46 protein-coding genes and 3 pseudogenes (1 of these 49 running past the window's edge) are annotated in these 57,671 nt (G+C 71.3%); 40 read left to right on the top strand and 9 right to left on the bottom strand.

Going from position 1 to position 57,671, the window contains the following annotated elements; translation table 11 throughout:
- From B9S57_RS29605 to B9S57_RS29575, 7 genes and pseudogenes are all read left to right on the top strand, one after another.
- On the top strand, positions 1–546 hold the 3' portion of the coding sequence (locus B9S57_RS29605; protein WP_103760246.1) for a 2-hydroxyacid dehydrogenase. The gene continues 405 nt to the left of window position 1, outside the view; 546 of the gene's 951 nt are visible here — the last part of the coding sequence; its start codon lies off the left edge, out of view; the stop codon is at positions 544–546.
- A gap of 267 nt (positions 547–813) precedes the next feature.
- On the top strand, positions 814–3,645 hold the full coding sequence (locus B9S57_RS29600; RefSeq protein ID WP_103760245.1) for a bifunctional diguanylate cyclase/phosphodiesterase: 2,832 nt from the start codon (positions 814–816) through the stop codon (positions 3,643–3,645).
- Positions 3,646–3,861: 216 nt separating this feature from the next.
- Positions 3,862–5,718, top strand: a complete 1,857-nt coding sequence (locus B9S57_RS29595) for an acetolactate synthase large subunit (RefSeq protein WP_103760244.1) — start codon at positions 3,862–3,864, stop codon at positions 5,716–5,718.
- Positions 5,719–5,740: 22 nt separating this feature from the next.
- The gene (gene ilvN / locus B9S57_RS29590) at positions 5,741–6,268 is read left to right on the top strand and encodes an acetolactate synthase small subunit (protein ID WP_103760243.1); all 528 of its coding nucleotides are present in this window, start codon (positions 5,741–5,743) and stop codon (positions 6,266–6,268) included.
- A gap of 103 nt (positions 6,269–6,371) precedes the next feature.
- Positions 6,372–7,373: a ketol-acid reductoisomerase gene (ilvC, locus tag B9S57_RS29585; RefSeq protein WP_103760242.1), complete on the top strand. Its 1,002-nt coding sequence runs from the start codon at positions 6,372–6,374 to the stop codon at positions 7,371–7,373.
- A 298-nt stretch (positions 7,374–7,671) separates the two neighbouring features.
- Positions 7,672–9,264, top strand: coding sequence for a phosphoglycerate dehydrogenase (gene serA, locus B9S57_RS29580; protein ID WP_103760241.1), 1,593 nt, complete (start codon positions 7,672–7,674; stop codon positions 9,262–9,264).
- Between the two features lie 66 nt (positions 9,265–9,330).
- Positions 9,331–9,618 (top strand): annotated as a pseudogene (locus B9S57_RS29575) (LysR family transcriptional regulator); the annotation flags it as partial.
- Positions 9,619–9,861: 243 nt separating this feature from the next.
- On the opposite strand, the gene B9S57_RS29570 reads toward B9S57_RS29575, so the two are convergent.
- Positions 9,862–11,001 (bottom strand): CdaR family transcriptional regulator, encoded by a 1,140-nt coding sequence (locus B9S57_RS29570; protein ID WP_103760240.1) that lies wholly within the window; start codon positions 10,999–11,001, stop codon positions 9,862–9,864.
- 177 nt (positions 11,002–11,178) lie between these two features.
- On the opposite strand from B9S57_RS29570, the gene B9S57_RS29565 reads away from it, so the two are divergent.
- Positions 11,179–12,159 carry a proline dehydrogenase family protein gene (locus B9S57_RS29565; protein ID WP_103760239.1) on the top strand — a complete coding sequence of 327 codons (981 nt, stop codon included), beginning with the start codon at positions 11,179–11,181 and terminating at the stop codon, positions 12,157–12,159.
- Between the two features lie 100 nt (positions 12,160–12,259).
- Positions 12,260–13,891, top strand: coding sequence for an L-glutamate gamma-semialdehyde dehydrogenase (pruA, locus tag B9S57_RS29560; RefSeq protein WP_103760238.1), 1,632 nt, complete (start codon positions 12,260–12,262; stop codon positions 13,889–13,891).
- Positions 13,892–14,009: 118 nt separating this feature from the next.
- Here pruA and B9S57_RS29555 read toward each other — a convergent pair whose 3' ends face one another.
- A complete protein-coding gene (locus tag B9S57_RS29555; RefSeq protein WP_181011524.1) occupies positions 14,010–16,295 on the bottom strand; it encodes a glycoside hydrolase family 3 N-terminal domain-containing protein in 2,286 nt (761 codons plus the stop codon).
- A 174-nt stretch (positions 16,296–16,469) separates the two neighbouring features.
- On the opposite strand from B9S57_RS29555, the gene B9S57_RS29550 reads away from it, so the two are divergent.
- The 20 genes and pseudogenes from B9S57_RS29550 (at position 16,470) to B9S57_RS29460 (ending at position 40,464) form a co-directional block, all read left to right on the top strand.
- Positions 16,470–17,069: a TetR/AcrR family transcriptional regulator gene (locus B9S57_RS29550; protein WP_103760237.1), complete on the top strand. Its 600-nt coding sequence runs from the start codon at positions 16,470–16,472 to the stop codon at positions 17,067–17,069.
- Between the two features lie 280 nt (positions 17,070–17,349).
- Positions 17,350–17,478, top strand: coding sequence for a hypothetical protein (locus B9S57_RS36010; RefSeq protein ID WP_258036695.1), 129 nt, complete (start codon positions 17,350–17,352; stop codon positions 17,476–17,478).
- 102 nt (positions 17,479–17,580) lie between these two features.
- Complete coding sequence (locus B9S57_RS29545) at positions 17,581–18,624, top strand: 3-isopropylmalate dehydrogenase (protein ID WP_103760236.1); 1,044 nt, start codon at positions 17,581–17,583, stop codon at positions 18,622–18,624.
- A 282-nt stretch (positions 18,625–18,906) separates the two neighbouring features.
- Positions 18,907–20,010, top strand: a complete 1,104-nt coding sequence (locus tag B9S57_RS29540) for a branched-chain amino acid aminotransferase (protein WP_103760235.1) — start codon at positions 18,907–18,909, stop codon at positions 20,008–20,010.
- A 150-nt stretch (positions 20,011–20,160) separates the two neighbouring features.
- Entirely contained in the window at positions 20,161–20,850 is a 690-nt protein-coding gene (ureA, locus tag B9S57_RS29535) for an urease subunit gamma (protein WP_103760234.1), read from the top strand.
- Positions 20,850–22,532, top strand: a complete 1,683-nt coding sequence (locus tag B9S57_RS29530; protein WP_103760233.1) for an urease subunit alpha — start codon at positions 20,850–20,852, stop codon at positions 22,530–22,532. The genes ureA and B9S57_RS29530 overlap by 1 nt, the downstream gene beginning before the upstream one ends.
- Before the next feature lie 19 nt (positions 22,533–22,551).
- Positions 22,552–23,571, top strand: coding sequence for an agmatine/peptidylarginine deiminase (locus B9S57_RS29525; RefSeq protein WP_103760232.1), 1,020 nt, complete (start codon positions 22,552–22,554; stop codon positions 23,569–23,571).
- Positions 23,568–24,212: a TetR/AcrR family transcriptional regulator gene (locus B9S57_RS29520; protein ID WP_103760231.1), complete on the top strand. Its 645-nt coding sequence runs from the start codon at positions 23,568–23,570 to the stop codon at positions 24,210–24,212. The genes B9S57_RS29525 and B9S57_RS29520 overlap by 4 nt, the downstream gene beginning before the upstream one ends.
- A gap of 278 nt (positions 24,213–24,490) precedes the next feature.
- Entirely contained in the window at positions 24,491–26,098 is a 1,608-nt protein-coding gene (gene cimA / locus B9S57_RS29515) for a citramalate synthase (RefSeq protein WP_103760230.1), read from the top strand.
- Positions 26,099–26,699: 601 nt separating this feature from the next.
- A complete protein-coding gene (locus B9S57_RS29510; protein ID WP_103760229.1) occupies positions 26,700–27,674 on the top strand; it encodes a LacI family DNA-binding transcriptional regulator in 975 nt (324 codons plus the stop codon).
- A 133-nt stretch (positions 27,675–27,807) separates the two neighbouring features.
- On the top strand, positions 27,808–29,487 hold the full coding sequence (locus tag B9S57_RS29505) for an ABC transporter substrate-binding protein (RefSeq protein ID WP_103760228.1): 1,680 nt from the start codon (positions 27,808–27,810) through the stop codon (positions 29,485–29,487).
- Positions 29,488–29,506: 19 nt separating this feature from the next.
- Positions 29,507–30,562 (top strand): ABC transporter ATP-binding protein, encoded by a 1,056-nt coding sequence (locus B9S57_RS29500; protein ID WP_103760227.1) that lies wholly within the window; start codon positions 29,507–29,509, stop codon positions 30,560–30,562.
- Entirely contained in the window at positions 30,559–31,539 is a 981-nt protein-coding gene (locus B9S57_RS29495) for an ABC transporter permease (RefSeq protein WP_103760226.1), read from the top strand. Before B9S57_RS29500 ends, B9S57_RS29495 begins: the two co-directional genes overlap by 4 nt.
- Before the next feature lie 5 nt (positions 31,540–31,544).
- Positions 31,545–32,546: an ABC transporter permease gene (locus B9S57_RS29490; RefSeq protein WP_103760225.1), complete on the top strand. Its 1,002-nt coding sequence runs from the start codon at positions 31,545–31,547 to the stop codon at positions 32,544–32,546.
- Entirely contained in the window at positions 32,543–33,529 is a 987-nt protein-coding gene (locus B9S57_RS29485) for an ABC transporter ATP-binding protein (RefSeq protein WP_103760224.1), read from the top strand. Before B9S57_RS29490 ends, B9S57_RS29485 begins: the two co-directional genes overlap by 4 nt.
- Positions 33,530–33,582: 53 nt before the next feature.
- Positions 33,583–34,995, top strand: coding sequence for a GH1 family beta-glucosidase (locus B9S57_RS29480; protein ID WP_103760223.1), 1,413 nt, complete (start codon positions 33,583–33,585; stop codon positions 34,993–34,995).
- A gap of 146 nt (positions 34,996–35,141) precedes the next feature.
- A pseudogene (locus B9S57_RS29475) lies at positions 35,142–35,486 on the top strand (glycoside hydrolase family 16); the annotation flags it as partial.
- 61 nt (positions 35,487–35,547) lie between these two features.
- The gene (locus B9S57_RS29470; RefSeq protein ID WP_103760222.1) at positions 35,548–38,634 is read left to right on the top strand and encodes a glycoside hydrolase family 3 N-terminal domain-containing protein; all 3,087 of its coding nucleotides are present in this window, start codon (positions 35,548–35,550) and stop codon (positions 38,632–38,634) included.
- A gap of 70 nt (positions 38,635–38,704) precedes the next feature.
- Positions 38,705–40,087 carry a hypothetical protein gene (locus B9S57_RS29465; RefSeq protein WP_103760221.1) on the top strand — a complete coding sequence of 461 codons (1,383 nt, stop codon included), beginning with the start codon at positions 38,705–38,707 and terminating at the stop codon, positions 40,085–40,087.
- A 143-nt stretch (positions 40,088–40,230) separates the two neighbouring features.
- Positions 40,231–40,464: a hypothetical protein gene (locus B9S57_RS29460; protein WP_103760220.1), complete on the top strand. Its 234-nt coding sequence runs from the start codon at positions 40,231–40,233 to the stop codon at positions 40,462–40,464.
- Positions 40,465–40,560: 96 nt separating this feature from the next.
- Here the strand turns inward: B9S57_RS29460 and B9S57_RS29455 are convergent, their stop codons facing one another.
- The gene (locus B9S57_RS29455) at positions 40,561–41,142 is read right to left on the bottom strand and encodes an MSMEG_1061 family FMN-dependent PPOX-type flavoprotein (RefSeq protein WP_181011523.1); all 582 of its coding nucleotides are present in this window, start codon (positions 41,140–41,142) and stop codon (positions 40,561–40,563) included.
- A 140-nt stretch (positions 41,143–41,282) separates the two neighbouring features.
- Between B9S57_RS29455 and ppk2 the strand changes: the two genes are divergently transcribed.
- Together ppk2 and B9S57_RS29445 are read left to right on the top strand one after the other, a co-directional pair.
- Positions 41,283–42,218 (top strand): polyphosphate kinase 2, encoded by a 936-nt coding sequence (ppk2, locus tag B9S57_RS29450; RefSeq protein ID WP_103760304.1) that lies wholly within the window; start codon positions 41,283–41,285, stop codon positions 42,216–42,218.
- A gap of 79 nt (positions 42,219–42,297) precedes the next feature.
- Positions 42,298–42,831: a DUF402 domain-containing protein gene (locus B9S57_RS29445; protein WP_103760219.1), complete on the top strand. Its 534-nt coding sequence runs from the start codon at positions 42,298–42,300 to the stop codon at positions 42,829–42,831.
- Positions 42,832–42,949: 118 nt separating this feature from the next.
- On the opposite strand, the gene B9S57_RS29440 is transcribed toward B9S57_RS29445, so the two are convergent.
- Together B9S57_RS29440 and B9S57_RS29435 are read right to left on the bottom strand one after the other, a co-directional pair.
- Positions 42,950–43,714, bottom strand: a complete 765-nt coding sequence (locus B9S57_RS29440) for a DUF4097 family beta strand repeat-containing protein (RefSeq protein WP_103760218.1) — start codon at positions 43,712–43,714, stop codon at positions 42,950–42,952.
- A 114-nt stretch (positions 43,715–43,828) separates the two neighbouring features.
- The gene (locus B9S57_RS29435; protein WP_103760217.1) at positions 43,829–44,083 is read right to left on the bottom strand and encodes a hypothetical protein; all 255 of its coding nucleotides are present in this window, start codon (positions 44,081–44,083) and stop codon (positions 43,829–43,831) included.
- A gap of 158 nt (positions 44,084–44,241) precedes the next feature.
- Between B9S57_RS29435 and B9S57_RS29430 the strand changes: the two genes are divergently transcribed.
- Complete coding sequence (locus tag B9S57_RS29430; RefSeq protein ID WP_258036694.1) at positions 44,242–45,042, top strand: carbohydrate-binding protein; 801 nt, start codon at positions 44,242–44,244, stop codon at positions 45,040–45,042.
- Positions 45,043–45,626: 584 nt separating this feature from the next.
- On the opposite strand, the gene B9S57_RS29420 is transcribed toward B9S57_RS29430, so the two are convergent.
- Positions 45,627–46,997: a cellulase family glycosylhydrolase gene (locus B9S57_RS29420; protein WP_103760216.1), complete on the bottom strand. Its 1,371-nt coding sequence runs from the start codon at positions 46,995–46,997 to the stop codon at positions 45,627–45,629.
- 289 nt (positions 46,998–47,286) lie between these two features.
- Between B9S57_RS29420 and B9S57_RS29415 the strand changes: the two genes are divergently transcribed.
- The 6 genes and pseudogenes from B9S57_RS29415 to B9S57_RS35995 all read left to right on the top strand — a co-directional run bounded on the left by B9S57_RS29415 (position 47,287) and on the right by B9S57_RS35995 (position 51,966).
- Positions 47,287–47,739, top strand: a complete 453-nt coding sequence (locus B9S57_RS29415; RefSeq protein ID WP_103760215.1) for a hypothetical protein — start codon at positions 47,287–47,289, stop codon at positions 47,737–47,739.
- Between the two features lie 784 nt (positions 47,740–48,523).
- Positions 48,524–48,748 (top strand): hypothetical protein, encoded by a 225-nt coding sequence (locus tag B9S57_RS29410; RefSeq protein WP_103760214.1) that lies wholly within the window; start codon positions 48,524–48,526, stop codon positions 48,746–48,748.
- A 121-nt stretch (positions 48,749–48,869) separates the two neighbouring features.
- Positions 48,870–50,006, top strand: coding sequence for a sigma-70 family RNA polymerase sigma factor (locus B9S57_RS35035; RefSeq protein ID WP_258036693.1), 1,137 nt, complete (start codon positions 48,870–48,872; stop codon positions 50,004–50,006).
- A gap of 3 nt (positions 50,007–50,009) precedes the next feature.
- A pseudogene (locus tag B9S57_RS36005) lies at positions 50,010–50,190 on the top strand (DUF2975 domain-containing protein); the annotation flags it as partial.
- Between the two features lie 109 nt (positions 50,191–50,299).
- Positions 50,300–51,337 (top strand): NAD(P)/FAD-dependent oxidoreductase, encoded by a 1,038-nt coding sequence (locus B9S57_RS36000; RefSeq protein ID WP_103760213.1) that lies wholly within the window; start codon positions 50,300–50,302, stop codon positions 51,335–51,337.
- Positions 51,334–51,966, top strand: coding sequence for a cyclopropane-fatty-acyl-phospholipid synthase family protein (locus B9S57_RS35995; protein ID WP_103760212.1), 633 nt, complete (start codon positions 51,334–51,336; stop codon positions 51,964–51,966). The genes B9S57_RS36000 and B9S57_RS35995 overlap by 4 nt, the downstream gene beginning before the upstream one ends.
- A 99-nt stretch (positions 51,967–52,065) precedes the next feature.
- On the opposite strand, the gene B9S57_RS29385 is transcribed toward B9S57_RS35995, so the two are convergent.
- On the bottom strand, positions 52,066–52,680 hold the full coding sequence (locus tag B9S57_RS29385) for a YceI family protein (RefSeq protein ID WP_103760211.1): 615 nt from the start codon (positions 52,678–52,680) through the stop codon (positions 52,066–52,068).
- A gap of 239 nt (positions 52,681–52,919) precedes the next feature.
- Here B9S57_RS29385 and B9S57_RS29380 point away from each other — a divergent pair, with 239 nt between their 5' ends.
- Complete coding sequence (locus B9S57_RS29380) at positions 52,920–53,444, top strand: hypothetical protein (protein WP_103760210.1); 525 nt, start codon at positions 52,920–52,922, stop codon at positions 53,442–53,444.
- A 254-nt stretch (positions 53,445–53,698) separates the two neighbouring features.
- Here the strand turns inward: B9S57_RS29380 and B9S57_RS29375 are convergent, their stop codons facing one another.
- Both B9S57_RS29375 and B9S57_RS29370 read right to left on the bottom strand, forming a co-directional pair.
- Entirely contained in the window at positions 53,699–55,021 is a 1,323-nt protein-coding gene (locus B9S57_RS29375) for an amidohydrolase family protein (RefSeq protein WP_103760209.1), read from the bottom strand.
- A 123-nt stretch (positions 55,022–55,144) separates the two neighbouring features.
- Complete coding sequence (locus B9S57_RS29370) at positions 55,145–56,356, bottom strand: glycoside hydrolase family 64 protein (protein ID WP_181011532.1); 1,212 nt, start codon at positions 56,354–56,356, stop codon at positions 55,145–55,147.
- Between the two features lie 641 nt (positions 56,357–56,997).
- Between B9S57_RS29370 and B9S57_RS29365 the strand changes: the two genes are divergently transcribed.
- On the top strand, positions 56,998–57,671 hold a 674-nt coding region (locus B9S57_RS29365), incomplete at its 3' end, for a carboxyl transferase domain-containing protein (RefSeq protein WP_308457425.1).

Genomic DNA, 57,671 nt, shown 5'->3' with positions numbered 1-57,671 from the left:
TACCCGGCGCTCGCCGACAAGTCCGTCCTCGTGGTGGGTTACGGATCGATCGGCGCGGCCATCGAGGACCGGCTCGAACCCTTCGAGTGCGCGCGGGTGGTGCGCGTCGCGCGCTCGGCACGGGCAACCGAGCGCGGCCCCGTACACGCGATCGAGGAGCTTCCGGCCCTGCTGCCCGAGGCCGACATCGTCATCCTGTCGACTCCGCTGAACCCGTCCACACAAGGGCTGGTGGGCCCCGGCTTCCTCGCCGCGATGCGGGACGACGCCCTGCTCGTGAACGTCGCACGGGGCGCCGTCGTCGACACCGAGGCCCTGCTGTCCGAACTCGAGTCCGGGCGTCTGCGGGCCGCACTGGACGTCACCGACCCCGAACCCCTGCCCGCCGGCCACCCGCTCTGGCATGCTCCCCGCACACTGATCACACCCCATGTGGGAGGCAGCACCTCCGCGTTCCTGCCCCGGGCCAAGCGGCTGCTGGCCGGACAGCTCACCCGGTTCGCCGCGGGAGAGCCGGTCGCCAACCTCGTCCTCACGACCGGCTGACCACGCTCCGGAGCCGCTCGGCCGCTCCCCGTCCCGCCAACACCCCAGGTGGTCACGGAGAGTAGAGAAGCTATGTCCCTGAGTGACGACTCTGGTGTATCGTCCACAAGAGGGCAGCGTCGTGGAAGGGGCGGCGCCGGGAGCAAGCGCAACGCGAGGGGGGCGACGGGCGATGTTCGGCCAGTGGAGAGACGATCCGACGCGGCAGGGCGGGCAGGAGAGGCCGGCGGCGGCGAGGGCGCCGGGACCTGCCCGCGGAGCGCACCGGTGAGCGCCCTCGGGACCCTGCTCTCCCGGCAGTCGTCCTCCGGGCGGACCGTGGGGCTGCGCTCCCAGCTCGTCCTCGCCACCGTCTGCGCCGGATACGGCCTAGGAGCGGCCTGTGGCTGGGGATCTCCCGGAGTCGCCCTGTTCATGGGCGACTTCGGCCTCAGCGTCGCGGCCCTGATCGCCGCCGTGTCGTGCTTCCTCTACGCGCGCACCGGCGGCAGCCGCTTCCGGCCCGCCTGGCTCCTCTTCTCGCTCTCCTCGGCCATGGCCGCGGGAGGCAACGCGGTCTGGGGGTGGTACGAGGTGGTGCTCGGGCGCCCGGTGCCCACCCCCTCGCCGGCGGACCTCTTCTTCCTCTGCTTCGCGCCGCCCGCCATCGTCGGGCTGCTCGTCCTCGCGAAACGGCCCGTCACACGCGCCGGCTGGGTCTGCCTGGTGCTGGACGCCTGGCTGATCGGCGGATCCCTGCTGACGCTCTCCTGGAGCCTCGCGCTGGCCCACACCGCCCACCTCGCGAACGCCGCGGGGGAGAGCGTGGCCAGGGCGGCCCTCTCGCTGGCCTACCCGCTGCTGGACATCGTGCTGGTCTCCATGGTCCTCGCGCTGCACTTCCGGCGGGTCAACATGAACCGCTCCGCGGTCAACACCGCCATCGCCGGCCTCGCCCTGACCGTGGTGTGCGACGCCCTGTTCACGGCCCCGCTGCTGCGCTCGGCGTACCACTCGGGCCAACTGCTGGACGCGGGCTGGTTCGCCGGTTCCCTGATCCTCGCGTACGCCCCCTGGGGGGCCCGCCGCGGTCAGGACAACGCTGTCGAGGCCCCCGCCCCCGAGCCCCGTGCCCTGAGTCGCCCCATCGCCGGGTCCCTCGCCGCGCTCACGCCCTATCTGGCCGCGGCGGTCTGCACCCTGGGCATCCTGTACAACGTGGTGGAGGGCCGCAGGGTCGACCGGGTCGTGGTGCTCACCGGCTGCACGGTCGTGCTCGCCCTGGTGCTGCGGCAGGCCATCATGCTCCTCGACAACATCGCGCTCACCCAGGAACTGGCCCAGAAGGAGAACCACTTCCGCTCCCTGGTGCAGGGCTCCAGCGACGTCATCATGATCGCCGAGCCCAGCGGGGTGCTCCGCTACGTGAGCCCCGCGGCGGCCGGTGTCTACCGCCGTGACGCCGAGGACCTCGTCGGTGCGGAGCTCTCCTCGATCATCCATCCCGACGACCTCGGCGGGGTGGTCCACGCGTTGCGGCGCTTCCTCGCCGCGCCCTCCCGCGAGGAGCCGACCACCCGGATCGAGTGCCGCTTCCGTTCGGGCAACGGCGACTGGCTCCACGTCGAGTCCACCGTCAACCGCCACGAGGGCGGCCTGCTGCTGAACAGCCGCGACGTGACCGAGCGCGTCAGGCTGCAGGCACAGCTCCAGCACAACGCCGAACACGACCCGCTCACCGATCTGCCCAACCGCGCCCTGTTCACCACCCGGGTCGGCCAGGCGCTCGGCGGCCGCAGGGCCGGCGACCCGGGCACCGCCGTGCTCTTCATCGACCTCGACGGCTTCAAGGCGGTCAACGACTCCATCGGCCACCAGGCGGGCGACGAGCTCCTCGTCCAGGCCGCCCGCCGCCTCCAGGAGTCCGTGCGCGCCTCGGACACCGCGGCACGCCTCGGGGGCGACGAGTTCGCCGCCCTCATCGTCGGCGACGGCACCCGGGACCAGGCCGCCCGGGAGTGCCAGGTCCACGAGATCGCCGACCGGCTGCGCCTGCGGCTCTCCCAGCCGTACCGGATCGGGACCGGCGAGGTCCGGGTGGCCGCTTCCATCGGGGTCGCCTTCGCCGAGCCCTCCATCACGCCCAAGGACCTCATGCGCAACGCCGACCTCGCCATGTACCGGGCGAAGGCCGGCGGCAAGGACCGGGTCGAGCTGTACGCCCCCCAGATGCAGGCCGACGTCGTACGCCGCTCCGAGCTCGCGGCACGGCTGCGCACCGCCCTGCGCGACGGTGAGTTCGCCCTGCTCCACCAGCCCGTCGTCCATCTGGCCAGCGGCACCGTCGCGGCCGTCTCCGCCCAGGCGCGCTGGCGCTCCTCCCAGGGCATCCTGTTCACCCCCGCCGAGTTCCTCCGCGTCTCCGAGGACAGCGACCGTGCCGCCGAGCTCGGTACCTGGCTGCTGGAGGAGGCCGTCGAGCAGGCCGCGGACCGGTTCGGGGCCGGTCATCCGGTCCCCGTCTCCGTGCGTGTGTCGGCCGCCCGGCTCCTCGACCGGGCCCTGCCCCCGGGCTCCGTCGAGGCGCTCCTGACCCGGCACGGGCTGCCCTCCGGCGCTCTCATGATCGAGGTGGCGGACAGTGACCCGCGGATCTCCTTCGACGAGCTGGAGCAGCGGCTGGTCGCGCTGCGCCGCCTCGGGGTCCGGATCGCGCTCGACGGCTTCGGCAGCGGGTACGCCGCCGTCAACGCCCTGCGCCGGCTCCCCATCGACGTACTGAAGCTGGACCGCTGCCTCGTGGAGGGCGTCGTCGAGTCGGCGAGGCTTCACAAGATCACCAGTGGGCTGCTGCGCATCGCCGGCGATCTCGGTATGCAGTCCGTGGCCGACGGGGTGGACGTGCCCGAGCAGGTGCGTGCGCTCCGTGCCATGGGGTGCACCCATGGGCAGGGGATGGCCTTCGCGGGCCCGCTGGACGAGTACAGGCTGCGTCGCACGCTGATCCGGGGGAAGTACCCCGTCCCGGGCGTCGGTCCGTCCGCTCAGCCGGTGCTGGCGGGTGGCGCGATCCCACTCCAGAGCCGCTCACATGATGAGACTGCCGTCCCACCCACTTGACACCGCAGCGTGCCGGAGAGAGGGTCAATGCCATGCGCACCCGAATTCTCGTACTTGGAAAGCGCGTCGGCTGAAGCAGGGTCACTCATGGACACCTTGCAGACCGCACCGGCGCGCTCCCCTCGCTTGCCTCACGGCACGAGGGGTTTTTTGTTGCACCGGGACCTGTCAAAACCCCGCAAAAACACCGCATAAACCCTCAGCTTCGAGAAGAGAATGCCGATGACCGAGCAGGCCACCGGGGCCCAGCACCCGCAGCCGCGGGCCCGTAACGGCGGACCGTCCTCCGCCTCCGTTGAGCACCTCACGGGCGCGCAGTCCCTCATCCGTTCTCTCGAGGAAGTCGGGGCCGACACCGTATTCGGCCTCCCCGGTGGCTGCATCCTCCCGGCGTACGACCCGCTGATGGACTCCACCCGGGTCCGGCACGTCCTGGTCCGCCACGAGCAGGGGGCCGGTCACGCGGCCACCGGCTACGCGCAGGCCACCGGCAAGGTCGGCGTCTGCATCGTCACCTCGGGCCCCGGCGCGACCAACCTGGTCACCCCGATCGCCGACGCGGCCATGGACTCCGTGCCCATGGTCGCCATCACCGGCCAGGTGGCCTCGGCCGCCATCGGTACGGACGCCTTCCAGGAAGCCGACATCTGCGGCATCACCATGCCGATCACGAAGCACAACTTCCTGGTCACCCGCGCCGAGGACATCGCGCACACGGTCGCCGAGGCCTTCCACATCGCCTCCACCGGCCGCCCGGGACCCGTCCTCGTCGACATCGCCAAGGACGCGCTGCAGGCGAGGACCACCTTCAGCTGGCCGCCGTCGATGGACCTGCCCGGCTACCGGCCGGTCACCAAGCCCCACGCCAAGCAGATCCGCGAGGCCGCCAAGCTCATCGCCCAGGCCAAGCGCCCGGTGCTGTACGTCGGCGGCGGCGTCATGAAGGCCGGCGCGACCGCCGAGCTGAAGGTCCTGGCAGAGCTCACCGGAGCGCCCGTCACCACCACCCTGATGGCGCTCGGCTCGTTCCCCGACAGCCACCCGCTGCACGTGGGAATGCCCGGCATGCACGGTTCGGTCACCGCCGTCACCGCGCTGCAGAAGGCCGACCTGATCGTCGCGCTCGGGGCCAGGTTCGACGACCGTGTCACCGGCAAGCTGGACAGCTTCGCCCCGTTCGCCAAGATCGTCCACGCGGACATCGACCCGGCCGAGATCGGCAAGAACCGCGCCGCCGACGTCCCGATCGTCGGCGACGCCCGCGAGGTCATCGCCGACCTCGTCCAGGCGGTCCAGGCCGAGCACACCGAGGGCAACACCGGCGACTACACCTCCTGGTGGAAGGACCTCAACCGCTGGCGCGAGACCTACCCGGTCGGTTACGACCTGCCCGAGGACGGCAGCCTCTCGCCGCAGCAGGTCATCCAGCGCATCGGCGAACTCGCCCCCGAGGGCACGATCTTCGCGGCGGGCGTCGGCCAGCACCAGATGTGGGCCTCGCACTTCATCCAGTACGAGCAGCCCTCGACCTGGCTCAACTCCGGCGGCGCCGGGACCATGGGGTACGCCGTCCCGGCGGCGATGGGAGCCAAGGCGGGCATGCCCGACCGCGCCGTCTGGGCGATCGACGGCGACGGCTGCTTCCAGATGACCAACCAGGAACTCACCACCTGCGCGCTCAACAACATCCCGATCAAGGTCGCGATCATCAACAACGGCGCCCTCGGGATGGTCCGCCAGTGGCAGACCCTGTTCTACAACCAGCGGTACTCCAACACCGTGCTGCACTCCGGCCCGGACGCCGACGGCAACGCCGCCAGGGGCACCCGCGTGCCCGACTTCGTCAAGCTGTCCGAGGCCATGGGCTGCTACGCGATCCGCTGCGAGGACCCGGCCGACCTGGACAAGGTCATCGCCGAGGCCAACGCGATCAACGACCGCCCGGTCGTCGTCGACTTCATCGTCCACGAGGACGCCATGGTGTGGCCGATGGTCGCAGCCGGCACCTCCAACGACGAGGTCATGGCAGCGCGCGGCGTCCGCCCCGACTTCGGCGACAACGAAGACGACTGAGAGACAGAGAGAGACCGACTCCATGTCCAGTAAGCACACCCTCTCCGTCCTGGTCGAGAACAAGCCGGGTGTCCTCGCCCGGATCACGGCCCTGTTCTCCCGGCGCGGCTTCAACATCGACTCGCTCGCGGTCGGTACCACCGAACATCCCGACATCTCACGCATCACCATTGTCGTGAACGTCGAGGGCCTGCCCCTGGAGCAGGTGACCAAGCAGCTCAACAAGCTGGTCAACGTCCTGAAGATCGTCGAACTCGAGCCCACCGCAGCGATCCAGCGGGAGCTCGTCCTGGTGAAGGTCCGCGCAGACAACGAGACCCGCTCCCAGATCGTCGAGATCGTCCAGCTGTTCCGCGCCAAGACCGTGGACGTCTCCCCGGAGGCCGTCACGATCGAGGCGACAGGGGGCGCCGACAAGCTGGAGGCCATGCTCAAGATGCTCGAGCAGTTCGGCATCAAGGAGCTGGTCCAGTCCGGCACCATCGCCATAGGGCGCGGCGCGCGCTCGATCACCGACCGTTCCCTGCGCGCACTCGACCGCACGGCGTAACCCTCCGGACCCCTCGCCGCTCGTATGGCGAGACCCGGCAACGAACCCCACGCTCCCCGCCGTACGGTGGGACGCAACACCTGCACACCAAGGAGAAGACCCAGTGGCCGAGCTGTTCTACGACGACGATGCCGACCTGTCCATCATCCAGGGCCGCAAGGTCGCGGTTCTCGGCTACGGCAGCCAGGGCCACGCCCACGCGCTGTCGCTGCGTGACTCGGGTGTCGACGTCCGTGTCGGTCTGCACGAGGGCTCGAAGTCCAAGGCCAAGGCCGAGGAGCAGGGCCTGCGCGTGGTCACCCCGTCGGAGGCGGCGGCCGAGGCCGACGTCATCATGATCCTCGTCCCGGACCCGATCCAGGCCCAGGTCTACGAGGAGTCCGTCAAGGACAACCTCAAGGACGGCGACGCGCTGTTCTTCGGCCACGGCCTGAACATCCGCTTCGACTTCATCAAGCCGCCGGCCAACGTCGACGTCTGCATGGTCGCCCCGAAGGGCCCGGGTCACCTGGTCCGCCGCCAGTACGAGGAAGGCCGCGGCGTCCCGTGCATCGTGGCCGTCGAGCAGGACGCCACCGGCAAGGGCCTGGAGCTCGCCCTCAGCTACGCGAAGGGCATCGGCGGCACCCGCGCCGGCGTCATCAAGACGACCTTCACCGAGGAGACCGAGACCGACCTGTTCGGTGAGCAGGCCGTCCTCTGCGGTGGCACCGCCGCCCTGGTGAAGGCCGGATTCGAGACGCTGACCGAGGCCGGCTACCAGCCGGAGATCGCGTACTTCGAGTGCCTCCACGAGCTGAAGCTCATCGTGGACCTCATGTACGAGGGCGGCCTGGAGAAGATGCGCTGGTCCATCTCGGAGACCGCCGAGTGGGGCGACTACGTCACCGGCCCGCGCATCATCACGGACGCCACCAAGGCCGAGATGAAGAAGGTCCTCGCCGAGATCCAGGACGGCACCTTCGCCAAGAACTGGATGGCCGAGTACCACAACGGTCTGCCCAAGTACAACGAGTACAAGAAGGCCGACAGCGAGTCCCTGCTGGAGACCACCGGCAAGGAGCTCCGCAAGCTCATGAGCTGGGTCGACGACGAGAACGCCTGAGTTCTTCGCCGGGGGCAGGTCCGCACGGGCCCGCCCCCGGCGCAAGGCCGGCCTCACACCCCGTGTCACTGCGGGGAGAGGAGGGTGGCAGGAGACGGCGCCGTACGTCTGTACAGACCGTCCACCCCGTGCGGGTGATCCTTCCACCGGGGCGCAGCCGATGCCCGGCCGCATGACTACACTTCTCAACACATACACGCGTCAGGGCCCACAGTGTCGTGCGTCTTCCACGCGGCTAGCCCCTCCACCGCCTGCGGCCGTCGGGACGGCCGTCCGCACTGGACTTGTGAGGACTCACGTGAGCTCGAAACCTGTCGTACTCATCGCCGAAGAGCTGTCGCCCGCCACGGTCGACGCCCTGGGTCCGGATTTCGAGATCCGGCACTGCAACGGCGCGGACCGCGCCGAACTCCTCCCCGCGATCGCCGACGTCGACGCCATCCTGGTGCGCTCCGCGACCAAGGTCGACGCCGAGGCCATCGCCGCCGCGAAGAAGCTCAAGGTCGTCGCCCGTGCCGGCGTCGGTCTGGACAACGTCGACGTCTCCTCGGCCACCAAGGCCGGCGTGATGGTCGTCAACGCCCCGACCTCCAACATCGTCACCGCCGCCGAGCTGGCCTGCGGTCTGCTCGTCGCCACCGCGCGCAACATCCCGCAGGCCAACACCGCCCTGAAGAACGGCGAGTGGAAGCGCTCCAAGTACACGGGTGTCGAGCTCAGCGAGAAGACCCTCGGCGTCGTCGGCCTCGGCCGCATCGGCGTGCTGGTCGCCCAGCGCATGTCGGCCTTCGGCATGAAGATCGTCGCGTACGACCCCTACGTGCAGCCCGCCCGCGCCGCGCAGATGGGCGTCAAGCTCCTCACGCTGGACGAGCTGCTCGCGGTCTCCGACTTCATCACGGTGCACCTGCCCAAGACCCCCGAGACGCTCGGCCTGATCGGTGACGACGCGCTGCACAAGGTGAAGCCCTCGGTGCGCATCGTCAACGCCGCACGCGGCGGCATCGTCGACGAGGAGGCGCTCGCCTCCGCCCTCAAGGAGGGCCGGGTCGCCGGCGCCGGTCTGGACGTGTACACCAAGGAGCCCTGCACGGACTCCCCGCTCTTCGAGTTCGACCAGGTCGTCTGCACCCCGCACCTCGGTGCCTCCACCGACGAGGCGCAGGAGAAGGCGGGCGTCGCCGTCGCCAGGTCCGTCCGCCTGGCGCTCGCCGGTGAGCTCGTGCCCGACGCGGTCAACGTCCAGGGCGGGGTCATCGCCGAGGACGTGCGTCCGGGCCTGCCGCTCGCCGAGAAGCTCGGCCGGATCTTCACCGCCCTCGCGGGCGAGGTGGCAGCCCGGCTCGACGTCGAGGTCTACGGCGAGATCACCCAGCACGACGTGAAGGTGCTCGAACTCTCCGCGCTCAAGGGTGTCTTCGAGGACGTCGTCGCCGAGACCGTCAGCTACGTCAACGCCCCGCTCTTCGCTCAGGAGCGCGGTGTCGAGGTGCGCCTGACCACCAGCTCCGAGTCGCCGGACCACCGCAACGTGGTGACCGTGCGCGGCACCCTGTCGAGCGGCGAGGAGGTCGCGGTCTCCGGCACGCTGGCCGGCCCGAAGCACCTCCAGAAGATCGTCGCGATCGGCGAGCACGACGTGGACCTGGCGCTCGCCGACCACATGGTCGTCCTGCGGTACGAGGACCGTCCCGGCGTCGTCGGCGCGGTCGGCAAGATCCTCGGCGAGGCCGGGCTGAACATCGCCGGCATGCAGGTCTCGCGCCAGGACGCGGGCGGCGAGGCTCTGGTCGTCCTCACCGTGGACGACACGATCCCGCAGTCGGTCCTCACCGAGATCGCCGACGAGATCGGCGCCGCCTCGGCGCGTTCGGTGAACCTCACCGACTGATCCACTGCGTCACACGGCCGCGCCCGGCCGACGGATCCTGATCCGTCGGCCGGGCGCGGCCGTTTGGACATCCACACCATCATCGGCCTGGCAGCCTGCGGGGTGGGCGTCGGACTGGGGCCCTCTCGCATGCTGACGGCCCCACGACGGGGCACGTGGTTCTGCGAGGTGACCCCGCGCACGCCGCTGCCCGATCTGGTCCTGTCCTTCAGCGCCCGGGACCGTTCCCCGGCACTGAACGCCTTCCTCGACGTCATCCGCACGAAATGCCCCGACGTCGGTGCCGCGCTCGATCACCGGCTCGGCCCACTGGGACCGCGAGAAGAAGGCGACCGCGACGCGACCCCTCCCTGACATCGCCTCGCCGGGCGAGGGGAAGGCTCCAGGCGCTCCGCCGGGCCAGGACGCCCCTTCAGGCAGCGGCCCGCGCCGGACGAGGAGCCCGTCCTCGATGTCCAGGAGCAGGGTTCTGGTGCGAAGTGGGCGCAGCACCCAGAACGGAGGATCGTTCACACAACTGACCGCTACTGAACGTTACCGCTGCTCATGATCGCGCGGAAGTGCTCACCAAACTGCGGAACCTGCACCTGGAGCGGTTCACAGCCGTGCGGCCTTCAGCGCCATGTGCAGCAGCAGCCGGTCCTCGCCGTCGTTCAGGTCGAGGCCGGTGAGCTGCTGGACCCGGCCGAGGCGGTAGTAGAGCGTCTGGCGGTGGATGCCCAGCTCGGCGGCGGTCCGGCTCGCCTGGCCCGCCCGGTCGAGGAACACCTCGGCGGTGCGGGCCAGTTCCGCGTGGGACGGGGCGAGCAGGGGGAGGACGGCCGGGTCCGGGGCGCTCTCCGGGGGGCGGGGCAGGGCGGTCAGCATGCGGTACGGGCCGATGGCCCCCCAAGCGGCGACCGGGCCGAAGCGGGATTCCGCCGAGGCCGCGCGGGCGGCGGACAGGGCCTCGTGCCAGGAGTCGGCCAGCTCCGCCAGCCCCCGGCGGGGAGCGGCGAGGCCGGCGGTGGCGCCTGGCCCCGCGGCGGTGCGCAGCCGCTCCGCGGCCGTCGTCGCCGGATCCAGGGCCTCGGGGGAGCGGAGCCGGACGAGGGCTGCCAGAGCGTGGACGCCGGCCCCGGGAAGCGTGGTGAGGGCCGCCGCCGACGGCACCATGGGCACGGAGGGGGTCCCGCCGGGCCAGGGGATCACGCACGCCACCGTGTGCAACCCCTCCGCGTCGGAGGTCAGGGCCTCGTGGAGTGCGGCCACCGCCATGTCGCGCTGCCAGCCGCGTCCGGCGACGAGCACCGCGCCGAATTCCCGGGAGAGGTCCGCGCCGGCCCGCTCCTCGTCGGCGAGCAGGGCGCCGATCCGGGCCGCCACGTCCATGGCTGCCGACAGCTGCCCGTCCGTCGGCCCGGGCTCCGCGTCCAGCAGCCACACGTAGCCCAGGACGACACCCCGATGGCGTACCGGCAGGCAGACGCGGTCCCGGAACACCCCGGCCTCCGGGGCGGCCGGGATCCGGACCGGGCCCGTGGCGCGGGTGATCCCGAAGCCCTCGAACCAGGCACGCACCGCGGGGGTGGAGCGCCGGGTCAGGATCGAGCGGGTGCGGACGGGGTCCATGGCCGTGTCGTCGTCGCTGTCGTGGGCCCCGAACGCGACCAGCCCGAAGTCGCGGTTCTCCAGGGTGGCGGGAGCGCCGAGCAGCGCGGAGATCTCGTCGACCAGCTCCTGGTAATCGCCCTTCACCCCGCCATTCTCGCACCCCTTCAGACATATGTCTGAGATCCAGTACACGGATGCGTGACAGCTGTCGATGGCACGTGATTGCGGGGGTCCCTAGATTTCACAGTGGTTCTCCGTGCCGTCCCGGTCCGTTCACACGCGTACCGGTCCGGCCTCGTTCGTACTCCGTGGAGGTGCCCCGTGCTGGGTCCCGTGATTCTCGCCGCGTCACGCAGCGACAAGATGCGTCGTTTCATCTCGGCCGCGCCCGGCACCAAGCAGGTCGTCGACCGCTTCATCGCCGGTGAGAGCGTCGACCAGGTCGTCCCGGTCATCGAGGACGCCGCCTCCAAGGGCCTCGAGGTCACCCTGGACGTCGTGGGTGAGGACATCACCACCCCCGAGCAGGCCGCCGCCGCTCGTGACGCCTATCTGGAGCTCGTCGGCCGTCTGAAGGAGCTCGGGCTCGGCGCCCGCGCCGAGATGTCCGTCAAGCTCTCGATGTTCGGCCAGGCCCTCCCGTCGCCCACCACCACCCTTGACGGAGATCCCTCCGGGCTCGCCCCCGCATTCCCGAACGGCCACGAGCTGGCCCTCGCCAACGTCCGCCCCGTCGTCGAGGCCGCCGCAGCGATCGGCACCACGGTCACGCTGGACGCCGAGGACCACACCACCCTGGACTCGATGTTCGCCATCCACGAGGAGCTGCGGAAGGACTTCCCGCAGACCGGCTGCGTGATCCAGTCCTACCTGTTCCGCACCGAGGCCGACGCCCGGCGTCTCGCCGCCGCGGGCAGCCGCGTCCGCCTGGTGAAGGGCGCCTACAAGGAGCCCGCCTCCGTCGCGTACCAGAGCAAGCCGGAGATCGACAAGGCGTACGTCCGTATCCTGAAGACGCTGATGCTGGGCGAGGGCTACCCGATGATCGGCTCTCACGATCCCCGTCTCATCGCCATCGGCCAGGAGCTCGCGCGCCAGGCCGGGCGCAAACTGGACGAGTACGAGTTCCAGATGCTGTACGGCATCCGCAGCGCGGAGCACATCCGGCTCGCCGCCGAGGGCCACCGGATGCGCGTCTACACGGCGTACGGCACCGACTGGTACGGATACTTCATGCGCCGCCTCGCGGAGAAGCCGGCCAACCTGCTGTTCTTCGGCCGCTCCGTGCTCACCAAGGGCTGACGCGTTCGGCCGCGGCTCGAACCACAGGGCCGCAACCAGGCTGAACCAGGGCGGACCCGCCCGGCCGACCACCCACCTCAACCAAGGAGACAAGGCACTCATGGACGCTGTCACCCAGGTCCCCGCGCCGGTCAACGAGCCGGTCCACTCCTACGCCCCCGGCAGCCCCGAGCGCGCCCGCCTGGAGGCGAAGCTCGCCGAGCTCGGCCAGAACCCGATCGACCTGCCGATGACCATCGGCGGCGAGAAGCGCATGGGCGGCGGCGAGCGCGTCGACGTCGTGCAGCCGCACAACCACAAGGCCGTCATCGGCACCTTCGCCGGGGCCACCGAGCAGGACGCCCAGGACGCCGTCGACGCGGCCCTCGCCGCCGCTCCGGCCTGGCGCGCCATGTCCTTCGACGACCGCGCTGCCATCATCCTGCGCGCGGCCGAGCTGCTGTCCGGCCCCTGGCGCGAGACGCTGGCCGCCTCCACGATGCTCGGCCAGGGCAAGACCGCCCAGCAGGCCGAGATCGACTGCCCCTGCGAGCTCGTCGACTTCTGGCGCTTCAACGTGCACTACGCGCGCCAGATCCTCGCCGAGCAGCCCCCGGCGAACTCCCCCGGCGTGTGGAACCGCATGGACCACCGCCCGCTGGAGGGCTTCGTCTACGCGATCACGCCGTTCAACTTCTCGGCCATCGCGGCGAACCTGCCCACCGCGCCCGCCCTCATGGGCAACGTCGTGGTGTGGAAGCCGTCCCCGACGCAGACCCACGCCGCCGTGCTGCTCATGCAGCTCCTGGAGGAGGCCGGGCTGCCCAAGGGCGTCATCAACCTGGTCACCGGTGACGGCATCGCCGTCTCCGAGGTCGCGCTGAACCACCGCGACCTGGCCGGTGTCCACTTCACCGGCTCGACCCCCACCTTCCAGCACCTGTGGAAGACGGTCGGCAACAACATCGCCAACTACCGCACCTACCCGCGCCTCGTCGGCGAGACCGGTGGCAAGGACTTCGTCGTCGCGCACCCCAGCGCCGACCGCGCCGTGCTGAAGACCGCGCTGACCCGCGGCTCCTTCGAGTACCAGGGCCAGAAGTGCTCCGCGTCCTCCCGTGCGTACGTCCCGGCCTCCATCTGGAACTCCGGCTTCAAGGAGGAGTTCGCGGCCGAGGTCGACTCCATCACCATGGGTGACGTCACCGACCTGTCGCACTTCATGGGCGCCGTCATCGACGCGCGTTCCTTCGCCAAGAACAAGGCCGCGATCGACCGCGCCGCCGCCGACCCGACGTGCACGGTCGTCGCGGGCGGCACCTACGACGACTCCGTCGGCTACTTCGTCCGCCCGACCGTCATCGTCTGCGACGACCCGGCCAACGAGGTCTTCACCACCGAGTACTTCGGCCCGATCCTCGCCGTCCACGTCTACGAGGACGAGAAGTACGACGCCATGCTGGAGCAGATGGAGTCGGTCTCCGACTACGCGCTGACCGGCGCCGTCATCTCCAACGACCGCGCGGCGGCCGCGTACACGATGGACAAGCTCCGCTACGCGGCGGGCAACTTCTACATCAACGACAAGTCGACCGGTGCCGTCGTCGGCCAGCAGCCCTTCGGCGGCGGCCGCGGCTCGGGCACCAACGACAAGGCCGGGGCCCCGCAGAACCTGCAGCGCTGGACGCTGACCCGCGCCATCAAGGAGACGCTGGTCCCGCCGACCGACTACACCTACCCGCACCAGGGCTGACCGCCCCGGGGCGCCCCCTCCGGGCGCCCCGCCCCCGCACTCCGCCTCCCGGCCGGCTCCCCCCGTGCCCGCCGGGAGGCGGTTTCCGTTCCCGGGCCGCCGGACGCCCCGTGCGGCCTCAGCCCTTCACGGTGAAGCCGGCCCGCAGGAGGGCGTCGTCGCGCGAGGACGGGCCGACGAGCAGCTCGAAGGCGCCCGGCTCGACGACGCGCCTGCCCGCCGCGTCCACGAGGGTGCACTCGGAGACCGGCAGTTCGAGCACCACCTCGCGGGACTCGCCGGGCGCGAGCGTCATCTGCCGGTAGGTCTTGAGCTCCTTCTCCGCCCACGTCACCGACGTCACGGTGTCGCTGACGTACACCTGCACCGTCTCCACGGCCGGCCGCGCGCCGGTGTTGTGGACGGTGACGCGCGCCCGCAGTGTGTCGCTCTCGCCGACACTCGCCGTGAGCATCTCCAGACCCGAGTACACGACGGTGGTGTAGCTCAGGCCCTCGCCGAACACGAAGGCCGGACGCTGGGTCAGGTCGGCGTACCGGGAGCCGTGCTGGCCCCGGATCTGGTTGTAGTACGTCGGCTGCTGACCCGCGTGGCGGGCGAAGGAGAGCGGCAGGCGTCCGGTCGGCTCGACGATCCCGAGCAGCAGCTCGGCCACCGCCCGGCCGCCGAGCATGCCGGGGTTGGCCGCGTACACGATCGCCGAGGCGCCGAGCACGGACGGCGGCAGGACCAGCGGCTTGGAGCTGATGACCACGACGACCAGCGGCTTGCCCGTGGCGGCCAGGGCGTCCAGCAGCGCGAGCTGGTCGCCGACGAGTTCCAGGGTGGCGGTCGACTTGCCCTCGCCGACCAGCTCGATGCGGTCGCCGACCACGGCGACGACGTAATCGGCGGCCTCGGCGGCGGCGACCGCCTCACCGATCAGTGCGGCGTCCGGTTCGGCGGGGATGACCACCTCCGGGCGGGGCTGGCCGTCGGGGAAGAACTGCCCCTCCGGGTCAGCGCCCACGTCGAGGATCCTGGCGCCCCGCGCGTGCGAGACCGTCCAGCCCGCGGGCGCGTGCTCGCGGAAGCCGTCGAGGACGGTACGGATCATGGCGCGCGGCTGGCCCTCCGGGAGCCAGTCCACCTGGCCCGAGGAGCCGGCCCAGTCGCCCAGCTGGGTCTGCGCGTCGTCCGCGTTCGGCCCGATCACCGCGACCGTGCGGGGGGCGGGGGCCCCGGCGGCCCGCCCGTCGTCCCCCGCCGTGAAACCGCCGGCCAGCGGCAGCGCGCCGTCGTTGGTCAGCAGCACCAGGGAGCGCCGGGCCGCCTCCAGGTTCAGTGCGGCGTGCCCGGCGCTGCCGATGATCTCGGCCTGGCGGGCGGTGTCGGGTCGGCGCGGGTTCTCGAACAGGCCGAGCTCGAACTTGAGCGTCAGCACGCGGCGCACGGCCGCGTCGATCTCGGCCTCGCCGAGGGTGCCGTTCCCGACCGCCTCCAGGGCGCCCTCGAAGAACCCCTCGGTCGCCATCACCATGTCGTTGCCCGCGCGGACCGCCGCCGCCGCGGCCTGGGCGTAGTCGGCGTACACCTTCTGCTCCCACACCATGCGGCCGACGTTGTCCCAGTCGGTCACGAGGGTCCCGGTGTAGCCCCACTCCTCGCGCAGCACGTCGTTGAGCAGCCAGTCGTTGACCGTGATCGGCACGCCGTCCATGGACTGGTAGCCGAGCATGAACGTCCGGCAGCCCTCCCTGGCGACCCTCTCGAACGGCGGCAGGAACCAGGACCGCAGCTTGCGCCGCGAGATGTCCGCCTCGCTGGCGTCCCGGCCGCCCTGCGTCTCGGAGTACCCCGCGAAGTGCTTGGCCGAGGCCAGGACCGCGGTCGGGTCGGCCAGGCCGTCGCCCTGGTACCCGCGCACCATCGCCGACGCCAGCTCCCCGATCAGATGGGGGTCCTCGCCGAAGGTCTCGCTGACCCGGCCCCAGCGCAGGTCCCGGGTGATGCAGAGGACCGGTGAGAACGTCCAGTGCACGCCGGTCGCCGCGACCTCCACCGCCGTGGCCCGCGCGATCCGCTCCACCAGCTCCGCGTCCCAGGTGGCGGCCATGCCGAGCTGGGTGGGGTAGATGGTGGCGCCCTCCCAGAAGGAGTGCCCGTGGATGCAGTCCTCCGCGACCAGCAGCGGGATGCGCAGCCGGGACCGGTCGGTCAGCTCGGCGGCCTCCAGGACCCGCTCGGGCGAGGTGTGCAGGATCGACCCCACGTGCAGGTCCTCGACGAAGTGCCGCACCCCTTCCTTGGCGTTCAGCTGGAGCATCTGGCCGACCTTCTCGGGCAGCGTCATGCGCCCCAGGAGGTCGGCGACCCGCTCCGCCACGGGGAGCGAGGGGTCGAGATAGGGCAGGGAGGGGGACACGGGGGGTCCTTTCGCGACACGGTTCGCTTCACCATAGAGTCAATACCGACCACCTGGTAAGTATCTCCCGGGATCGGGATCCCCGGGGACGGAATCCGCCGGAGGTCGCACGCACGGGAATCCGATGTACCTAAGAGCCGGCCGGACGACGCCGGCGGACCGGGAGAGTGGCCAGTGACGGCCGAAGCGACCCGCGGCTACGCGAAGGGCCGTGCGAAGCGGCGCGAGATCCTCGACCAGGCCATGTCCCTGTTCGGCGAGGCCGGCTACCGGGGTGCGTCGCTCCGGGTGATCGCGACCCGGTGCGGCATCTCGCACACCGGCCTGCTGCACCACTTCCCGACCAAGGAGGCGCTGCTGCTCGCGGTGCTCGAACGCCGTGACGACGTGGACGACGAGTGGCTCTCGCTCGGCGGCACCACGGGCGTGCGGCGGCTGCGCAGGTTCGCCGAGCTGGCCGAGCTGAACGCGACACGGCGGGGGATCGTCGAACTCTTCTCGGTGGTGTCCGCCGAGGCGACGGCCGCCGACCACCCCGCCCACGGCTACTTCGTGCGCCGCTACGAGAACTCGGTCGCGGGTGCCCGGCTCGCCTACACGCAGGTGCGTCTGGAGGGCGCGCTGCGGGCCGGTGTCGCACCCGACGACGCGGGGTCCCAGCTCATCGCGCTGATGGACGGACTCCAGGTGCAGTGGCTGCTCAGCGACTGCACCACGGACATGGCCGGCACCCTGCGCGCGCACATCGAGGCCCAGCTCACCGTGGATCTCTGAGGCTCGCGCCGTCCCCTCGGGCGGGGCGCGGCCGTGCCGCCGTCTCAGATAGTAGGAAGTCCGAGTATCTGTAGAGACAGACAGGCCCGGCTGACCTAACTTTGTAGGAGCCGAACGAATCGCTGATCCAGCGACCGGCGTGTGTGAGCGTGCCCGAAGCAGGCAACCCCTGCGGCATCGGCTCCCCGCCCCTTCAGGCGCTTCGAAATCCCGATCCCGACATCCGTATGCGCGAAGTCCCGATCCCGAAATCCACGCGATCTCAAGGAGTCGATCCCTCATGGCCGAGACCACTGTCCGCCGCGTCCGCCGTACCCCCCGCCCCGCCGAGTCGGAGCGTAAGAACGCCGCCGCCGCCCTGCAGCGCGCCCTCGACCGCCGGGACAACGGCGGCTCCACGGGTCACTGAGGGTGAGGCCCACCCCGTGGTGACCGTGTCCGGACCGGCACGGCATGTCCGTATCGTGGACGTCGAATGTCATGGGGTGGGACGGAAGGCTAGGGTGCCTCTATGTCTCGCAGCATCGATCTCGCAGTGATCCCCGGCGACGGTATCGGCCAGGAGGTCGTCACCCAGGGCCTCAAGGTTCTCAACGCTGTTCTCCCGCAGGACGTGAAGCTGGAGACCAAGGAGTACGACCTCGGCGCCCAGCGGTGGCACCGCACCGGTGAGACCCTCCCGGACGCGGAACTCGAAGCCCTCAGGGGCCACGACGCCATCCTGCTCGGGGCCATCGGCGACCCGTCGGTGCCGTCCGGCGTGCTGGAGCGCGGGCTGCTGCTGAAGCTCCGCTTCGCCTTCGACCACTTCATCAACCTGCGGCCGTCGAAGCTCTTCCCGAACACCGCGACCCCGCTGGCCGGCCGCCCCGAGATCGACTTCGTCGTCGTCCGCGAGGGCACCGAGGGCCCGTACACGGGCAACGGCGGTTCCCTGCGCACCGGCACGGAGCACGAGGTCGCCACCGAGGTCAGCGTGAACACCGCCTACGGCGTCGAGCGTGTCGTGCGTGACGCCTTCGCGCGTGCCGCCGCCCGTCCGCGCAAGAAGCTGACGCTGGTCCACAAGAACAACGTCCTCGTGTACGCCGGCCACCTGTGGAAGAACACCTTCGACAAGGTCGCCGCCGAGTACCCCGAGGTCACCACCGACTACCTGCACGTCGACGCCGCGACGATCTTCTTCGTCACGCAGCCCGAGCGCTTCGACGTCATCGTCACCGACAACCTCTTCGGTGACATCCTCACCGACCTCGCCGCAGCCGTGACCGGCGGCATCGGCCTGGCCGCGTCCGGCAACATCAACCCGACGGGCGCCTTCCCGTCCATGTTCGAGCCGGTGCACGGCACCGCGCCCGACATCGCGGGCCAGGGCAAGGCCGACCCGACGGCCACGATCCTCTCCGTCGCCCTCCTGCTGCGCCACCTCGGCTACGAGGCCGAGGCCGTGCGCATCGAGGAGGCCGTCTCCGCCGACCTCGCGGAGCGTGACGGACAGCACGCGCGCACCACCGACGAGATCGGCGACGCGCTCGCGGTACGCGTAGCGAGCTGACCCGACGCCTCCACTTCGAAGCCGCCGGGTCGCAACCGCACCCGGCGGCTTCACCTCGCGGTCTCCGGGTGCCACCATCGACCCCTGGACCGCGTTCTCGCGTCGCCCTCGAGCGTCACCGCAATCGCACCATTTCGTGCAGAGCCGCCCCCGGGAGATAATCGAACGGGGCCGCGGCTCGCGGTAGAGCTCGGACGTCCTACAACCTGCCCGGCAAGCCGCCGGGGGGAGCGGGCGTGAGCGCGGTCCCTCACACACAAGACCGGTGAAGGACACGCACTCATGACGAAGCCCACGATCGAGCTCAAGCCCTCCTCGAACCCGCTGTCCGACGCGGAGCGCGAGGCGATCCTGGCCAGCCCCGGCTTCGGCCGCTACTTCACCGACCACATGGTGACGATCCGCTGGACCGAGGGCCGCGGCTGGCACGACGCCCAGCTCGTGCCCTACGGGCCGCTGTCGATGGACCCGGCCAACATGACCCTGCACTACGCGCAGGAGATCTTCGAGGGCCTCAAGGCCTACCGGCAGCCCGACGGCACGGTCGCCACCTTCCGCCCGGAGGCCAACGCCGCCCGCTTCCAGCGGTCCGCCGCACGGCTCGCGATGCCCGAGCTCCCGGCCGAGACCTTCATCGAGGCCTGCGACGCGCTGGTCCAGCAGGACCGGGCCTGGGTCCCGGCGCACGGCGGTGAGGAGTCCCTCTACCTGCGCCCGTTCATGATCGCTGCCGAGGTCGGTCTCGGTGTCCGGCCCGCCAACGAGTACCTCTTCCTCGTCATCGCCTCCCCGGCCGGTGCCTACTTCCCCGGTGGGGTGAAGCCGGTCTCCATCTGGCTCTCCCAGGACCGGGTCCGCGCCGTGCCCGGCGGCATGGGCGACGCCAAGACCGGCGGCAACTACGCCGCCTCCCTCCTCGCCCAGGCCGAGGCCGCCGCGCAGGGCTGCGACCAGGTCGCCTACCTCGACGCCGTCGAGCACAAGTGGGTCGAGGAGCTGGGCGGCATGAACCTCTACTTCGTGTACGGCCAGGAGGACGGCAGCAAGCGCATCGTCACCCCCTCCCTCACCGGCTCGCTGCTCGCCGGCGTCACCCGAGACTCCCTGCTCACCGTCGCCCGTGACCTCGGTTACGCCTCCGAGGAGGGCCGCGTCTCCATCGACCAGTGGCGCGCCGACACCGAGAACGGCACCCTCACCGAGGTCTTCGCCTGCGGCACGGCCGCCGTGATCACGCCCGTCGGCACCGTGAAGTCCGCGGACGGCGAGTGGACCCAGGGCGACGGCACCCCCGGCGAGGTCACCCTCAAGCTGCGCGAGCGCCTGCTGGACATCCAGCGTGGCATCGCCGAGGACACCCACGGCTGGATGCACGAGCTCGGCTGACCGCCGCTCCCGCCCACGAAGGCCGCGCTCCCGCACAGGGGGCGCGGCCTTCGGCGTTCCCGCGTGTCCGTCCACCCGGCCGTTCGCCGGTCCAGGTTTCGAGCGCCGCTCAAACCTGGTTAGAGTGACGCTCGAAACCAGGAGGTGTACGTGCGACTGACCCCGACCGAACGCGACCGGCTGCTGCTCTTCGGGGCCGCCGAGCTGGCCCGGGCGCGGCGCGCCCGGGGCCTGCGGCTCAACGTCCCCGAGGCGACGGCGCTGATCGCGGACACCGTCTGCGAGGCGGCCAGGGACGGACGCAGGCTGGCCGAGGCGATCGAGGCCGCCCGGGCCGTCCTGGGGCCGGACGACGTGCTGCCCGGCGTGGCCGACGTGGTCACCGAGGTCCATGTGGAGGCCGTGTTCGACGACGGTTCCCGGCTCGCGGTCGTCAGCGACCCGCTCGCCGGAGGCACGCTCGGCGACGAGGCCCCCGGGGCGCTGCTCCCCGGTACCGCGGTGCCCGAGACGCAGCCCGCCGTGCGGCTCACCGTCCGCAACACCGCGACCGTCCCGGTCAGCGTCACGTCCCACTTCCACTTCTTCGAGGCCAACCCCCGGCTCCACTTCGACCGCGCGGCGGCGTACGGGATGCGGCTGGGCGCGCCGGCCGGGTCCTCCGTCCGCTTCGGCCCGGGGGAGACCGTCGAGGCGGCGCTCGTCCCCATCGGGGGCGACCGGATCGCGATCGGCTTCGCCGGACTCGTCGACGGGCCCCTGGACGCGCCGGGTGCCAAGGAGGAGGCGCTGCGCAGGGCTGCGGCCTGCGGCTACCTCGGAGCGGAGGAGGAGAACTGATGGATCCCTACGAGTACGCCTCCGTGCACGGGCCCCGCGCCGGGGACCGCGTCAGGCTCGGCGACTCCGGGCTGACCGTCCGCGTGGAGTCCGACGCCCAGAAGCCGGGGGACGAGTTCCTCGCAGGCTTCGGCAAGACGGCCCGCGACGGCCTCCACCTCAAGGCCGCCGCGGTCCGGGACACCTGCGACGTGGTCATCAGCAACGTGCTGGTCATCGATGCCGTGCTGGGCATCCGGAAGGTCTCGGTCGGCATCCGCGAGGGCCGTATCTCCGCCATCGGACGGGCCGGCAACCCGGACACCCTCGACGGGGTCGACGTGGTCGTCGGCACGGGAACCACCATCGTCTCCGGGGAGAACATGATCGCGACGGCCGGAGCAGTGGACCCCCATGTCCACCTGCTCTCTCCACGCGTCATGGAGGCGTCCCTGGCCTCCGGTGTCACCACGATCATCGGCCAGGAGTTCGGCCCGGTCTGGGGCGTCGGGGTCAACTCCCCCTGGGCGCTTCGCCACGCCTTCAACGCCTTCGACGCCTGGCCCGTCAACATCGGCTTCCTGGGCCGCGGTTCGTCCTCCCACGAGGCCCCGCTGGTGGAGGCCCTCGCCGAGGGCGGCGCCTGCGGCTTCAAGGTCCACGAGGACATGGGCGCCCACACCCGGGCCCTGGACACCGCCCTGCGGGTCGCCGAGGAGCACGACGTCCAGGTCGCCCTGCACAGCGACGGGCTGAACGAGTGCCTGTCCGTCGAGGACACCCTGAGCGTGCTCGAAGGCCGCACGATCCACGCCTTCCACATCGAGGGCTGCGGCGGCGGACACGTGCCCGACGTCCTGAAGATGGCGGGCGTCCCCCACGTCATCGGCTCCTCCACCAACCCGACCCTCCCCTTCGGCCGGGACGCCGTCGCCGAGCACTACGGCATGATCGTCTCCGTCCACGACCTGAAGACCGGCCTCCCCGGCGACGCCGCCATGGCACGCGACCGGATCAGGGCCGGGACGATGGGCGCCGAGGACGTCCTGCACGACCTCGGCGCCATCGGCATCACCTCGTCCGACGCGCAGGGCATGGGCCGGGCCGGGGAGACCGTACGCCGTACCTTCGCCATGGCGGCGAAGATGAAGGCCGAACTCGGCCCGATGGAGGGCGACGGCCCCGGCGACGACAACGCCCGGGTGCTGCGCTACATGGCCAAGCTCACCATCAACCCCGCCATCGCCCACGGCCTCTCCCACGAGATCGGCTCCGTCGAGGCCGGGAAGCTCGCCGACATCGTCCTGTGGCGCCCCGAGTTCTTCGGCGCGAAGCCGCAGCTGGTCCTGAAGTCCGGCTTCCCCGCCTACGGGGTCACCGGTGACCCCAACGCCGCCACCGACACCTGCGAACCCCTCGTCCTCGGGCCGCAGTTCGGCGCGTACGGCGCCACGGCCGCCGACCTCTCCGCCGCCTTCGTCGCCGAGGCCGCCACCCAGCTGGGTTCCGATCTGATGCCCACCCGCCGCCGCCGGGTGGCCGTCCGGAACGCGCGCGGCATCGGCCCCGCCGACCTGCGCCTCAACTCCCGTACCGGGCAGGTCGGCGTCGACGGTGAGACCGGACTCGTCACCCTCGACGGCGACCCGCTGCGCTCGCCGGCCGCCGACTCCGTCTCCCTCAACCGCCTCTACTTCCTCTAGGGCCGCCGTGACCTTCCGCATGCCGCCCGAATGGGCACCGCACGAGCGCACCTGGATGGCCTGGCCCGGCCCCAACCCCACCTTCGCCACCGCCGCGGAGCTCGACGAGGCCCGCGCCGCGTGGGCCTCCGTCGCCCGCGCCGTACGCCGCTTCGAACCCGTCACCGTGATCGTGGGGCCGGGCCAGGAGGACAGCGCCCGGGCGCTCCTCGGCCCGGACGTCGAGACAGCCGTACGCCCTCTCGACGACGCCTGGATGCGGGACATCGGGCCGACCTTCGTCGTCGACGACGAGAGCGGACAGCCGGCCGGGGTGGACTGGACGTTCAACGGCTGGGGCGGTCAGGGCTGGGCCCGCTGGGAGCACGACCGGCACATCGCGCGGGGCGTCGCCGAGCTGGCCGGATTCCCCGTGCACAGCTCGCCGCTGGTCAACGAGGGCGGTGCGATCCACGTCGACGGCGAGGGCACCGTCCTGCTCACCGAGACCGTCCAGCTGGGTCCGGAGCGCAATCCCGGCTGGACCCGGCAGGCCGTGGAGGACGAGATCCACGCCCGCCTCGGCACCGAGAAGGCACTCTGGCTGCCGCGCGGCCTCGCCGGGGACTACGGCACGTACGGCACCCTCGGCCACGTCGACATCGTCGCCGCCTTCGCCCGCCCCGGTGTCGTCGTCGCCCACGTCCAGCCCGATCCCTCCCATCCGGACCACGCGATCACCCGGGAGACGGTCCGGATCCTGCGGGCCGCCACCGACGCGCGCGGCCGCCCGCTGGAGGTGGTGGAGATACCGGCGCCCACCGCTCTCCGCGACGCCGACGGCGCGTGGGCCGACTACTCCTACATCAACCACTACCTCTGCAACGACGGGGTGGTCCTCTGCGCCTTCGACGACCCGAGGGACGAGGAGGCGGCAGCCGTCTTCCGCGACCTCTTCCCCGGCCGTACGGTGACCCCCGTCGACGCCCGTACGATCTTTGCCGGTGGTGGAGGCATCCACTGCGTCACGCAGCAACAGCCCAGGACCGGAAGACCGTGACCCGTACCCCGCGCCGTCGCAACATCGCCCCGCCCAGGGAGGACGTGCTCGCCGCCGTCATGGCCACCGTCGCCGAACGCGGGCTCGACGGGCTCACCATGGCGGGGCTCGGCCGCGAGGTGGGGATGAGCAGCGGGCACCTCCTCTACTACTTCCGCACCAAGGACGAGCTGCTGCTGCAGACCCTGGAGTGGAGCGAGGCGCGGCTCGGCGCCGAACGCACCGCCCTGCTCCGCGGCCCCGGAACCGCCCGCGAACGGCTCGACGCCTACGTCGAGCTGTACGTGCCCGACGGCCACCGTGACCCGCACTGGACGCTATGGCTGGAGGTCTGGAACCGCTCGCAGGACGCCGGTGAGGAGGCCCGGGCCCGGCAGGCCGCCATCGAGGGCGCCTGGCACCGGGACCTGACGGAACTGCTGGCCGACGGCATCGGCCGCGGGGAGTTCCCCGCCGTCGACACGGACCGGGCCGCGACCCGGCTGCGCGCCCTGATGGACGGGTTCAGCGTGCACGTCACCGTCGGCATCCCCGGGACCGGACGGGAGCAGGTCCTGGACCAGATGCGCCGGTACGCGGACGAGACGCTCGCGCGCCCCGCCGCCGCCCCCCGTGCGACGGACGTCACGCCCGCATCCTGAGACGGGCCGGGACGCGGGAGGGGCGCTGTGCCAGACTGCGTGCGTGTCCTCGTTCGCCATGATTATCGGCAGCAGGCGCGCCGGTCCGCAGTGACCGTCCCGTACCACCACGTACGGAACGGACATCGTGCCCCAGACCCGCGCGCAGACCTCTCGCACCCGCGAGGGGTTTTTTCGTTTTCCGGCCCACACCACGGCCGGAGCGAGGCACGCGAGATGATGGGGGCAAGTGGAGCCGATTCGTCCGGATCCGCTCACCCGACAGGAGTCAGATCAGCATGACCACCAAGGCCACCGCCCCCGACGACACGTTCCATGTCTTCGACACCACCCTGCGCGACGGTGCGCAGCGTGAAGGCATCAACCTGACGGTCGCGGACAAGCTGACCATCGCGCGGCATCTGGACGACTTCGGCGTGGGCTTCATCGAAGGCGGCTGGCCCGGCGCCAACCCACGCGACACCGAGTTCTTCGCCCGCGCCCAGCAGGAGATCGACTTCGAGCACGCCCAGCTCGTCGCGTTCGGCGCCACCCGGAGGGCCGGCGGCAAGGCCTCCGAGGACCCGCAGGTGCAGGCGCTCCTGGACTCGGGCGCCCCGGTGGTCACGCTGGTCGCCAAGTCCCACGACCGCCATGTGGAACTGGCCCTGCGCACCACGCTGGAGGAGAACCTGGAGATGGTCCGCGACACCGTCTCCCACCTCCGGGAGCAGGGCCGCAGGGTCTTCGTCGACTGCGAGCACTTCTTCGACGGCTACCGGGCCGACGCCGAGTACGCCAAGTCGGTCGTACGCACCGCACACGAGGCCGGCGCCGACGTGGTCATCCTCTGCGACACCAACGGCGGGATGCTCCCGGCCCAGGTCCAGGCCGTCGTCTCCACCGTCCTCGCCGACACCGGAGCCCGGCTCGGCATCCACGCCCAGGACGACACGGGCTGCGCCGTCGCCAACACCCTGGCCGCCGTCGACGCCGGGGCCACCCACGTGCAGTGCACCGCCAACGGCTACGGCGAGCGGGTCGGCAACGCGAACCTCTTCCCCGTCGTCGCCGCGCTGGAACTCAAGTACGGCAAGACCGTCCTGCCCGAGGGCGCGCTCGCGGAGATGACCCGGATCTCGCACGCCATCGCGGAGGTCGTCAACCTCACGCCCTCGACCCACCAGCCCTATGTGGGTGTCTCCGCCTTCGCGCACAAGGCCGGACTGCACGCCTCCGCGATCAAGGTCGACCCGGACCTCTACCAGCACATCGACCCGGAACGCGTCGGCAACACCATGCGGATGCTCGTCTCCGACATGGCGGGCAGGGCCTCCATCGAGCTCAAGGGCAAGGAGCTCGGCATCGACCTGGGAGAGGACCGCGCGCTCGTCGGGCGCGTCGTCGAGCGGGTCAAGGAGCGCGAGCTCAAGGGCTACACCTACGAGGCGGCCGACGCCTCCTTCGAACTCCTCCTGCGCGCCGAGGTCGACGGCAGGCCCCGCCGCTACTTCCGCGTCGAGTCCTGGCGGGCCATCGTCGAGGACCGCCCCGACGGCTCCCACGCCAACGAGGCGACCGTGAAGCTCTGGGCCAAGGGCGAGCGGATCGTCGCCACCGCCGAGGGCAACGGCCCCGTCAACGCCCTGGACCGCGCGCTGCGCGTCGGTCTGGAGCGGATCTACCCGCAGCTCGCCAAGCTGGAGCTGATCGACTACAAGGTCCGCATCCTGGAGGGCCGCACCGGTACCGACTCCACCACCCGGGTGCTGATCACCACGGGCGACGGATCCGGTGACTGGGCGACGGTCGGCGTGGCCGAGAACGTCATCGCCGCCTCCTGGCAGGCGTTGGAGGACGCCTACACCTACGGCCTCCTGCGGGCCGGGGTCGAGCCGACCGACTGACGGGGCCGGCCACCGGAGGTGCCGTCCCCGGACGGCACCTCCGGTCCGCCTCCCGACCCGGGCACGGACGCGGCGCGCCCCCGGGCGGGGAGTGCCGGCCGCGTCCGCGCACGTGCTCCCACACACTGGAGGCCGTGGTCATGGCAGCGGGGGAGCAGGTCGAAGGATGAGTGCGTATCACATCGTGGTCACCGTCGGACCGTCGTCGTCACGGGCGCCTTCGCGGCCTTCGTGACGCTCGTGCGCACCATGGTCCGGCGGCGTCCGTACGTCTCTCCGGCGCCGACGTGCGGGGCGCTGAGGGACTCCCGCCTCGTCGTCCGCCGCGCCCGACCTCCTCGCGTGCGTGGGTGCGGTATCCGTCGAACGAGCGTGAGTGAACGGCACGTTGTGTGTCCGCGTCAAGAGGTCCAGGGCATTCAAGAAGTGAACGAAAGGGCTTCCGGAGCTGCTTCGATCATGGGTACGGACCAATCTCGGTGTGAAGTATTGACGGCTCTGTTCCAGCGCGGTTAACTCCAGCCGCAACGCCGGTACCGGTTCCGGAACCGGTACCGAAGCCCGCCGACCCCCCTGTCCTGCCTTGTCCCCGGAGGCCCCGATGCGTGTCACCATCGCCGATGTCGCCCGTGAGGCCGGCGTCAGCAAGACGACCGTGTCACGGGTCATCAACCTCAAGGGCGAAGTGGACGGTTCCACGGCCGCCCGTGTTCGTGAAGTGATCGCAGACCTCGGCTACGTACCCAGTTCCGGCGCCGTGGGACTGGCGCGTGGCCGCAGTCGTACGGTCGGCCTGCTGGTGCCGTCGTTCACCTGGCCGTGGATGGGCGAGGTGCTCCAGGGGATCGTCGACACGGTCGAGGCCGCCGACTACGGGCTGCTGCTCTTCACCTGCACCCGGGGGGCGGAGTCCGTCAAGCGCTTCACCACCCAGGTGTCGGCGCGCGCCTTCGACGGGCTGGTCGTCGTCGAGCCCGAGAACACACTCGACCAGCTCACCGAACTCCACCGCTCCGGACTGCCGATCGTGCTGATCGACGACCGGGGGCACCATCCCGAATTCCCCTCCGTCGTGACCACCAATCACGAAGGAGGAGCGTCCGTCGCCCGTCATCTGCGGGCCGCTGGGCGCACCAGACCGCTGGTCGTCACGGGCCCGAAGCACTTCGGCTGCGTACGCGACCGGCTCGCCGGCTTCCGGTCGGTCCTGCCCACCGGGCTGGTCGTGGACGGGGACTTCACCGAGAGCCGAGGCCGGCTCGTGGTGGAGGAACTCCTCGCTGCCGGGACGGAGTTCGACTCGGTCTTCGCCCACAACGACATCAGCGCGGCCGGGGTCCTGCGTGCACTGAGAGCCGCCGGCCGCCGCGTACCCGACGACATCGCGGTGGTCGGCTTCGACGACATCCCGATGGCCGAACACACCGAACCGCCCCTCACCACCGTGCACCAGCCCACCCGGCAGATGGGGGAGGCGGCTGCCCGCCTGCTCCTCTCCCACCTCGGCGGCACCGCCGTACCGGACGGACCGGTCGTGCTGCCCACCGAACTGGTCGTGCGCCACTCGGCGCCGTAACGGACCCGGCCCCGCCGGTCACCCGCCCGCATCCCCGAACCAGCCCCACCGGTACCCGCACCACCCGCACCCGCGCGTCGAGCGCTGCCCACACCGCCGGATCTCCCAGACCCGCAGTCCTCCTGGAGTCGCCATGTCCGTACGCCGTCGTCACACTCTGAGAGCGCTCTCAGTCGCCACCGCCGTGGTCGCGCTCGCCGCAGGCTGCTCGTCCGCCAACTCCGGCGCCAACAAGGGAGGCGGAGCCGGTGCCTCCGGCGTACTGAACCTCGGGAAGCCCGACGGGCCGCAGACGAACAACAGCAACCCGTTCCTGGCCACCTCCGCGAGCGCCACCCTCGGCTACCGGTACATGATCTACGAGCCGCTGGCCATGACCAACATGATCCGCCCCACCGACAAGGCGGACCCGTGGCTGGCGACCGCGTGGGACTGGGAGTCCAACTTCACCAAGCTCACCTTCACGCTCGACGAGCGGGCCAAGTGGGCGGACGGCAAGCCGCTGACCGCCGAGGACGTCGCCTTCACCTTCGAGCTGCTGAAGAAGCACCCGGCGCTCAACGGCAACGGCATCCCGTACGACGGCGTCGCCGTCGAGGGCAAGAAGGTCGTGCTGACCTTCAAGGACTCGCAGTTCGTCAACCAGAACAAGATCATCTCGACCTATGTCGTGCCCAAGCACATCTGGGAGAAGGTCGAGAACCCGGAGACCTGGCCCAACCGCACCCCGGTCGGCTCCGGCCCGTACAAGCTGAAGACCTTCACCCCGCAGACCACCACCCTGACCGCCACGCCCACCTACTGGAAGGGCGAGACCAAGGTCAAGGAGCTGCGCTACAGCACCTACAACGACAACAGCGCCGCGACCACGGCCCTGGCGAACGGCAAGCTCGAGTGGTCTTTCGTCTTCATGCCGAACTACAAGCAGCTGTACGTCGCCAAGGACCCGGAGAACCACAAGCTCTGGTTCCCCTCGGGCCTCGGCATCCACGGCCTGTGGTTCAACACCGCCCGCAAGCCGTTCGACAACCCGGCCCTGCGCAAGGCGATGGCCATGGTCATCGACCGCAAGGCGATCCACGTGCAGGCCCAGGCGACGCTCTACCCGGAGATCAGCAACCCGACCGGCATCCCGCTGCCCGCCGGTGAGCCGTTCCTCGCGCCGGAGTACAAGAGCGCCACCACGGCGCCCGACGTGGACGGCGCCAAGGCGCTCCTCAAGGACGCCGGCTTCAAGCTCAGCGGCGGCGTCCTGAAGGACCCGGGCGGCAAGCCCGTGGAGCTGACCTTCACCGACCCGGCCGGATGGAACGACTACATCACCGGGCTCTCGATCATCAAGGACAACATCAAGCAGCTGGGCATCGAGGCCAAGGTCAAGACCCAGACCGCCGAGGCCTGGACCAACGACGTCGCCGCCGGCAACTTCGACGCCACCCTGCACTGGACCAACAGCGGCGCCACGCCCTACGACATGTACCAGAACATCATGGACGGGGCGATCCTCCAGCCCATCGGCAAGCCCTCCCAGCTCGGCAACTTCGGCCGCTTCAAGAGCCCCGAGGCGACCGCCGCGCTGAAGGAGTACGCCAACGCCACCGACGACCCCACCCGCACCAAGGCCATGAACGCGCTGCAGAAGATCATGGTCGACCAGGCCCCGGTCGTCCCGACCGCCGCCGCCCCCATCGGTGCCGAGTACTCCACGAAGCACTGGGTGGGCTGGCCCACCGAGAAGGACCCGTACGCGGCACCGCAGCACACCCAGCAGGACGCGCTGGAAGTCGTGCTGAACCTGAAGCCCGCCAAGTAGGCACGGGGAAGAACCGACCATGACCACCGAACAGTCCGCAGACGTGCGCACCGAGAACGACGTGGTGCTCGAAGCACGCGGAGTCACCAAGCACTTCCCCGTACGGCGCACCGCCGGCGACATGGTCGCCCGCAGACGCCGCACCGTCCACGCCGTCGACGACGTCTCGCTGAAGCTCCGGCGCGGCACCGTCACGGCGCTGGTGGGGGAGTCGGGCTCCGGAAAGTCCACCGTCGCACGGCTGCTCGCCCAGCTGTACCCGCTCACCGCGGGCGAGATCCACCTGGGCGGGGCGGCGGTGAAGGCCGGGCGTGGCCGGTCCTTCCGCAGATACGTCAAGCAGGTCCAGCTGATCTTCCAGGACCCCTTCGCCTCACTCAACCCGGTGCACACCGTGCGCTACCACCTGAGCCGCGCCCTGGAGATCCACGGCCGGGCGGGGACCGGGGAGGCGGAGCTGGAGACGAACCTGGCCGCTCTGCTCGAACGCGTCCAGCTGACGCCTCCTCATCAGTTCCTGGACAAGTTCCCGCACGAGCTGTCGGGAGGGCAGCGCCAGCGCGTCGCGATAGCGCGCGCGCTCGGCGCCGACCCCCAGGTCCTGCTCGCCGACGAGCCGGTGTCGATGCTCGACGTCTCGATCCGGCTCGGCGTCCTCAACCTCCTGCGCGACCTCAAGGAACGCCTGCACCTGGCGATCCTCTACATCACCCACGACATCGCGTCCGCCCGCTACTTCGCGGACACGACCCTGGTGATGTACGCCGGCCGGATCGTCGAGGGCGGCGACAGCGAGACCGTCACCCAGCATCCCGCGCACCCCTACACCCAGCTGCTCATCGCCTCCGCGCCGGACCCCGACCGGGTGGCGGACGAGGCGGACCAGGAGGAGACCGGGAGCGGCGAGCCGCCCTCCCTGATCACCCCGCCCGCAGGCTGCCGCTTCCACCCCCGCTGCCCCAAGGCCATGGAACGCTGCCGCACCGAGCTGCCGCCGCGCTTCGACCTGGCCGACGGCCAGTGGGCCGCCTGCTGGCTGTACGACGGCACCACCGCCGAGGGAGCAGCGAAGTGAAGTACGTCCTCCAGCGGCTCGCCTTCTACGCGGTCACCGCGTGGGCCGCCATCACCATCAACTTCCTGATCCCGCGCCTGATGCCGGGCGACCCGGTCGACGCTCTGATGAGCCGCTACCAGGGCCAGCTCGACACCACCGCCATCGCCTCCCTGAAGGCGCTGTTCGGGCTCGACGAGAACCAGTCCGTCTGGTCGCAGTACACCGACTACTGGTCGCACCTCCTCGACGGCGACCTCGGGCTCTCCTTCACCTTCTTCCCGACCCCGGTCGCCGAGGTGATCTCCCAGTCGCTGCCCTGGACCCTCGCGCTGGTCGGCATCACCACCCTGATCAGCTTCCTGCTCGGCACCGGCATCGGCGTCTACAGCGGCTGGCGGCGAGGCTCCTGGCTGGACGGCCTGCTGCCCGTGACCACGTTCATCTCGGCCATCCCGTACTTCTGGCTGGGTCTCATCGCCATCGCCCTGTTCGCGGTGAAGTGGCAGATCTTCCCGGCCGCCGGAGGCTACGACAACTCCCTGGTCCCGGCCTTCGACCGGCCGTTCATCTCCAGCGCGCTCTACCACGGCGTCCTGCCCGGCGTGACGATCGTGCTGAGCGCCATCGCCGGCTGGATCCTCGGCATGCGCAACATGATGGTGACGGTCTCCTCCGAGGACTACGTCATGGTGGCGCAGGCCAAGGGGCTGTCCGAGCGGCGCGTGATGTTCTCCTACGCCGCACGCAACGCCGTCCTGCCCAACATCTCGGGCTTCGCCCTCTCGCTGGGCTTCATCGTCGGCGGCACCCTGCTGGTCGAGATGGTCTTCTCCTACCCGGGCATCGGCTACCAGCTCTTCCAGGCGGTCGGCGCCAAGGACTACCCGCTCATGCAGGGCGTCTTCCTGATCATCACGCTCTCCGTGCTCGCCGCGAACCTGCTGGCCGACATGGCCTACGCCCTCCTCGACCCCCGCACTCGTAAGGAGGCCTGACGACTGTGTCCGCCACCGCCACCGACGTCGCCGTACCGGACGACCCGCCCACCCCCGCCGCGGCCGGCCGGACGAGGTTCCGCTTCCTGCGCGGAGGCAAGACCCGCACCGGGCTGCTGGTCCTCGCCTTCTTCGTGGTCCTCGCCGTGGCGGGCCCCTGGCTCGCCCCGTACGACCCGGACGCGATGAGCGACCAGCTGCTGCAACCGCCCTCCGCCGAGCACTGGTTCGGCACGACGCAGACCGGGCAGGACGTCCTCTCGCAGATCCTGGTCGGCACCCGCGGCGTGCTGCTCGTCGGATTCCTCGCCGGCATCCTGGCGACCGTGCTGTCCGTACTGATCGGGGTCAGCGCCGGATTCCTCGGCGGAGCCGCCGACGAGATCCTCTCGATGCTCTCCAACGTCTTCCTGGTCATCCCCGGCCTGCCGCTGATCATCATCATCGCGAGCTTCGTCGAGGACACCGGGGACCTGCTGATCGCCGTCGTCATCGCCCTCACCTCCTGGGCCTGGGGGGCGCGCGTGCTGCGGGCCCAGACCCTGTCGCTCCGGCGCCGCGACTACGTGGAGGCCGCACGGGCCACCGGCGAGTCCACCTGGCGGATCATCCTCTTCGAGGTCATGCCGAACCTCACCGCCGTCATCGCGTCCGGCTTCGTCGGCACCGTGATCTTCGCGGTGCTCTCCGAGATCACCCTCGCCTTCATCGGCGTCGCCGACATCTCCCACTGGAACTGGGGCACCGTCCTCTTCTGGGCGCAGTCCAACCAGGCCCTGGCCCAGGGCGCGTGGTGGTGGTTCGTCCCGGCCGGGCTGTGCATCGCCCTGCTGGGCACCGCCCTCTCCCTCATCAACTTCGGCATCGACGAATTCGTCAACCCGCGCCTGCGCACGGCGACGGGAGCCTCCCGGAAGGTCCGGATGCGGGTCGGGTTCACCCCGGTGGCCCGTACGAGCACCCCGGCCACCCGCACCGGCGTTCCCAGCAAGGAGCAGAGCGAATGACCGCCGAGCCGATCCTCACCATCAGCGGCCTCAACGTCGACTACGGCACCGGTGCGAGCGGCGTCCGCGCGCTGCGCGACATCGATCTCACCCTGCACCGCGGTGAAGTCCTCGGCCTCGCGGGCGAGTCGGGATCGGGCAAGTCCACGCTGGCGTACTCGGTCACCCGGCTTCTCTCCCCGCCCGGGGTGATCACCGGCGGCGACGTCCGCTACCACCGGCCGGGCGCCGAGCCCGTCGACATCCTCTCCCTCAGCCCGGACGAGCTGCGCGCCTTCCGCTGGCAGGAGCTGTCGATCGTGTTCCAGGGGGCGATGAACTCGCTCAACCCGGTGCACACCGTCCACAGCCAGCTCACCGACGTGCTCAAGGCGCACCGCCCCGCCATGCGCGCCGCCGGGAGGACCGCCCGGGCCGAGGAACTGCTGAACCTCGTCGGCATCTCCTCCGACCGGCTCGCGGCCTATCCGCACCAGCTCTCCGGAGGCATGCGCCAGCGCGTGATGATCGCGATGGCGCTCGCCCTGGAACCCGAGATCGTCATCATGGACGAGCCCACCACCGCACTCGACGTGGTGATGCAGCGGCAGATCCTGCGCAAGCTCGTCGAACTCAGGGAGCGGCTCTCCTTCTCCGTCGTGTTCATCACCCACGACATCTCGCTGCTGATCGAGTTCTCCGACCGGATCGCGATCATGTACGGCGGCCGGATCGTGGAGCAGGCGGGAGCGGCCGAGATCTACCGCGACCCCCGCCACCCGTACAGCGAGGGCCTGCTGCACTCCTTCCCCGCGCTGCACGGCCCCCGGCGGGAACTCACCGGCATCCCCGGATCGCCTCCGCACCTGTCCGCGATGCCCGCCGGCTGCGCCTTCCACCCCCGCTGCGGCAAGGCCTTCGAGCCCTGCGCGCAGCGCGTCCCGGTCCTTGCCGCGCCCGACGCCGGCCAGGACCGCGAAGTGGCCTGCTGGCTGCACCACTGACCAGCCGCACCGCCGCACACCACCCCACAGCACACCCGGAGTTACGGAGACCCATGAATCTCGTCACGCCCCGCAGCAGCCTGCAGCCCGCCGCCGTCCACGGACTCCCTGCCGACTTCCGCTGGGGCGTGGCCACCTCCTCCTACCAGATCGAGGGCGCGGCCACGGAGGACGGCCGCACCCCCTCGATCTGGGACACGTTCTGCCGGGTCCCCGGTGCCGTGCACCATGCGGAGCACGGTGACGTGGCCTGCGACCACTACCACCGGATGCCCCAGGACGTGGAGCTGATCGCCGGCCTCGGCGTCGACACCTACCGCTTCTCGCTGGCCTGGCCCCGCATCCAGCCGGGCGGCCGGGGCCCCGCCAACGCCAAGGGCCTCGACTTCTACAAGCGGCTCGTCGACGAGCTCCAGGGCCGGGGCGTCACCCCCTGGATCACCCTCTACCACTGGGACCTGCCGCAGGAACTGGAGGACGCGGGCGGCTGGCCGTCCCGGGACACCGCCCGGCGGTTCGCCGAGTACGCGATGCTGGCGTACGAGGCGCTCGGCGACCGGGTCGAGCACTGGACGACCCTGAACGAGCCGTGGTGCTCGGCGATGCTCGGCTACGCCTACGGGGCGCACGCCCCCGGCCGCAGCGACATGGGCGACGCCATGGGCGCCGTCCATCACCTCCTGCTGGGGCACGGCCTCGCCGCCCGGCAGATGCGCGAGGCGGCCGGGACCAGCCCCCTGGAACTCGGCATCACCCTCAACCTGGGCACCGCCACTCCGGAGACCGACAGCGAGGCAGACCGGGAGGCGTGCCGCCGCGCCGACGGCATGGGGACCCGCCTCTACCTCGACCCGATCGTCCACGGCCGCTACCCGGGCGACGTCGTCGAGGACCTCGCCGCACAGGGCATCGAACTGCCCGTCCAGGAGGGTGACCTGGAGGTCATCGCCACCCCCCTCGACGTCCTCGGCGTCAACTTCTACCGGGGCGCCCTGTTCTCGGGGGTCACCGAGGAGGGATCGCCGACCGACACCGACGGTCTCCCCGTCGTCCGCGGGGTGGAGCGCGACCTGCCCCGCACGGCCATGGACTGGGAGATCACCCCGGCCGAGCTCACCCACCTGCTGACCCGGCTCCAGCGCGACTACGCGCTGCCGACCGTCATCACCGAGAACGGCGCAGCCTTCGACGACACCGTCGCCGCGGACGGCTCCGTGCCCGACACCGACCGCACCGCCTATCTCGCCGACCACATCGAGGCCGTGGCCGAGGCACGTCGGCAGGGCGCCGACGTCCGGGGCTACTTCGCCTGGTCGCTCATGGACAACTTCGAGTGGGCCTACGGCTACGACAAGCGGTTCGGCATCGTCCGCGTCGACTACGACACGCAGGTGCGGACCCTCAAGGACAGCGCCAAGTGGTACCGCGACACGATCCACCTCACCCGTGAGTCCCGCACCGACTGACCCGTAGAAGGAGCACCCCCGCATGCCTTCTCGTACGACGATATTCGCCACCACCGCCGCCCTGGTCGCCCTCGCCACTCCCACGGCCCTCGCGGCCCCCGCCCCGACCCCGCGGTGAGAGCCGCCGCGGCTGCCGGGGACACCCCTCCGCCGACGCCGACATCGGCAAGCAGCAGACCTACCCGGGCGGCGGCCGCGCCGACCGGTGGCACCCCCATGCCCTCGAGTGGACACCCGAGGGCATGACCTCCACCGTCGACGACCGCACCGTCCAGCAGACCTCCCGCCAGAAGCCGGAGTCGACCCGCGGCAAGCGGGTCCTCGACCACGACCAGTACGTGATCCTCGACCTTGCCCTCGGCGGCGCCTACCCCGCCGGCTGGAACAAGGTCACCCAGCCCTGCCGGGGTCTCCCGCAGTCCAGCGTCGACCGCGTCGCACAGGGAGGCGTCAAGGCGCAGACCGACTGGGTGCGCTTCGAGCAGAAGTAGCCCCGACCCCACCGACGACCGACCACCGGCCACCGGCCACCGGAGCAGAGAAGAGCCGCACATGCCCCGTACACCGCACACCCGCGCACGTCACCGGGCGAGACCGGCCACGGCCGCACTCGCCGCCGCCACGGTCCTCGCCTCACTCCTCGCCGGGGCCGTCCCCAGCGCCGCGGCAGGCGCGGAGGACCTCGCACCCGTCCTCGTCGACCGCTTCGAGGGCGAGGTCCCCTTCGGTAACCCGCCCGCCGACTCCCTGTTCACCTGGGGCGGCGACGCGGACGACCACCCCGCGCTGGAGTTCAAGGAGCGCGCCGACGCCCCCGAGGGCGCCAAGGTCCTCCAGGGCACCTACGACATCAGCGCCTACGGCGGACTCAGCCACGAGTTCGCCGTCGACCAGCCCCCGGAGGACTGGACCGCCCACAAGGGCATCCGCTTCTGGTGGTACGGCCAGAACACCGCCCCGCTGCCGCCCGGTTCGGGCAAGCGGATCAACTTCGAGATCAAGGACGGCGGAGCGGGCGGTGGCGCCTCCGAGCTCTGGACCACCTCCTTCACCGACGACTGGGAAGGCTGGCACCAGGTCGAGATGCCCTTCGCGGACTTCGTCTACCGAGCCGACTACCAGCCCGTCGGCGGCATCGACCAGGTCCTCGGCCTCAACGAGATGTGGGGCTACGCCCTCACCCTCCCGACCGGCGCCCCCGGCTCCTTCGCCATGGACGCCGTCGAGCTGTACGGCAAGGCCGACCCGGCCCTGAAGTCGAGCGTCGTCGTCGACTCCGCCGTGCACACGGTCAAGGAGGGAGGCACGGCGGACATCAGGATCTCCGTCGCCACCACCGGCTCAGCGCCCATCGAGGAGCCCGTCACCGTCGCCTGGGCGACCAAGGGCGGCAGCGCCGAGTCCGGCAAGGACTACACCCCGGTCACCGGCGTCCACACCTTCCCCGCGGGCACCGCCTCCGGCACCACGCAGACCGTCACCGTGAGGACCACCAAGGACAAGGGCGCCGAGCCGGCGGAGACGATCCCGCTGGAGCTCACCGTCACCGGGGCCAAGGCGCCCAAGGAGAACCCGCAGGTCGTCATCGACGCCCACGGGCTGGCCTACCAGAACGCCAAGCTCCCGGTGAAGCAGCGCGTCGCCGACCTGCTGGCGCGGATGTCGCCGGCCGAGAAGACCGGCCAGATGACCCAGGCCGAGCGCAACGCGCTGCGGTCCCAGGGCGACATCGCCACGTACGACCTCGGCTCGCTGCTCTCCGGCGGCGGTTCCGTACCCGCCCCGAACACGCCCGAGGCCTGGGCGAAGATGGTCGACGCCTACCAACTGCGCGCACAGGCCACCCGCTTCCAGATCCCGCTGATCTACGGCGTGGACGCGGTGCACGGCCACAACAACGTGATCGGCTCGACGATCATGCCGCACAACATCGGCATCGGTGCGGGCCGCGACCCGAGGCTCGCCGAGAGGACGGGCGCCGTCACCGCGAGCGAGGTCCGCGCCACCGGCATCCCCTGGGACTTCGCCCCCTGCGTCTGCGTCACCCGGGACGAGCGCTGGGGCCGTTCCTACGAGGCGTACGGCGAGGACCCGGCACTGGTCGAGTCCATGGAGAGCGTCATCACCGGCATGCAGGGCAGCCCGTCCGGCCGCGACCTGGACCGCAACGACAAGGTGCTGGCCAGCGCCAAGCACTTCGTCGGCGACGGCGGCACGGAGTTCGGCTCCTCCACCACCGGTTCGTACACCATCGACCAGGGCGTCACCAAGGTCACGCGGCAGGAGCTCGAAGCCGTGCACCTCGCGCCCTTCGCCGAGTCCGTGAAGCGGGGCGTCGGCACGGTCATGCCGTCCTACTCCTCGCTGGACATCCTCGGCGACGGCGTCGGCCCGGTGAAGATGCACGCCAACGCCGAGATGATCAACGGCGTGCTCAAGGACCGGATGGGCTTCGAGGGCTTCGTCATCAGCGACTGGCAGGCCATCGACCAGATCCCCGGTGACTACGCGAGCGACGTCCGGACCTCCGTCAACGCGGGCCTGGACATGATCATGGTCCCGACCGCGTACCAGGACTTCACGAAGACCCTCCAGGACGAGATCACCGCCGGCCGGATCGGCCAGGCCAGGATCGACGACGCGGTGTCCCGGATCCTCACCCAGAAGTTCCGCCTCGGCCTCTTCGAGAAGCCGTACGCGGACACCTCGAACCTGGACGAGGTCGGCTCGGCGCAGCACCGCGCGGTCGCCCGCGAGGCAGCCGCCAAGTCCCAGGTGCTGCTGAAGAACGACGGCGCGGTGCTCCCGCTCAAGGCCTCCCAAAGGGTCTACGTCGCCGGCTCCAACGCCGACGACCTCGGCAACCAGGCCGGCGGCTGGACCGTCAGCTGGCAGGGCGCCTCCGGTACCACGACCACGGGCACGACGATCCTGAAGGGCATCGAGAAGAACGCTCCCTCGGCCACCTTCTCCAAGGACGCCTCCGCCCCGACCGACGGCTACGACGTCGGTGTCGTCATCGTCGGTGAGACGCCCTACGCCGAGGGCATCGGAGATGTCGGCAACGGCCACGACCTGGAGCTGACCGACACCGACAAGAAGGCCGTCGACACGGTCTGCGCCGCCATGAAGTGCGCGGTCCTCATCGTCTCGGGCCGCCCCCAGCTCATCGGGGACCGGCTCGGCGACATCGACGCCCTCGTCGCCTCCTGGCTGCCGGGCACCGAGGGCGACGGCGTCGCCGACGTCCTCTACGGAAAGCGGGCCTTCACCGGCCAGCTTCCGGTGACCTGGCCGAAGTCCGAGTCGCAGCTGCCGATCAACGTCGGCGACGCGGCGTACGACCCGCAGTTCCCCTTCGGCTGGGGACTGACCACCCTGAAGAGGGTGCCGACGGGCGGTGAAGCCACCCTCACCGGTCTCGCCGTCGCCGCCCGGCTCGCCGAGCGGGCGGGCCTCGGGAAGACCGCGGTGGGCAAGGAGATCGTGGACCGGGCCAGGCTGCTGGTCCAGCAGAAGGCCGGAGGGGAGCCGACCGCGGCGGTGTCCAAGCCGTTCGCCGAGGCCGACCACCTGCTGCTCACCGGTGACCTGGACGGAGCGGTCGCGAAGCTCCGCACGGCGTACCGCGCCGGGTAACCGCGCAACGGCATGAATCCAGACCCGGGCGGGTGACGCATTCATCACCCGTCCGGGTTACTTTCGGAGTATGCGGAAGAGGCTGTTCGTCCCCCTGTGGGCCTGCCTGCTGCTGATGCTCTCGGCGGCACTGCTGGCCATGTCCTCCACTGCCCACGCCGCCCCCGCCACGATCGACGACGCGGCCCGCGCCCTGCGCCAGGGCCCGGTGTACGTCGACCCGGCCGCGTCCGGGCAGCTCTCGGCGTCCCAGGAGGCCGCCCTGGAGAAGAAGATCACGGACGCCGACAAGCCGGTCTTCGTGGCCGTCCTGCCGGCGACCTCGCAGTACCCGCCTGAGGACCTCCTCCAGAACCTGCGCACCGACACCGGGATCACCGGCGTCTACGCGGTCCGCCTCGGCGACGGGTTCGACGCGGGCGCCGACCCGCAGGTGATGCCGACGCGCGCCGTCGAGAACCTCACGACGCTCGTGAAGGCGCCCGGTACCGACACCGGCACGGCCGCCCAGCTGAACGCCTTCGTCGACCGGGCCGTCGACGAGGCCAGGGGAAGCGCCCCGGCCTCCTGGTCCGGCGACGGCGCGGACGACGGGGCGGTGAACGGCACGCCGGTGACCGGTCTGCTCGTCCTGGGCGGCGTGGCACTCGTCGGCGGCGGCACCGCGCTCGCGGTCGTCCGCCGCAACAGGAGGCGCAAGGAGGAAGAGGAGCGGGCCGCCCTGGAGAAGCTCCGCGTCGTCGTGGACGAGGACATCACCGCGTACGGCGAGACGCTGGACCGGCTGGACTTCCACCCCGCCGAGAAGGGCGCCGACGACGCGATGCGCATCGACTACGAGCGCGCACTCGACTCCTACGAGGACGCCAAGTCCCGCATGGGCGACGCCCAGCACCCCTCCGACGTACGCGGGGTCACCCAGGCCCTGGAGGACGGCCGCTTCTCGCTCGCCGTCCTGGAGGCCCGCCGCACGGGCCGGACACTCCCGGCGCGGCGCCCGCCCTGCTTCTTCGACCCGCGCCACGGCCCCGCCGTCGCGGACGTCCTGTGGACACCGTCCGGCGGATCCGCCCGTGAGGTCCCGGTCTGCGGCGCGGACGAGGTGCGCCTGCGCGAGGGCGAGGATCCACTGAGCCGCACGGTCGACGTCGGCGACGGCCGGCGCCGCCCCTACTGGGAGGCGGGCCCGGCGTACGGCCCCTGGGCCGGCGGCTACTTCGGCGGCGGCCTGCTCCCGGGCCTGCTCGTCGGCACCATGCTCGGCTCGATGCTCTCCACCCCGGCCTACGCGGCGGAGTACGGCGGCGGCGACTTCGGCGGTGGTGGCGGCGGGGACTGGAGCGGCGGCGACGTCTCCGGCTCCGACTTCGACTCCTCCGGCTTCGGCGGCGGAGGCTTCGGGGACGGCGGCGGCTTCGGCGGCGGCGGGTTCGACGGTGGCGGCGGCTTCTGAGCGTCTCCGCCGCGGCACCGCTCGCCGGGCACTGCCCCAGCCGTGTCCACCGGACGGCCACCCCGCCGGTGGCCACGGTGGGACCGGGCGGGGGCCGCGGAGATCCGGCGTGTCCTTCGGGGACCGTGAGCCGTTGACCCGGCATGAAGAAGCGAAGCGCACTCGCCGTCCTCACGTTCGCCACCGGAGCGGTCATCGCCGCGATCAGCCCGCACCCGGGAGACGGGGACGCGGCCCACGCGGCCGCACAGCCCGTCTCGCTCGGAGCGCTCGACGACGCCGGGGGACTCGGCAAACTGGTCGACGGCGCCGCCGGAGCCACGGCCTCGACCGCCTCCACGGTCATCAGCACGGTGGGGGAAGCGAGCAACAGCTGACGGCGGGCGACGAGGGCGGCGTCCTCCGCGCCGGATCCCGCCCCATGGGTCCCCGTCACACCGTGTGCCGGGGACCGGAGCGGCGCACCGTCGGCCTCAGGAGGCCTTCGCGCCCTCCCACGTCTCGGGTGCCCACACACCCGAACGCTTGAGGGATGCCGGGCAGTGCAGGTAGATCTCGTCTAGGTCCACGACCAGCGCCAGGTCGGGACGCCTGCCCCTGACCGCCATGTCGTCGAAGAAGGGGGCGTCCGTCAGGATGCGCGCCCGCCCGTTGATCCGCAGGACGGTCATGGCGCCGGGTATCAGGTAGAGCAGGCCCACATGCGGGTTGGACAGGATGTTGTGGAAGCTGTCCCCGCGCCGGTTGCCCGGCAGGTCGGGCAACACGAGGGTGCGCGCGTCCAGGACCCGGGTGAAGCCCGGTTCGCCGCCGCGCGGGGAGGTGTCGCAGTTGCCGGCCGCGTCCGACGTGGACACGGCGCAGAACGGCGCACGGGCCAGCAGGTCCAGATCGGCCTCGGTGAGTTCGTCGTGCACCTTGTCGATGACGATCGGCCAGGGCTCGCCCAGGATCTCCCGCAGTTGCTCCGCCGACTCCAGGGGCACCGCCCCGGCGAGGGGGTCCGCCGGGAGCAGGGGGGCGACCGTGAGGGTTTCGGGCGCGGCGTTCGGCAAGGGGTTCTCCGTACCTCGAGAGGGTGGCCGACCTGTATGTATTAGGGTCACCTTACTTCTGCCCGCGGCGGCTCGTTCCGTCACCCTGGTGGCGTAGCGCCCGGAGGGGTGCCACGCTTGGCCGGGTGGACCGCGATCAGATGGAGAAGCAGCTGCTGGACGGCCTGACCGTCGACACCAGCAGGCCGGAGCAGCCGATCCTGCTGGACGAGGCGGGCAGGCCGCTCAAGACCTGGCGGGAGAACTACCCGTACGACCGCAAGCTCCGCCGCAAGGAGTACGAGCGCACCAAGCGCATCCTCCAGATCGAGCTCCTCAAGCTCCAGCGGTGGACCAAGGACACCGGCGCCCGGGTCGTCGTGGTCTGCGAGGGCCGCGACGCGGCGGGCAAGGGCGGCACCATCCAGCGCTTCACCGAGCGCCTCAACCCCCGTGGCGCGCGGATCGTCGCCCTGGACAAGCCCACCGACCGCGAACGCGGCCAGTGGTACTTCCAGCGTTACGTCGCGCACCTGCCCGCCCCCGGCGAACTCGTCTTCTTCGACCGGTCCTGGTACAACCGGGCCGGCGTCGAACGCGTCATGGGCTTCTGCACCCCGCCGGAGTACGCGCTCTTCCTCAAGCAGTGCCCCGCGTTCGAGGAGATGCTCGTCGACGACGGCGTCATCGTGGTGAAGTTCTGGTTCTCCGTCTCCCGCGCCGAACAGCGGACCCGTTTCGCGATCCGCCAGGTCGACCCCGTACGCCAGTGGAAGCTCTCGCCCACCGACATCGACTCCCTCGACCTCTGGGACGACTACACCACCGCGAAGATCGACATGTTCCGCGCCACCGACACCGAGCACGCGCCGTGGACGGTCGTGAAGAGCAACGACAAGCGCCGTGCGCGCATCGAGGCCATGCGCAGCCTCCTCGCCCGCGTCGACTACACGGCGAAGGACACCGACGTCGTCGGCCGGCCCGACCCCCTCGTCGTGGGCGCCGCGGCCACCCTCCTGGAGCCGGGCGAGGAGGACATCGCCCTCTCGCCGACCCGCCTCGCCCCGCACGCCGAGGGGCGCGGCGCACACCCGTGACCCCGAGGGGGCGGTTCCGGCAGTCCGGGACCGCTCACGCCGACTGCCCGGCAGGGCGACGGGGCAGGGTGGGGGAGTGATGACGGGGAGCAGGTCCGTACTGGTCGACATCCGGAAGTACGACGGCAGCGTGAGCGGGCGGTGGACGGCCAACCGCCTGGGCGAGGACGAGCACGGTGCCTGGCTCGGCACGCCCCGGGGCACGCCCGTGACCGCGTCGAAGGGCGGCTGGGCGAACCGGTTCGACCACGTGCTGCTGGTGCCGCGCGGTGAGTGGTGGATCGCCACGTTCTGCGCGGCTCCGGGGCCCGAGATGTACTGCGACGTGTGCACGGTGCCCGAGTGGGACGCGGGCGGCTCGGTCCTGAGCGCGATCGACCTGGACCTCGACGTCGTACGGTCGCACGGCGGCGAGGCCTACGCCAAGGACGAGGAGGAGTTCGCCGAGCACCGGGTGAGCTACGGCTACGCCGGGAGCGTGGTCGAAGGGGCACAGCGGGCCTGTGCCTGGCTGATGGAGGCTGGCCACCGTGACGGCGCGGGTACGGAGCCCTTCACCTCGGTCTACCGCCACTGGCTCGGCCTCATGACCGGGGACGCCGGTCACCGGTGAACCCGCGGTCCTCGGACAACACGTCCCCGGCGCGACATGACGGCAGCGGTCATGCGGCGGGTCGGTGCGGACGAACGCGTCGGTGCCGGGCGACGGGGCGCCGGCGCCTGAGCGCCGTTCAGCCGCGCGACGCCGTGACGTCGCCGTTGACGGTCGAGAGCGCCATCGCGTGCCCGGCCTTGTCCGTGGTGCCCGGCACGGTGACCGACGTCCGGCCGTTCCGGGCGGTCGCGGTGGTGCGGTAGGCGGGGGCGTCATGGGGGAGCGCCACCCGTACGGAACCGTTGGTGGTGGCGGCCGTGAGCGAGCCGGGCGCGGTCGAACTGCTCATCGTCACGTCCCCGTTGACCGTCACGGCGTGCAGAGTCCCGGAGCGCAGCGCCTCGGCGCGGACCGAGCCGTTGCGGGTGGCGAGCCGCACCGGGGCGTCGTCACGGCCCGAACGGGTCACCGTCACATCGCCGTTGACCGTGGTCAGGTCCAGCTCCGCCTCGATCCCCGCCGCGTCGACACCCGCGTTCCTCGCCGTGACGGTGACGGAGATGCCGGGAGGGACCGTGACCACGGGCATGCGGGGACACTCCGGGTCCTCGTGACCCTCGCGGTCCGTGCAGGACAGGTCGAGGGTCCAGGTGCCCTCGCCCCGGGACCAGTCGCTCGTGACGTGCGGCGCGACCGCCGCCCGGTCCCCGTCCGCGGGCCGCAGCCGTACGCCGTTGTCGGTGGCGATCACCACGTGCGAGCCTCGGGACAGCGCGGGCGGGGCGAGGCCGAGCCGCCCGTCCGGGGCATGGTCCTGTCCTCCGCAGGACACGGCGAGGGGGACGAGGGCCAACAGGAGCGCCGCCAGGCGCCGTCCGGGCGCGAAGGTTCTGATGCTCATGCCCGTTCGTCTTCCCGGAGCCGGGCCGTCCATGGCCCCGGCCACCCGGGAGGAGAGCCCCTTTGGCCGGTCCGGGGCCGGGCACCCTCACCCGCGCGCCCGCCGGCGCTGCCTTCACCGGCGTCCGCGCCCCCGCGACGAAGGTGCGAACGGCTCTTCCTCGTAGGCGAATGCGTCGTCCCACTCCGGTTCGGCGTAGCTGGCGGGGGCGAAGGTGCTCCGGCCGCTGTCCGTGATGAAGGGCGCCCGGGAGGACGACGGCCTGCGGCTGCGTCCCCGCTCCCGCCGGGGTTCGAGGTCGACCGGGCCGGTTCCGTAGGTGACGTCGTTGTCGACGATGACGGGACGGCTGCCGGTGTGCCTCCGCACCGGCGCCGGACGTCGCTCCGGTCCTCCCCGGCATGCCCGCCGCGGCCCGTCCACGGGTCCAGGCCCCCGGCGGTGAACCGGCCGACGGGACAGGCCCCCCGTGTCCCTGGTGCGAGGTCGGCAACCGCCCCGACCGGCACTTCTGCCGGCGCTGCGGCATGTCCCTCGCCGAGCGCCCCGGCATCCCGGAGGCAAGGCGCCCCTGGTGGCACCGGATACGGGACTTCGGCAACGGCCCTGCGCCCTGGGCGGGCGACCGCCCCAGACTGCGCAGGGGCATCGGCCGCATCGTCACCTGGATCGGGTACGGCCTCGCGCTGGGGCTGGTGATCTACGCGGCGTTCCACGTGAGCACGGCCTGGAACGCGGCACGCGACCACTTCGCCAAGCGGGCCCAGGTCAGCCCGGATTCCGCCGTGGCCTCCCGGTCCTTCGGCGGCCACCCGCCGAAGGACCTCTTCGACAAGGTCAACAACAGTTGGTGGGGCCCCGGGGTCTCGCAGGGCGCCGAGGGGGAGTGGGTGGAGGCGCGCTTCCAGGAACCCACCCGGCTGCTGGACATCCTCATCACGTCCGGCATCTCCACCAAGCCCGCCGACCTCTCCGAGGCCGCGCTGCCGCACCGCATGGACGCGGTCATCACCACGGCCGACGGGAGGAAGACCACGCGCCACATCACGCTCGACCAGATGAGCGGGCCCCAGCAGCGGAAGTTGCGGGCGCAGGACGTCGTCAGCGTACGGTTCGTCATCCGCTCGGCGTTCAACGCGCCGTCGATCCCGTCGGCCGCCCAGTCGGCGTCGGAGAACTGCGCGATACCCCTGGTGACGGGCCGTTCGGCCTGCGCCACACCGGGCGGATCCGTCCCAGGAGAGGCCCCGTCGGCGCCCGTTCCGGTGGCGCGGTCCCCGCCGGAGAGGTCCTCTTCGGCCGGCGTCCCGCCCGCCTTCTCGTCCTGAGCCCGCTGTTCCTCGCTCCGCGGGTCCGTCAGAGAGCCCTCGTCCTCCGCCGGCCCCTCGGACGCGAGCGATCGGGCCCTCGGGTCGAAGTCGCTCTCCCGCTTCAACTGCGCCGCCAGCACCGGTGCGGTGAGCTCCTTCTCGTCGCAGTCGGCCGCGACGTCACGTAGGAGCTTCGCGTACACGACGGGAACACCCACGTCGCCCGGCTTCAATTCGGTCTCCGCCGACGAGGGGACGTCGGTGCCGGCCGCCTCGCTGCCGTCGAACGTGCCGAGCAGCACGGCACCGAGTCCGATCGACAACGGAGTCACCACGGCCCCGACGATGACGGGCACCATCCAGCGAGCGATCCTCACAGGTGTGGCTCTCCCCTACTCGACCGTCGCGGTGAGGCTCACTATGCCATCCGCCGCGGCTCGGGCCGATGGAACCCCGCGAAGTCCGGCGCGAGGGAACTGGCCGACCCTCTCAGGTAGTTCGTTCCTGGCGTCGGCCCACCCCCGGGGCGCTCGGGCGCAGCGGCCGGTGCTCTTGTCAGCAGGCGGCGGAGGCTCCGGGCCGGCCGGAGCCCCCGCCGTAGGTCAGCCGGTGGGGAAGTTGTCGGGAGTGCTGATCCGGTTCTTGAGCAGTGCTCCGGACTCGGTCAGCACGCCGCTGCTGCTGTAGTCGCCGCCCTCACACGTACCGGACTTGAACGCCGCGCTGCTCTCGGGTGCGTCGGAGTAGGTCCAGTTCGCGTAGCTGATCTTCAGCTGGTCGAGCAGGTCCAGCCAGGCCGTGGTGCTCGCCCGGTCCATCGCTCCGCCGCCGGTGGCGCTCACCGTGCCGAACTCGGTCACGAACAGGGGCAGTCGTGAAGCCGCCCGGCTCAGTGTGGCGCGGTAGTTGTCCTTGTGGCTCGCCGCGTAGAAGTGGAACGCGTACATGATGTTGGTGGCGTTGACGGGGTTGTTGACGACCTCGCTCTCGTTCGAGCCGTCGGAGACTCCCAGCGAGGACCAGCCGCGGGTGCCGACGATGACGACGGCGTCCGGGTCGGCGGCCCGGATCACCGGGATGACCTGCTCGGCGTAGCTCTTGATGCCCGTCCAGCTCACGCCGTTGGGCTCGTTGGCGATCTCGTAGATCACGTTCGTCTTGCCGGCGTTGCGGGCGGCTACGGACGCGAAGAACGTCTTCGCTCGGTCGAGGTTGTAGTTCGGGTCGCCCGGCGTGAGGGTGTGGAAGTCGATGAGTGCGTACATACCGCGGGACTCGGCCATGTCGACGAGGCCGTTCACCTTGCTGGTGAAGCCGGCGGGGTCGGTCTCGTAACCGTCCTCCTGCACGTACATGGCGGTGCGCAGCAGGTCGGCCTTCCAGTCGTGCGCCAGTGCGTCCAGGGACGCGTTGTTGTAGCACTGGCTGAACCACTGGATGCCGTGCGTGCTCATGCCCCGCAGTTGGACGGGGCGGTCGTACCGGTTGCACAGATTCACGCCGCAGACGTGCAGCCGGCCGTTGATGTCCACGGGGGTGCCGTCGGCCGGGACGGGCGGCGGCTCCTCGATGGAGCCGGTACAGGCGACGCCGTTGAGCGTGAACGCCGTGGGCTTCGGGTTGGCTCCCGTGAAGGATCCCGTGAATCCCACGTCGGCCGAAGCGCCGGTGGCCAGGGTGCGGTTCCAGTCGACACCGACGGCGGTCACCGCGGAGCCGGACTGCGACCAGGTGGCGTTCCACCCCTGGGCGATCCTCTGTCCCGTGTCCGGCAGGGTGAATCCGAGTGTCCAGCCGGTGACCGGGGCGCCCAGGTTGGTGATCTTCACTCCGGCCTGGAAGCCGCCCGACCACTGGCTGGTGACCGTGTACTCGGCCGTGCAGCCGGTGGCGGCCACCGCCTGGGGAGCCACTGCGGCGGTCAGGCCCAGGACTGTCGCACAGGTCGCCAGTAAGGCGAGTAGGCGTTTCATGGCGTTCCTCCTCGTGGGGGTGGAGCGGAAGCACCGCTATGGGAGCGCTCCCAAAGCCCGTCGGCCCGAGACCGTACACCGGTGTGCGGGTGTGCGTACAGGGATTCGACAGGCATGCGACGAAGAGCGGTCCGGGAGGGAGCGGCGCTGCGGAACCGGGCCGTCGAAGGTCGGACGGTGATGAACTCCTTCGTGCACGGGCCGACTCGGTGTCCACCGCACCGCGATCTGCTGCAGGATGAGGCCCACGGCATCACGCTTCGGGGGCGCCGACAGGGAGGCGGGCGCGATGGGAATAGTCGAACGGCTACGGGCGGCAGGCGAGTTCCCGATCCGGGACGGGCTGTACCGACCGGACGACACCGGCCTGAAGGTGTACGTGGAGGGCCCCGGCGCCTACCACCCGCAAGCCGGACAGACCATTCCCTTCCACCTCGGGGGGCCGCTCGGCGTGGCCGAGGCCGTCGAGGAGGAAGGCTCCACGGAGGCGGATCTCCATTTCGAGAGTGCCCTGCCGGACGGATCCGGCTGGATGTCGGGCGGTGGCGGCGGGATGGGCAACATCGGCTACCTCGCCCGCCTCGACTCGGGCCGTTCCCCGCTGTGGGTCCTGGCCCTGTGGTCCTCGAATCCGTTCGTCGGCGTACGCCATGAGGGGACTTGGGCGGTCTTCGCCAACGACTGGGGGAACCTGCTCCACCTGGATCTGGCCGATCCGGCGCTCGCCCGGCCGGCCCGGTGACACCGGCCGAGGTCCGGCCTTCGGTCACCGCGACCGCAGGCGCTCGGAGTGCGGGCGTGTTCCGTCGCCCAGCCGGACGTACACGGTCATCCTCGATCGCGGGGTCGGACCAGGGGGTGAACTCCGGAGTGTGGTTGCAGGAGCCGAGAGTTGATGCGGCGGCTCGTCGGGCCGTCGAGGAACGCGCCGGCGCCCCGGCGGCGCCTCGTCGAGGGCCGGGGCGACGGTGACGCCCGCGAGCCCGGCCCCGCGAGCCCGGGATGATCCAGACGAGAGGCCCTCGGTCTCGGTCCCACGCGCGCGCAGGCCTGGCCGGCCCGTTCGTCCGCCCCGCAGCGACCGAGTCCTCGGCGGAGCGCCCCGGCCTCCTGCGGCAGATCTGCACACCGTGTGCGCAGGTGGGCGGCGGTTGACGACCGCCGTCCGGACCCGGAAGCCGCCTCTCCCGTCCGCAGTCGAGAATGTCCCTTTCGCGGCGGCTCGACATTCTGGCCGCCGGGCGGTCCGTCGGTCGTCCCGGTGAAGAAGCTGTATCGGTCCGGAGGGGAATGTGACCGCACCGGCTTTTCGGCGCGGAAAAGCCTTGCGGGGTGCTACCGGACGGGTGGCCTCCTCATGCGCTCACGTGCTTACATCCTTCACATCGCGGAAGCCGCACCAGGAATGAGCCGAAGTATTCGGGCTCATGAGAAAGGTGCCGGTGACCGTGAAAGCGGCAAGGGCCTTCTTTCCTGACGGTGCGGGCCCGGGCCATTTCGGAATTAATGCGAAGGGAATTTACCTCATGAGCTCCGCCCCTCAGATGCAGACCCAGGAAATCTCCGATGCAGACCTGGACAACGTGTCCGGCGGCCTCGCCGGTGCGGCCTCCCTCGAGGCGCCGCTCGTCGGTGGCATCGCGGGCGGCGTCAACGCCGACCTGACGGGTCTCCCGTCGCTGTCGGGCGCCGTCGGCGCCGACGTGCTGGGCGTCGCCGGCCTCGGCTCCGCGGCCACGCTCTCGGCCTGAGCCGACGCTCAGCCCCGTATGCCCCGATGCCGTCCAGGCCGCGGGGCATAGGGGTCGTGGGGCACATGACCAGGCGCACGGCGAACCCTGAAACCGCGGACCAGAGGGCAGGGCTGTGAACGTGAGGGACCCGCATGCCGCCCGTCGACCGCGCGGTCCGGGCAACCGGTGGGAGCTCGTCTGGAGCCACCGGGACGAACTGCTGGAGATGGCGCGCAGCCGCTCGGCGAGTGCCGAAGAGGCCGAGGACGCCGTCCAGGAGGCGATGATCCGTGCGGTGGAGGACCCGGGTGTCCCGTACGGCAGGGTCCGCCCGTGGCTCAGGCGCGCGACCCTCCGTGCCTGCGCGGACCGGCGCCGCGAGATCGCACGGGACGCGGAGGTCAGGGACAGCCTCTCCGCCGCTCCCGCCGACCCCTTCCTGGTGGAGGAGATGGCCTGCGACCGGGCTGAGGCCCGGTGGCTGGCCGCCCGCAGCGCGGAGCTGCTGCCCGCGCGTCAGGCCGAGGCGCTCCGGCTGCACTCCCAGGATCTGGACGTCGGACAGGTGGCCGGGGTCATGGGGCTGAGCTACCGGGCCACCGAGTCGCTGCTCGCCAGAGCCAGACGCTCACTGCGCACCGCCCTGGCCGGGGCCCTCACCCTCACCATGACCCTGTGGCTGTCCGCGCGGAGATTTCCGCGTACGGGCGTCGGCCAGCAGGCGGTGGCGACATCGGCGGCGGTGACGGTCGCCGTGGTGGGACTGGCCCTGCCCGCCGACTCCGTCCGGCCCGGGGAGCGGACCGTGCCGGACGGTCCCGGGTGCGCCGCCCCGCGCGCCGTCGGGTCTCCCGTTCCCCGTGTGGCTCGCGGACGTTCCGCGGCGCCCGGCGCCTCCCCGGACACCATCGGCCCGACGGTCCGGGAGACTTCGCTGCCCATGGCGAGGAATGCACGGGGCGCGGACGCACCGGCGAATTCCACGGTCGTGGAAGTGGGTATCGCATTCGGTACGGGCGGGTCGGTGCGGCGTCCGGTCGCCCTGTCGGCGTCCATTCCGGCACGACCTGTGGACCCGCCTGCCGTCGATTCCCCGAAAGCGCTCCTGGTGCCGGTCGATATCTCTGCCGAGGCCGCCGGAGGTGCCGGTTCCGAAGACGTAGCCGCGTCCGCAGGGTCCAACGGGGGCGCCGTGTCCGCCGGTTCCAGCGGGGGCGCCGGTTCCGCGGAGGCGGCCCTCACGCTGCCGGCTCCGTCCGGAGCGAATCGCCGGTAGGCCGTGGTCGCGGCGCGGCGCGGAACCGTGTTCTCCCCGACCGCCTTCCGTTACGTGGACACCGTGATCGGCGCGATCGTGGCGGCGTCCCTCGTGTGGTTCGCGGTCACGGCCCTCAGCGCGCCGGGCCGGCGGGAGGACCCGGGGAGTAACCGCCAGCATGGCCGGGGTCGCAGTGGCCATCTCCCGGCGTGCGGGGGAGGCCGCCCCGGCACGAGTTTGCCACTTCGGCAATCAGGTTTGTCGAATCGACTCCGCGCGCGCACCATCTCCACCAACAGGAGGTGTTCCGCATGAGCGAGACGAACCAGAGGTACGACGTCGTGGTGATCGGCGGTGGCGCCGCCGGGCTGAGCGGGGCGCTCGCCCTGGCCCGGGCGCGGCGATCCGTGCTCGTGATCGATTCGGGCAGCCCGCGCAACGCCCCAGCGTCCCACGTGCACAACTACCTGGGCCGCGAGGGGACCCCGCCCTCGGAGCTGCTGGCCATCGGCCGGGCCGAGGCGGCGGACTACGGTGCCGAGATCGTCCGGGGCGACGCCGTCTCGGCCGAGAGGCTGCCCGACGGCTTCCGCGTCGTGCGGGGGGACGGCGGGGTGGTGCGGGCCCGCCACCTCCTCGTGACCACCGGACTCGTCGACGAACTGCCGCCCGTGGAGGGCCTCGCCGAACGGTGGGGCCGTGAGGTGCTGCACTGCCCGTACTGCCACGGCTGGGAGGTGCGGGACACGGCGGTGGGCGTTTTGGCGCTCAGCCCGATGGCCGTGCACCAGGCGCTGCTCTGGCGGCAGTGGACCGACGACGTGGTGCTGTTCCGGCACGAGCAGGCGGACTTCGGCGACGAGGAGTACGAGCAGCTCGCGGCCCGGGGCATCTCGGTGCTGGACGGAGCCGTGGCCTCGCTGGAGGTGGCCGACGACCGCCTCACCGGGGTGCGGCTCGCCGGCGGCACGGTGATCCCGCTCGCCGCGCTCGTGGTCCAGCCGCGCTTCACCGCGCGGTCGGCGGTCCTGGAGAGCCTCGGTCTGGTGCCCACCGAGATGGTGGTGGGTGACCACGTCGTCGGCACGTACATCGCGGCCGACCCCGCCGGAGCCACCGACGTGCCCGGCGTCCGGGTGGCCGGCAACGTCGCCAACCTCATGGAGCAGGTCGTCGGGTCGGCCGCCGCCGGCCTGAAGGCGGCCTCGATGATCAACATGGACCTCGTCACCGAGGACACCGGCCGCGCGGTGGACGCCCGCCGCGCGCCCTTCTCGGCCGAGGCCGAGCGCCAGGTCACCGAGCGCGTGCTCGGCGACCGCCGTCACGGACTTACGGAGGCACGATGACAACCGACAGCACCCGCACCGACGCCGAGATGTGGGACGACCGGTACCGCGAGAGCGACCGGATCTGGAGCGGCAACCCCAATGTCGCCCTCGTCCGCGAGGTGGAGGACCTGAAGCCGGGCCGCGCCCTCGACCTGGGGTGCGGAGAGGGCGCCGACGCCGTCTGGCTCGCCCGGCAGGGCTGGAGGGTCACCGCCACCGACATCTCACGGGTCGCGCTGGAGCGTGCGGCCGGTCACGCGGCCGATGCCGATGTGGCGGACCGGGTCGACTGGCAGTGGCACGACCTCGGGGCGTCGTTCCCCGAAGGCGAGTACGACCTGGTCTCGGCCCAGTTCCTGCACTCGATGGGCGACCTGCCCCGCGAGGAGATCCTCCGGCGCGCGGCGTCGGCGGTCGCGCCGGGCGGGGTGCTGCTGATCGTCGGCCACGCCGGCTTCCCCTCCTGGGAGCACGAGCACCCGGACGTCGAACTGCCGACGACGGACGAGGTCCTGGCCTCCCTGGAACTTCCGGAGGGGGAGTGGGAGGTACTGGTCAGCGCCGAGCACGAGCGCATCCAGAACGACCCCGACGGCAATCCCACCACCCGCACGGACAACGCGCTGAAGGTCCGCCGCGCGGACTGATCCGGCTCTCGCACGACCTCGCGAACGTCCCCGGAACGCCGAGCGCCCGCCGCCCTCCCCCGAAGGGGAGAGCCGGCGGGCGCGCTCGGTGCGGGAGCGTCAGGCCTGCGGGGCGGCCTTGATGGCGGAGATGTCGAAGTTCAGCTTGACCTTGTCGCCGACCAGCACACCACCGGTCTCCAGCGCGGCGTTGTAGGTCAGGCCCCAGTCGGAGCGCAGGATCTCGGCGCTGCCCTCGAAGCCCACGCGCTGGTTGCCGTAGGGGTCGGTGGCGGAGCCGTTGAACTCCAGGTCGATGGAGAGCGGGCGGGTGACGTCCTTGATGGTGAGGTCACCGGTGACGCGGTAGGTGTCGCCGCCGAGCTGCTCCGCCCGCGTGGAGCGGAACGTCATGAGCGGGAACGTCTCGGCGTCGAAGAAGTCGCCGCTGACCAGGTGACCGTCACGGTCGGCGATGCCGGTGTCGACGCTGGCGATCCTGACGTCGATGGACGCGGTGGAGACGGCGGGGTCCGTGCCGTCCAGCACCAGGATGCCCTCGTGGTCGCCGAACGAGCCCCGCACGTTGGTGACCATGGCGTGACGCACGGTGAAGCCGATGCTGCTGTGTGCCGGGTCGATCGTGTAGGTGCCGGTCAGCGCCGCCGGCGCCGGGTCCACGGCGAGGGTGGCGGTGGTGGACGGGGCGGTGTTCTTGCGGTTGAACAGAGCCATGGCTCCTCCTCGGGACGTGGTCCGGCGCGTTCTGCATGGCAGCCCGCCGAACGTTTGGTTTAACCTTCAACGAGTTCGACTGTAGACCCATTTTGTTCAAAGTTCAACATCAAGGGTCCAGGCCGGTCCGGAAGTCACGGGAAGCCTGGCATCCGCCGGGGCCGCCCCCTGGCGGACGCGCGTAGAGCTGGGGCACTATCTCCCTGCCCCTAATTGTCATGAGCAGGAGGACTCCCCCCATGCTGACCCGCCCCAGACTCCGCTCGGCCCTCACCGCCCTGGCCCTCGTCCTCGGCGTGCTCTTCGCACCCGGCGTCGGTGTGCTCGGCGGCGGCGCGACCGAGGCGCACGCTGTCACGAAGCTGACCCACTCGCAGGCGACCTCCCGCTTCTCCTCGTCCGGGATCACGTGGTCCTCCTCGGGCGGTTGCTCCAACCGGAACGTCTCCACCTGTACGTCCTTCGACCAGCTGAACCTGACCAGCGCGCAGGGTGCCCAGACGCTGAAGAGCGCGACGGGCTGCGCGCTCAACATCACCGGGGGCACCGAGACAGGGCACGCCAGTGGCACGTACTCGCACTGGAACGGCTACAAGCTCGACTTCGGCAAGACCACCTGCCTCACGAACTACGTGAAGGGCGTGTTCAGCTACATCGGTCTGCGGGGCGACGGCGCCCCCCAGTACAAGTCCGGCTCGGGCAACGTCTACGCCGACGAGGGCAACCACTGGGACGTGACGTACTACAACTGCGGCGGCTGCTGACCGCACGCACGCACGAAGGCCCTCGTCCCGTTCCCACGGGACGAGGGCCGTCTCACTCGAACCGGACGACCGGAGCGCGCCGCGTGTAGCGGTTGAGGTACGGGTCCGGCTCGGCCGTCTCCTTGTCCCGGTCGGCCGCGGCCAGTTCCGCCCAGCTGATCCGCCGGCGTCGCGTCGGGGATGTCGCCCCCGTTGAGTCCGCATGTCCGCGGAGTCACACCCTCCGCCTCCTGCGGGACGGGGCGGCGTACGCCTCAGGGGCAGAGCGGGGGCAGGACGCCTCCGCCGAGCACACCGGCCCGGTCGACCGCGATCCGCCCCTCCTTCACCACCGCCAGGATGTGGGAGGGGTCGCCGAGCGCGGCGATGTCGGTCAGGGGATCGACGTCAGTGACCACCAGGTCGGCGGCCTTGCCCGCCTCGAGGGTGCCGGTCCTCCCGTGGACGCCGCACAGCCGGGCGGCGTCGCCCGTCGCGGCCACGATGGCCGCCATCGGGGTCAGCCCGGCGATGTCCACCAGCAGCCCCAGTTCCTGGAGGTTGTTGCCGTGGCCGACGGAGAGGCCGCTGTCGGTCCCCATGGCGATCCTGACCCCCGCGGCCACCGAGCGGACCACCGACTCCTGTGCGACCCGGTGCCAGCGGACCCCCTTCTCGTACGCCGCCGGGGAGGTGCGCGCGGGATCCAGGTCCTGGGTCGTCTCCAGCAGCGTCGGCACCAGGTACTGCCCCCGTTCCACCATCTCCGCCCGCAGCCCGTCGTCCAGGGCGTAACCGTGCTCGATGCTGCTGACACCCGCCCGGACGGCGGCCTCGATCCCCGGCCGGCCGATGGCATGGGCGGCGACCGGCAGACCGCCGTACGCCCGGGCCTCCTCGACGGCGGCCCGGATCATCTCGGGCCGCAGCCCCAGCCACTCCGGCCGGTCGTGAGGGGAGGTGACACCGCCGCTCGTCGCGAGCTTGACGCAGTCGGCGCCCGCCGCGACCAGCTCGCGCACCCGCCGGCGCATCTCGTCCACGGAGTCCACCAGGCTGCGCGGGCTCCCGGGAAAGGTGACGGCCAGGGCGAGCCCGTCGATGCCCCCGGCGAGGGTGAAGTCGGCATGACCGGCGCGCTGGCTGAGCATGGTGACCGAGACCAGCAGGCGAGGGCCGGGGATCCTCCGCTCCGCCACGGACTGCCGGAACCCCGCGTCCAGGCCCATCAGGTCACGGGCGGTGGTGACCCCGTTCTCCAGGGTGGTGCGGAGGCGCTCCAGCACCTTCAGGGTCCGGTAGCTGGGCAGCTCGTAGAGGCCCTGCAGGGGGTTTCCGGCCGGTCCGGGCAGGGCGAAGTGCACATGGGTGTCGATGAAGCCCGGGCAGACGGTCCGGCCGCCGAGACCGAGCCTCCGCACGGAACCGAGGTCCGGGGGGAGACGGGCCGAGGGGCCGGCCCACCGGATCACCTCGCCCTCGATCAGCAGGGCGGCGTCCGGCACGGGGGCGCTGCCGGTGCCGTCGATCAGGCGCAGGCCGTGGAGGAGGACCCGGGCACCGGCTTCGCCGGCGGGCGGTCCGTCGAGGGTGGACATCCGACCACGATCCGTCCCCCGACCCGGCGGCGCAGTCCGGCCTGGGCCTTACGGGTGCCGGACACGGCAGGGCCGCCCCCTCCCCGGGCGGTTTCCAGGGGGCGGCCCTGCCGTGCGGGAGCGTCAGGAACCCACGCTCACCGTGAAGCGTCGGGGGTTGCCGTCGTGCGCCGCCCCCGACACGTCCGGCTCGCCGTCCGGGCGTACGTCGTCGTACGGGAAGGCGTAGCCGATCGGGGAGTTCGCGTGGACGACGCGCGACCAGTGGTTCGTCACCCCGCCCTTGTAGTAGTCCCCGACCGTGGTGCCGTTGGGCTGCTGCGGGTGGCTGAGCATGATCGACCGGTTGAAGCCGGCGGCGATCCTGGCCAGCAGCGCCTTCTTGTCGTCGGAGTCACCGGGATTGTTCGTGAAGGGGCCGTGGTTGCAGGTGAAGATGTCCTTCGACGTGGGCTTCACGAAGGTGTGGCCGCCCTCGAAGGTGAGCGTGTCCCCGCTGACGCGACCCGCCAGGGTGCCCCGGCCGCCCTGCAGGTCGATCCGCAGGTCGGTGGAGCGGTACTTCTCCCAGACCTCGTCGATCTGTGCGGTGAACAGGTCCCGGAAGGGCATCTCGTCCGGCCGGTCGAAGAACGGCGCCATCAGGTTCTGCGGGGACACGACCCGCAGGACCTGTCCGTCCGGACCGCGGGTGACCAGCTTGTCCCAGGGCTGCCCGTCCGAGGCCGCCTGGGCCGTCAGGTCGTCGGCGATCCGCTGGACCGCGCCGTCCGGGAGCGGGGCCACCGTGTGCGTGGCGTCCCCCTCCAGGGTCAGCCCGATCGGCAGCGCCGTCACCAGGTCGACGTAGCTGATGTTGGCGTAGAGCTGCTGCGGGTTGAAGGTGAACTCGCAGAACGACCAGGTCCGGCCGTAGTTCGGGTCGGTGGGGGTCGCGAAGGCCGGCTCGACCAGGGAGGGCCCCGGGTTGAGGTAGAAGTCCAGCTTGTCGTCGCGGACGAAGTAGACGCGCGCGCCGTACATCTGGGGCAGGGTCAGGACGACAGGACCGGCGCCCGCGCCCTTGAGCGGGATGGCGCAGTCCACCGGCAGCGGGGTCTGCGGGGCGCCGGGGGAGCCGGGGCGGTAGACACTGCCGTCCGGGCGCAGCAGCACCCAGCGGTCCGTGCCCTGCTCGTGGCCGGTGACGTACGCGTGCACCGTGCCGGGGAGCGAGCGGTTCTCCAGGGCCAGCTCGCAGGTCGCGGCCGCTGCCGACGTGCGCGGGCTCAGGGCGCTGCCCCAGAGGGGGTAGGTGAGCGCGGTCGCGGAGGCGGCGGCGCCCGTCAGGAACATTCTGCGCGAAATCACGGAGGAACTCCCGAGGTGTGGGGGGCCGCAGACAGGGGTCAGGGTGTGGTGCGGGGAGGTGGAGCGGGGGGGTCCGTCTGCGGTGCGCACCACTCTTGCCACGCCTGTGGTGAGCGTCAAGACTTATGACTGAGAGCGCTCTCACGAAGTAGTCGTTCTTCACAACTCGACGCCTCCAGGCGGGTTTTGGCGACGCCTGGTCGACCGTCGCCTGCGCGGAGTGAACAGGAACTGAACGCGAGGACGGCCGGAGCCGGGGCGCCGGGAGGGCCCGCTCGCCCCCGGGGCGGCCGCGAGAGTACTGGCCACCTCGTTCCGCACCCGGTACGGTCCCGTGGCGGGTCCGGCCCGGCGCACACGGCCGCGGGCGGAGGGGCCGGCGCCACCCCGCCATTTGCGGTGCGTCCGGTCGCCCGCCCCGGTGTATCCGCGGCGTGGCGCGCGGGCCGCCGTGTGGTCGGGGCCACATCTCCCGCTTTGTCGGAGCCCCACAACGCTCACGCCCCATGAGCTGGCAGATGGGCTGCACCGCGCCCCGTTTCTGTCAGGTGCCACCAGGAAACCGGGCAGGAGACTGTCCGGAGTGAACGGCAGGGTTTCCGCGGTCGGGTTCGTAGGGTCGACGTATGACCGTTGTGGACGAAATCCCGGGCGAGCCCAGCGACACGCGTGGCCGGGTGGCCGAACTGCTGGCGCTGCGCGAGCAGGCCCGGCGTGGACCGAGCGACCGGGCGACCGAGGCGCAGCACGCCAAGGGCAAGCTGACGGCGCGCGAGCGCATCGCGCTGCTGCTGGACGAGGGATCGTTCAAGGAGGTCGAGCAGCTGCGCCGGCACCGGGCGACCGGCTTCGGCCTGGAGGCGAAGAAGCCGTACGGGGACGGTGTGGTCACCGGCTGGGGCACGGTCGAGGGCCGGACGGTCTTCGTCTACGCGCACGACTTCCGGATCTTCGGCGGGGCGCTGGGCGAGGCCCACGCCACGAAGATCCACAAGATCATGGACATGGCCATCTCGGCCGGTGCTCCGCTGGTCTCGCTGAACGACGGCGCCGGTGCCCGTATCCAGGAGGGTGTCTCCGCGCTCGCCGGGTACGGCGGGATCTTCCAGCGCAACACCCGCGCCTCCGGCGTCATCCCGCAGATCTCGGTGATGCTCGGCCCGTGCGCGGGCGGCGCTGCCTACAGCCCGGCCCTCACCGACTTCGTCTTCATGGTCCGTGAGACCTCGCAGATGTTCATCACCGGCCCCGACGTGGTCAAGGCGGTCACCGGTGAGGAGATCACCCAGAACGGCCTCGG

It is taken from the genome of Streptomyces sp. SM10, from assembly GCF_002910915.1.
Lineage (GTDB): Bacteria > Actinomycetota > Actinomycetes > Streptomycetales > Streptomycetaceae > Streptomyces.
Note: the sequence above shows the minus strand (reverse complement) of the source record. Positions and strands in the feature narration are given on the sequence as shown.

Excerpts from the sequence above, each read along its gene's own strand:
- B9S57_RS29470 (WP_103760222.1), top strand. The coding sequence starts at position 35,548 with ATGCCCCGTACACCGCACACCCGCGCACGTCACCGGGCGAGACCGGCC.
- B9S57_RS36010 (WP_258036695.1), top strand. The coding sequence starts at position 17,350 with ATGGCCGAGACCACTGTCCGCCGCGTCCGCCGTACCCCCCGCCCCGCC.
- B9S57_RS29500 (WP_103760227.1), top strand. The coding sequence starts at position 29,507 with ATGACCACCGAACAGTCCGCAGACGTGCGCACCGAGAACGACGTGGTG.
- B9S57_RS29385 (WP_103760211.1), bottom strand. The coding sequence starts at position 52,680 with ATGGCTCTGTTCAACCGCAAGAACACCGCCCCGTCCACCACCGCCACC.
- B9S57_RS29410 (WP_103760214.1), top strand. The coding sequence starts at position 48,524 with ATGAGCTCCGCCCCTCAGATGCAGACCCAGGAAATCTCCGATGCAGAC.
- B9S57_RS29445 (WP_103760219.1), top strand. The coding sequence starts at position 42,298 with ATGACGGGGAGCAGGTCCGTACTGGTCGACATCCGGAAGTACGACGGC.
- B9S57_RS29465 (WP_103760221.1), top strand. The coding sequence starts at position 38,705 with ATGCGGAAGAGGCTGTTCGTCCCCCTGTGGGCCTGCCTGCTGCTGATG.
- ilvN (WP_103760243.1), top strand. The coding sequence starts at position 5,741 with ATGTCCAGTAAGCACACCCTCTCCGTCCTGGTCGAGAACAAGCCGGGT.
- B9S57_RS35995 (WP_103760212.1), top strand. The coding sequence starts at position 51,334 with ATGACAACCGACAGCACCCGCACCGACGCCGAGATGTGGGACGACCGG.
- B9S57_RS29510 (WP_103760229.1), top strand. The coding sequence starts at position 26,700 with ATGCGTGTCACCATCGCCGATGTCGCCCGTGAGGCCGGCGTCAGCAAG.
- B9S57_RS29380 (WP_103760210.1), top strand. The coding sequence starts at position 52,920 with ATGCTGACCCGCCCCAGACTCCGCTCGGCCCTCACCGCCCTGGCCCTC.
- B9S57_RS36000 (WP_103760213.1), top strand. The coding sequence starts at position 50,300 with ATGAGCGAGACGAACCAGAGGTACGACGTCGTGGTGATCGGCGGTGGC.
- B9S57_RS29505 (WP_103760228.1), top strand. The coding sequence starts at position 27,808 with ATGTCCGTACGCCGTCGTCACACTCTGAGAGCGCTCTCAGTCGCCACC.
- B9S57_RS29430 (WP_258036694.1), top strand. The coding sequence starts at position 44,242 with ATGTCCCTCGCCGAGCGCCCCGGCATCCCGGAGGCAAGGCGCCCCTGG.
- B9S57_RS29420 (WP_103760216.1), bottom strand. The coding sequence starts at position 46,997 with ATGAAACGCCTACTCGCCTTACTGGCGACCTGTGCGACAGTCCTGGGC.
- B9S57_RS29595 (WP_103760244.1), top strand. The coding sequence starts at position 3,862 with ATGCCGATGACCGAGCAGGCCACCGGGGCCCAGCACCCGCAGCCGCGG.
- cimA (WP_103760230.1), top strand. The coding sequence starts at position 24,491 with ATGACCACCAAGGCCACCGCCCCCGACGACACGTTCCATGTCTTCGAC.
- B9S57_RS29375 (WP_103760209.1), bottom strand. The coding sequence starts at position 55,021 with ATGTCCACCCTCGACGGACCGCCCGCCGGCGAAGCCGGTGCCCGGGTC.
- B9S57_RS29545 (WP_103760236.1), top strand. The coding sequence starts at position 17,581 with ATGTCTCGCAGCATCGATCTCGCAGTGATCCCCGGCGACGGTATCGGC.
- B9S57_RS29540 (WP_103760235.1), top strand. The coding sequence starts at position 18,907 with ATGACGAAGCCCACGATCGAGCTCAAGCCCTCCTCGAACCCGCTGTCC.
- ppk2 (WP_103760304.1), top strand. The coding sequence starts at position 41,283 with ATGGAGAAGCAGCTGCTGGACGGCCTGACCGTCGACACCAGCAGGCCG.
- B9S57_RS29415 (WP_103760215.1), top strand. The coding sequence starts at position 47,287 with ATGGGAATAGTCGAACGGCTACGGGCGGCAGGCGAGTTCCCGATCCGG.
- B9S57_RS29480 (WP_103760223.1), top strand. The coding sequence starts at position 33,583 with ATGAATCTCGTCACGCCCCGCAGCAGCCTGCAGCCCGCCGCCGTCCAC.
- B9S57_RS29525 (WP_103760232.1), top strand. The coding sequence starts at position 22,552 with ATGCCGCCCGAATGGGCACCGCACGAGCGCACCTGGATGGCCTGGCCC.
- B9S57_RS29440 (WP_103760218.1), bottom strand. The coding sequence starts at position 43,714 with ATGAGCATCAGAACCTTCGCGCCCGGACGGCGCCTGGCGGCGCTCCTG.
- B9S57_RS29485 (WP_103760224.1), top strand. The coding sequence starts at position 32,543 with ATGACCGCCGAGCCGATCCTCACCATCAGCGGCCTCAACGTCGACTAC.
- B9S57_RS29460 (WP_103760220.1), top strand. The coding sequence starts at position 40,231 with ATGAAGAAGCGAAGCGCACTCGCCGTCCTCACGTTCGCCACCGGAGCG.
- B9S57_RS29530 (WP_103760233.1), top strand. The coding sequence starts at position 20,850 with ATGGATCCCTACGAGTACGCCTCCGTGCACGGGCCCCGCGCCGGGGAC.
- B9S57_RS29370 (WP_181011532.1), bottom strand. The coding sequence starts at position 56,356 with ATGTTCCTGACGGGCGCCGCCGCCTCCGCGACCGCGCTCACCTACCCC.
- pruA (WP_103760238.1), top strand. The coding sequence starts at position 12,260 with ATGGACGCTGTCACCCAGGTCCCCGCGCCGGTCAACGAGCCGGTCCAC.